Source organism: Pseudomonas sp. LBUM1670 (genome assembly GCF_059695695.1).
In genome coordinates, this window is the sequence record NZ_CP166783.1 from 1,127,918 (window position 1) to 1,185,588 (window position 57,671).

The 57,671-nt window shown below is 58.6% G+C and carries 44 protein-coding genes and 3 pseudogenes (2 of these 47 running past the window's edge); 19 read left to right on the top strand and 28 right to left on the bottom strand.

What is annotated here, in order from left to right:
- Positions 1 to 232, top strand: partial view of an amidohydrolase gene (locus ACA073_RS05150; RefSeq protein ID WP_497402100.1) — the 3' portion only. Its footprint begins 560 nt before the window's first position; the window shows 232 of its 792 coding nt (coding positions 561-792); its start codon lies beyond the left edge, outside the window; the stop codon is at positions 230 to 232.
- Positions 233 to 426: 194 nt separating this feature from the next.
- Here ACA073_RS05150 and leuA read toward each other — a convergent pair whose 3' ends face one another.
- The 3 genes from leuA to xseA form a co-directional block, all read right to left on the bottom strand.
- Positions 427 to 2,106, bottom strand: a complete 1,680-nt coding sequence (gene leuA, locus ACA073_RS05155; protein WP_497402101.1) for a 2-isopropylmalate synthase — start codon at positions 2,104 to 2,106, stop codon at positions 427 to 429.
- Between the two features lie 446 nt (positions 2,107 to 2,552).
- Positions 2,553 to 3,374: a peptidoglycan DD-metalloendopeptidase family protein gene (locus tag ACA073_RS05160; protein ID WP_497402103.1), complete on the bottom strand. Its 822-nt coding sequence runs from the start codon at positions 3,372 to 3,374 to the stop codon at positions 2,553 to 2,555.
- Between the two features lie 3 nt (positions 3,375 to 3,377).
- Positions 3,378 to 4,757 carry an exodeoxyribonuclease VII large subunit gene (gene xseA, locus ACA073_RS05165; RefSeq protein ID WP_497402104.1) on the bottom strand — a complete coding sequence of 460 codons (1,380 nt, stop codon included), beginning with the start codon at positions 4,755 to 4,757 and terminating at the stop codon, positions 3,378 to 3,380.
- Between the two features lie 183 nt (positions 4,758 to 4,940).
- Between xseA and ACA073_RS05170 the strand changes: the two genes are divergently transcribed.
- The 4 genes from ACA073_RS05170 (at position 4,941) to guaA (ending at position 9,802) form a co-directional block, all read left to right on the top strand.
- Complete coding sequence (locus ACA073_RS05170; RefSeq protein ID WP_497402105.1) at positions 4,941 to 5,708, top strand: sulfite exporter TauE/SafE family protein; 768 nt, start codon at positions 4,941 to 4,943, stop codon at positions 5,706 to 5,708.
- Positions 5,709 to 5,866: 158 nt separating this feature from the next.
- Entirely contained in the window at positions 5,867 to 6,415 is a 549-nt protein-coding gene (locus ACA073_RS05175; RefSeq protein ID WP_497402106.1) for a sugar ABC transporter ATPase, read from the top strand.
- 239 nt (positions 6,416 to 6,654) lie between these two features.
- Positions 6,655 to 8,124, top strand: coding sequence for an IMP dehydrogenase (gene guaB, locus ACA073_RS05180; RefSeq protein WP_017340298.1), 1,470 nt, complete (start codon positions 6,655 to 6,657; stop codon positions 8,122 to 8,124).
- 100 nt (positions 8,125 to 8,224) lie between these two features.
- Positions 8,225 to 9,802 carry a glutamine-hydrolyzing GMP synthase gene (guaA, locus tag ACA073_RS05185; protein ID WP_497402108.1) on the top strand — a complete coding sequence of 526 codons (1,578 nt, stop codon included), beginning with the start codon at positions 8,225 to 8,227 and terminating at the stop codon, positions 9,800 to 9,802.
- 173 nt (positions 9,803 to 9,975) lie between these two features.
- Here guaA and ACA073_RS05190 read toward each other — a convergent pair whose 3' ends face one another.
- Entirely contained in the window at positions 9,976 to 14,283 is a 4,308-nt protein-coding gene (locus ACA073_RS05190; RefSeq protein ID WP_497402110.1) for a membrane-targeted effector domain-containing toxin, read from the bottom strand.
- A gap of 190 nt (positions 14,284 to 14,473) precedes the next feature.
- Positions 14,474 to 17,557, bottom strand: a complete 3,084-nt coding sequence (locus ACA073_RS05195; RefSeq protein WP_497402111.1) for a membrane-targeted effector domain-containing toxin — start codon at positions 17,555 to 17,557, stop codon at positions 14,474 to 14,476.
- Between the two features lie 220 nt (positions 17,558 to 17,777).
- Here ACA073_RS05195 and ACA073_RS05200 point away from each other — a divergent pair, with 220 nt between their 5' ends.
- Both ACA073_RS05200 and tadA read left to right on the top strand, forming a co-directional pair.
- The gene (locus ACA073_RS05200) at positions 17,778 to 19,154 is read left to right on the top strand and encodes a multicopper oxidase family protein (RefSeq protein WP_497402113.1); all 1,377 of its coding nucleotides are present in this window, start codon (positions 17,778 to 17,780) and stop codon (positions 19,152 to 19,154) included.
- The gene (gene tadA, locus ACA073_RS05205; RefSeq protein ID WP_497402114.1) at positions 19,154 to 19,651 is read left to right on the top strand and encodes a tRNA adenosine(34) deaminase TadA; all 498 of its coding nucleotides are present in this window, start codon (positions 19,154 to 19,156) and stop codon (positions 19,649 to 19,651) included. The genes ACA073_RS05200 and tadA overlap by 1 nt, the downstream gene beginning before the upstream one ends.
- A 129-nt stretch (positions 19,652 to 19,780) precedes the next feature.
- Here tadA and cmoB read toward each other — a convergent pair whose 3' ends face one another.
- The 10 genes and pseudogenes from cmoB to ACA073_RS05255 all read right to left on the bottom strand — a co-directional run.
- On the bottom strand, positions 19,781 to 20,737 hold the full coding sequence (gene cmoB, locus ACA073_RS05210; protein ID WP_461951712.1) for a tRNA 5-methoxyuridine(34)/uridine 5-oxyacetic acid(34) synthase CmoB: 957 nt from the start codon (positions 20,735 to 20,737) through the stop codon (positions 19,781 to 19,783).
- Positions 20,734 to 21,513 carry a carboxy-S-adenosyl-L-methionine synthase CmoA gene (gene cmoA / locus ACA073_RS05215; protein WP_497402116.1) on the bottom strand — a complete coding sequence of 260 codons (780 nt, stop codon included), beginning with the start codon at positions 21,511 to 21,513 and terminating at the stop codon, positions 20,734 to 20,736. Before cmoA ends, cmoB begins: the two co-directional genes overlap by 4 nt.
- A gap of 182 nt (positions 21,514 to 21,695) precedes the next feature.
- Positions 21,696 to 22,331 carry a lysoplasmalogenase gene (locus tag ACA073_RS05220; protein WP_497402118.1) on the bottom strand — a complete coding sequence of 212 codons (636 nt, stop codon included), beginning with the start codon at positions 22,329 to 22,331 and terminating at the stop codon, positions 21,696 to 21,698.
- Between the two features lie 2 nt (positions 22,332 to 22,333).
- The gene (locus tag ACA073_RS05225; protein ID WP_497402120.1) at positions 22,334 to 22,726 is read right to left on the bottom strand and encodes a protease inhibitor I42 family protein; all 393 of its coding nucleotides are present in this window, start codon (positions 22,724 to 22,726) and stop codon (positions 22,334 to 22,336) included.
- A 201-nt stretch (positions 22,727 to 22,927) separates the two neighbouring features.
- A pseudogene (locus ACA073_RS05230) lies at positions 22,928 to 23,155 on the bottom strand (S16 family serine protease); the annotation flags it as partial.
- A 41-nt stretch (positions 23,156 to 23,196) separates the two neighbouring features.
- Positions 23,197 to 23,808 (bottom strand): hypothetical protein, encoded by a 612-nt coding sequence (locus ACA073_RS05235; protein WP_497402122.1) that lies wholly within the window; start codon positions 23,806 to 23,808, stop codon positions 23,197 to 23,199.
- Positions 23,809 to 23,939: 131 nt separating this feature from the next.
- Complete coding sequence (gene lon / locus ACA073_RS05240; protein WP_497402124.1) at positions 23,940 to 26,357, bottom strand: endopeptidase La; 2,418 nt, start codon at positions 26,355 to 26,357, stop codon at positions 23,940 to 23,942.
- 313 nt (positions 26,358 to 26,670) lie between these two features.
- Positions 26,671 to 29,079, bottom strand: a complete 2,409-nt coding sequence (locus ACA073_RS05245) for a glucose/quinate/shikimate family membrane-bound PQQ-dependent dehydrogenase (RefSeq protein WP_497402126.1) — start codon at positions 29,077 to 29,079, stop codon at positions 26,671 to 26,673.
- A 203-nt stretch (positions 29,080 to 29,282) separates the two neighbouring features.
- On the bottom strand, positions 29,283 to 29,402 hold the full coding sequence (locus ACA073_RS05250) for a carbohydrate porin (RefSeq protein ID WP_497402128.1): 120 nt from the start codon (positions 29,400 to 29,402) through the stop codon (positions 29,283 to 29,285).
- Positions 29,403 to 29,434: 32 nt separating this feature from the next.
- Positions 29,435 to 29,620: pseudogene (locus tag ACA073_RS05255) on the bottom strand (carbohydrate porin); the annotation flags it as partial.
- A gap of 482 nt (positions 29,621 to 30,102) precedes the next feature.
- Here ACA073_RS05255 and ACA073_RS05260 point away from each other — a divergent pair.
- The gene (locus tag ACA073_RS05260) at positions 30,103 to 30,333 is read left to right on the top strand and encodes a VF530 family protein (RefSeq protein ID WP_007903672.1); all 231 of its coding nucleotides are present in this window, start codon (positions 30,103 to 30,105) and stop codon (positions 30,331 to 30,333) included.
- 2 nt (positions 30,334 to 30,335) lie between these two features.
- On the top strand, positions 30,336 to 30,980 hold the full coding sequence (locus tag ACA073_RS05265; protein ID WP_497402130.1) for a Pr6Pr family membrane protein: 645 nt from the start codon (positions 30,336 to 30,338) through the stop codon (positions 30,978 to 30,980).
- Positions 30,981 to 31,203: 223 nt separating this feature from the next.
- Here the strand turns inward: ACA073_RS05265 and ACA073_RS05270 are convergent, their stop codons facing one another.
- Positions 31,204 to 31,989 carry a siderophore-interacting protein gene (locus tag ACA073_RS05270; protein ID WP_497402132.1) on the bottom strand — a complete coding sequence of 262 codons (786 nt, stop codon included), beginning with the start codon at positions 31,987 to 31,989 and terminating at the stop codon, positions 31,204 to 31,206.
- Positions 31,986 to 32,561, bottom strand: a complete 576-nt coding sequence (locus ACA073_RS05275) for a PadR family transcriptional regulator (protein WP_497402134.1) — start codon at positions 32,559 to 32,561, stop codon at positions 31,986 to 31,988. Before ACA073_RS05275 ends, ACA073_RS05270 begins: the two co-directional genes overlap by 4 nt.
- A gap of 509 nt (positions 32,562 to 33,070) precedes the next feature.
- Here ACA073_RS05275 and ACA073_RS05280 point away from each other — a divergent pair.
- From ACA073_RS05280 to ACA073_RS05305, 6 genes are all read left to right on the top strand, one after another.
- Positions 33,071 to 33,571 carry a CS1 type fimbrial major subunit gene (locus ACA073_RS05280; protein WP_497402136.1) on the top strand — a complete coding sequence of 167 codons (501 nt, stop codon included), beginning with the start codon at positions 33,071 to 33,073 and terminating at the stop codon, positions 33,569 to 33,571.
- Positions 33,572 to 33,692: 121 nt separating this feature from the next.
- Positions 33,693 to 36,215 carry a TcfC E-set like domain-containing protein gene (locus ACA073_RS05285; protein WP_497402138.1) on the top strand — a complete coding sequence of 841 codons (2,523 nt, stop codon included), beginning with the start codon at positions 33,693 to 33,695 and terminating at the stop codon, positions 36,213 to 36,215.
- A 55-nt stretch (positions 36,216 to 36,270) separates the two neighbouring features.
- On the top strand, positions 36,271 to 37,011 hold the full coding sequence (locus ACA073_RS05290; RefSeq protein WP_497402140.1) for a molecular chaperone: 741 nt from the start codon (positions 36,271 to 36,273) through the stop codon (positions 37,009 to 37,011).
- Positions 37,012 to 37,068: 57 nt separating this feature from the next.
- Complete coding sequence (locus tag ACA073_RS05295; protein ID WP_497402142.1) at positions 37,069 to 37,557, top strand: CS1 type fimbrial major subunit; 489 nt, start codon at positions 37,069 to 37,071, stop codon at positions 37,555 to 37,557.
- Between the two features lie 32 nt (positions 37,558 to 37,589).
- On the top strand, positions 37,590 to 38,855 hold the full coding sequence (locus tag ACA073_RS05300) for a hypothetical protein (RefSeq protein WP_497403989.1): 1,266 nt from the start codon (positions 37,590 to 37,592) through the stop codon (positions 38,853 to 38,855).
- Between the two features lie 50 nt (positions 38,856 to 38,905).
- On the top strand, positions 38,906 to 40,153 hold the full coding sequence (locus tag ACA073_RS05305) for a hypothetical protein (protein WP_497402144.1): 1,248 nt from the start codon (positions 38,906 to 38,908) through the stop codon (positions 40,151 to 40,153).
- A gap of 51 nt (positions 40,154 to 40,204) precedes the next feature.
- On the opposite strand, the gene ACA073_RS05310 is transcribed toward ACA073_RS05305, so the two are convergent.
- On the bottom strand, positions 40,205 to 43,321 hold the full coding sequence (locus tag ACA073_RS05310; RefSeq protein WP_497402146.1) for a transglycosylase domain-containing protein: 3,117 nt from the start codon (positions 43,319 to 43,321) through the stop codon (positions 40,205 to 40,207).
- Positions 43,322 to 43,589: 268 nt separating this feature from the next.
- Positions 43,590 to 44,048 carry an REP-associated tyrosine transposase gene (locus tag ACA073_RS05315; RefSeq protein ID WP_497403991.1) on the bottom strand — a complete coding sequence of 153 codons (459 nt, stop codon included), beginning with the start codon at positions 44,046 to 44,048 and terminating at the stop codon, positions 43,590 to 43,592.
- Positions 44,049 to 44,683: 635 nt separating this feature from the next.
- Here ACA073_RS05315 and ACA073_RS05320 point away from each other — a divergent pair.
- Positions 44,684 to 46,105 carry an amino acid permease gene (locus tag ACA073_RS05320; RefSeq protein WP_497402148.1) on the top strand — a complete coding sequence of 474 codons (1,422 nt, stop codon included), beginning with the start codon at positions 44,684 to 44,686 and terminating at the stop codon, positions 46,103 to 46,105.
- A gap of 202 nt (positions 46,106 to 46,307) precedes the next feature.
- Here the strand turns inward: ACA073_RS05320 and ACA073_RS05325 are convergent, their stop codons facing one another.
- Entirely contained in the window at positions 46,308 to 47,933 is a 1,626-nt protein-coding gene (locus ACA073_RS05325) for a glucan biosynthesis protein D (protein WP_497402150.1), read from the bottom strand.
- A 411-nt stretch (positions 47,934 to 48,344) separates the two neighbouring features.
- Between ACA073_RS05325 and ACA073_RS05330 the strand changes: the two genes are divergently transcribed.
- A complete protein-coding gene (locus tag ACA073_RS05330; protein WP_262167374.1) occupies positions 48,345 to 48,530 on the top strand; it encodes a hypothetical protein in 186 nt (61 codons plus the stop codon).
- Positions 48,531 to 48,581: 51 nt separating this feature from the next.
- On the opposite strand, the gene ACA073_RS05335 is transcribed toward ACA073_RS05330, so the two are convergent.
- From ACA073_RS05335 to ACA073_RS05345, 3 genes and pseudogenes are all read right to left on the bottom strand, one after another.
- The gene (locus ACA073_RS05335; protein WP_497402152.1) at positions 48,582 to 48,872 is read right to left on the bottom strand and encodes a type II toxin-antitoxin system RelE/ParE family toxin; all 291 of its coding nucleotides are present in this window, start codon (positions 48,870 to 48,872) and stop codon (positions 48,582 to 48,584) included.
- Entirely contained in the window at positions 48,850 to 49,098 is a 249-nt protein-coding gene (locus ACA073_RS05340; protein ID WP_497402154.1) for a CopG family ribbon-helix-helix protein, read from the bottom strand. Before ACA073_RS05340 ends, ACA073_RS05335 begins: the two co-directional genes overlap by 23 nt.
- Before the next feature lie 248 nt (positions 49,099 to 49,346).
- Positions 49,347 to 49,854: pseudogene (locus tag ACA073_RS05345) on the bottom strand (BRO-N domain-containing protein).
- Positions 49,855 to 50,153: 299 nt separating this feature from the next.
- Between ACA073_RS05345 and ACA073_RS05350 the strand changes: the two are divergent.
- On the top strand, positions 50,154 to 51,404 hold the full coding sequence (locus ACA073_RS05350) for an AAA family ATPase (protein WP_497402155.1): 1,251 nt from the start codon (positions 50,154 to 50,156) through the stop codon (positions 51,402 to 51,404).
- A gap of 2 nt (positions 51,405 to 51,406) precedes the next feature.
- Complete coding sequence (locus tag ACA073_RS05355; RefSeq protein ID WP_497402156.1) at positions 51,407 to 52,033, top strand: RloB family protein; 627 nt, start codon at positions 51,407 to 51,409, stop codon at positions 52,031 to 52,033.
- Positions 52,034 to 52,091: 58 nt separating this feature from the next.
- On the opposite strand, the gene ACA073_RS05360 is transcribed toward ACA073_RS05355, so the two are convergent.
- The 5 genes from ACA073_RS05360 to ACA073_RS05380 form a co-directional block, all read right to left on the bottom strand.
- Positions 52,092 to 53,576, bottom strand: a complete 1,485-nt coding sequence (locus ACA073_RS05360) for an APC family permease (protein WP_497402158.1) — start codon at positions 53,574 to 53,576, stop codon at positions 52,092 to 52,094.
- Between the two features lie 229 nt (positions 53,577 to 53,805).
- Positions 53,806 to 55,230, bottom strand: a complete 1,425-nt coding sequence (locus ACA073_RS05365) for a gamma-aminobutyraldehyde dehydrogenase (RefSeq protein WP_497402159.1) — start codon at positions 55,228 to 55,230, stop codon at positions 53,806 to 53,808.
- 177 nt (positions 55,231 to 55,407) lie between these two features.
- Complete coding sequence (locus tag ACA073_RS05370; protein WP_497402160.1) at positions 55,408 to 56,232, bottom strand: ABC transporter permease; 825 nt, start codon at positions 56,230 to 56,232, stop codon at positions 55,408 to 55,410.
- Positions 56,222 to 57,169 (bottom strand): ABC transporter permease, encoded by a 948-nt coding sequence (locus tag ACA073_RS05375; protein WP_497402162.1) that lies wholly within the window; start codon positions 57,167 to 57,169, stop codon positions 56,222 to 56,224. The genes ACA073_RS05370 and ACA073_RS05375 overlap by 11 nt, the downstream gene beginning before the upstream one ends.
- Position 57,170: 1 nt before the next feature.
- Positions 57,171 to 57,671 carry the 3' end of an ABC transporter ATP-binding protein gene (locus ACA073_RS05380; RefSeq protein WP_497402164.1) on the bottom strand. 537 nt of this gene lie beyond the right edge of the window, so the window shows 501 of its 1,038 coding nt (coding positions 538-1,038); the start codon falls outside the window, past its right edge — the gene reads right to left on this strand; its stop codon occupies positions 57,171 to 57,173.

Here is a 57,671-nt window from a genome sequence, read left to right on the forward strand (position 1 = left end):
ACGGGCAATCGAAAACCTGTGCTATGTGGCGGCGGTGAATCGCATCGGGACTGACGGGAAAGGCTTTGCGTATACCGGCGACAGTCAGGTGCTGGATTTCCAGGGTGAGACGTTGCTCAGTGCGGGTGAAGCGGACGGGGTGTTCAAGGTGGTGCTGGATGCAGCGGAATTGGCGGCGTATCGCACGCGGTTTCCAGCGAATCTGGATGCCGATACCTTTGAATTCACCTGAGATTCTTGTCGCCTGACAGGGCCTCTTCGCGAGCAAGCCCGCTCCCACAGTTGACCGAGTTGTTCAGACCGATGCGGTCCCCTGTGGGAGCGGGCTTGCTCGCGAAGGGGTCATAACAGGCAACACAATAACTGCAGGCAAACAAAAAGGCCCCGAGGTTCACACCCCGGGGCCTTTTGCATTGCGGCGAAGGCTTACGCCGCTTTCGCTTCCGGCTGGCTCAACGAGCGGTTCAGTGCACTGAACAGGGCCTTGAAGCTGGCGGTGGTGATGTTTTCATCGATGCCGGCGCCGTGCACTGCACGTTCACCGTTCACACGCAGTTCAATGTAGGCCGCCGCCTTGGCATTGGTACCCGCGCCGATCGCGTGTTCGTTGTAGTCCATGATTTCCACCGGAATCGGCAGACCGGCCACCAGCGCTTCCAGCGCGCCGTTGCCCTTGCCACGCCAGTGCAGGTTGTTTTCACCCTGACCTTTGCCAGAGACTTCCACTTCCACGGCGCTATGACCGTTTTCTTCCTGCAGGCGATGGCTGACCAGCGCGTACGGGGTATTGGCCTGCAAGTACTCGCTGTGCAGCAATGCGTGGATTTGCTGGGCGGTCATTTCGAGGCCCAGACGATCGGTTTCACGCTGTACGACCTGGCTGAACTCGATCTGCATGCGACGCGGCAGGTTGATGCCGTATTCCTGTTCCAGCAGGTAAGCGATACCGCCCTTGCCCGACTGGCTGTTGACGCGGATCACCGCCTCGTAGCTGCGGCCGATGTCGGCCGGGTCGATCGGCAAGTACGGCACTTCCCACAGGGCGTCCGGTTTCTGCTGGGCAAAGCCCTTGCGGATGGCATCCTGGTGGGAGCCGGAGAATGCGGTGTGAACCAGGTCGCCGACGTACGGGTGGCGCGGGTGCACCTGGATCTGGTTGCACTCTTCGACGACTTTGCGCACGCCGTCGATGTCGGAGAAGTCCAACTCAGGGTGAATGCCCTGGGTGTACAGGTTCAACGCCACAGTCACCAGATCAACGTTGCCGGTACGCTCGCCGTTGCCGAACAGGCAGCCTTCGACACGGTCGGCGCCGGCCATCAGGCCCAGTTCGGTGGCAGCCACGCCAGTGCCACGGTCGTTGTGGGTGTGCAGGCTGATGATCACGCTGTCACGACGGTTGATGTGACGGCCGAACCATTCGATCTGGTCGGCATAGATGTTCGGGGTCGCGCATTCGACGGTGGCCGGCAGGTTGAGAATCACCTTGTGCTCAGGCGTCGGGTTCCAGACTTCGATGACCGCATCGCAGACTTCCTTGGCGAATTCCAGTTCGGTCGCACTGAAGGTTTCCGGCGAGTATTCGAAGGTCCACTCGGTGTTCGGCTGCATGGCAGCGTATTTGACGAACAGCTTGGCAGCGTTTACCGCGATGGCCTTGATCCCGTCCTTGTCCTGGTTGAAGACAATGCGGCGGAAGGAAGGGGAGGTCGCGTTGTACAGGTGAACGATGGCTTTTTTCGCCCCGCGCAGGGATTCGAAGGTGCGCTCGATCAGGTCTTCACGGCCCTGGGTCAGCACCTGAATGGTGGTGTCGTCCGGGATGTGGCCGTCTTCGATCAGGGTGCGCACGAAGTCGAAGTCGGTTTGCGAAGCGGCCGGGAACGACGCTTCGATTTCTTTCACGCCGACCTGCACCAGGGTTTTCCAGAAGCGCAGCTTTTTGACCGCGTCCATCGGTTCGATCAGCGACTGGTTGCCGTCGCGCAGGTCGGAGCTGCACCAGATCGGCGCGGCGGTGATGGTCTTCGACGGCCAGGTGCGGTCCGGGATGTCGATCGTCGGGAACGCGCGGTATTTCGAAGACGGGTCTTTGAGCATGCTCATCGGGAAATCCTTATTGTGTGGGCCGAAAAAAGGCGGCCTGCCGGTGGATCAAAAGTTCTTGGGGAAAAGCGTGGGGCGAGGCACCGCGATTCAGCCCGGCAGTCGTGCGCTGACGAGGCACAGGCTGCGGTGCTGGCGAAGCTGAATGAGGGTGTGAAAGGTTTTCATGCCTTCAACCCTAACCGCGAGGGTGAAGGATGGCAAGCAGTCGAAAAAAATTGAGAGAAGTTCTGCTTTTAGCAGGTTTGTCGACATTTAATCGCGCTAATCAATGCGTAATGCATTAATGATTGCGGCGATAGTTGAACGTCGGCAATTGAAGGGCGGTGGTGATGCGTCTATCGCTTTCGCGAGCAAGCCCGCTCCCACAGGGGATATGCGTCACACCGTAGATCCATTGTGGGAGCGGGCTTGCTCGCGAAGAGGCTATCAGCCTCACCGAAAAACTAAGGCTGAAACGCGCCAATAAAAATCGCCGGATCCACCCGCGCATCATTCAGGCTGATGTTCCAGTGCATATGCGGCCCGGTCGCCCGTCCGGTCGAACCGACCTTGCCGACCACACCGCCGCGAGCCATCTGCTGCCCAACCGTCACATCAATCTTCGACATGTGGCAGAACATGCTGATAAAGCCCTGCCCATGGTCGACGAACACCGTGTTGCCATTGAAGAAGTAGTTACCGATCAGGATCACCTTGCCCGCCGCCGGCGTCTTGATTGGTGTGCCGGCGCCCACGGCGAAGTCCAGGCCCGAGTGGGGATTGCGCTCTTCACCATTGAAGAAACGGCGCACACCGAACTTGCTCGACAGCGGCCCGTTGACCGGTTTGTCCAGCAGCAGGTTGCTCGGGGTATTCGGGCTGAACGTGCGGTAGGCGGCGATCTGCTCGGCCAGTTCGCGCTCGATGCGCTTGAGATTGTCCGGGTCCGGATTGACCTGTTGGGTGTTTTTCAGGGTGATGCGCTGTTCCGGGTATTTCTTGTTGCCGACAGTGAAACTCAGGTGACGGCCGCCGCTGCTGAGGGACTGGGCGCCCGGCTTGACGGTCAACGGCACACCGACAATCGCCAGCCAATTGTTCTGTTCCTTGACCACCAGAACCGGTTTGCCTTGATAACTGGCTTTCGGCGCCTGGGCCGCCGCGCCCAGATCCACCACCGCCACACCACCCGGCACCGGTTTGTTCAGCAGGCGGGTGATGTAGCTGTCGGCGTGGGCGTTGAAGGTCAGGCACAGCAACAGCAGCGGAGCTAAAAAACGCGGCATGGATCAATCCAGTAAAGAAAGGGTGACAGGCGTCAGGTGATTGTCTTCGACCCGCACGTGCAGTTCGCCTTCACCCAGTTTGGCTTTCAGGCGCTGGCCGTTGTGGGTTTGCGCGGCGTTGCGGATCGCGTTGCCGCGCTCGTCCAGCAGAATGCTGTAGCCACGGGCAAGCGTCGCCAACGGGCTGACCACTTGCAGCGTCTGCACCTGACTTTGCAGTTGCAGGCGACGGGATTTGAGCCCTTCGCGGATGGCTCGGGGCAGGCGTTCGGCGAGGCTGTCGAGGCGCTGACGCAGCATCGCCAGTTGCCGGCCCGGATGTTGCCCGGCGAGGCGGGTTTCCAGGCGGATCAGCCGTTCGCGACGGGTATTGAGGCTGCGTTCGAACGCGCGGCGCATGCGCATGTCCAGATCATCCAGACGTTGCGCTTGCTGGCGCAGGCGTTCGCCGGGATGGCGCAAGCGCCGAGAGATGCCTTCCAGGCGCAGTCGATCACGCATCAGGCGGTCGCGCATGCGCATCACCAGTCGGCGGTGCAAGCTCTCGACCCGACGCACCAGATCGCTGGAATCCGGCGCCAGCAGTTCAGCAGCGGCAGAGGGCGTCGGGGCGCGAACGTCGGCCACGAAGTCACTGATCGACACGTCGGTTTCATGGCCGACGGCGCTGACAATCGGCGTCACGCAAGCATCCACGGCACGGGCCACGGCTTCTTCGTTGAAACACCACAGGTCTTCCAGCGAGCCGCCGCCACGGGCCAGGATCAACGCATCGAAACCACGGGCGTCCGCCAGTTTCAGCGCGCGGACAATCTGCGCCGTGGCCTCGCGGCCCTGCACGGCCGTGGGGATCAGCGTCAACTGCACCTGCGGCGCACGGCGGCGGAACACGCTGATGATGTCGCGGATCACTGCGCCGGTCGGCGAACTGATGATGCCGATGCGTTGCGGATGCGCCGGCAGCGGCACTTTGCGCTCGGCGCTGAACAGGCCTTCGGCGCTGAGTTTTTCTTTCAAGGCATCGAAGGCCAGACGCAGCGCACCGTCACCGGCCGGCTCGACGGTGTCGAGAATCAGTTGATAGTCGCCACGCCCTTCGAACAGCGAGACTTTGCCGCGCACCTTGACCGCCAGGCCGTCCTTCAGCGCCTGACGAACCCGTGCCGCGTTCTGCCGGAACAATGCGCAACGCACTTGGGCGCCGCTGTCCTTGAGGGTGAAATACACGTGGCCGGACGCCGGGCGGGCGAGGTTGGAGATTTCGCCTTCGACCCAGATATTGCTGAACACGTCTTCGAGCAACACCCGCGCGCGGCCGTTGAGCTGGCTGACAGTCAGGACTTCACGGTCCAGGCCGAGTCTTGCAAAGGGATCTTTAATCATGGGGCGCAGTTTAAAGGCATTCTCCAAGGGAATGCACGATCCCCTGTAGGAGCGAGCTTGCTCGCGATAAACCTGAGGACGACGCGTTTATCCAGAAAATACTCGTCATCGTTAACGTCCATCGCGAGCAAGCTCGCTCCTACAGGGTTAGAGTCAGCTCCGGGATTCAAGGAAGACGGGGAAGTGAATGTGTTTGAGCTGATGAATCAATGGCCATTTGGCGTGGTGGATTGGGTGGTCATCGGGGCGGCCATCGCCCTGGCCTACATCGTGTTTGGCATCGCCGGCTTCGGCACCGCGCTGGTGGCGGGGCCGATTCTGATTCTGTTCATGCCGCTGTCGAAGATCGTGCCGTTGCTGGTGCTGCTGGATTTTGTGGCGGCGTTCGGCAATCTGCTGCCTTCGCGGCGGGATGTGGCCAGACCGGAACTGCTGTGGCTGCTGCCATGCATGGCGGTGGGTTGCACGCTGGGTGTGATCTTTCTGCTGAACCTGAAATCCGATGTGTTGCTACTGTTGATGGGGCTGTTCATCAGCGCCTATGCGGTTTACAGCCTGTGGGTCAAAACCCGTCCGACGCAGTTGTCTGCCGCCTGGGCGGTGCCGATGGGCACGGTCGGCGGGATGTTCGGTGCGTTGTTTGGCAGTGGCGGCTTTTTATATGCGATTTATCTGAACAGCCGGTTGACGAAAGACGCAGCGCGCGCGACCCAAAGCGCACTGATCAGTTGCAGCACCGTGGTGCGCCTGAGCCTGTTTGCTGTCGCGGGTGTGTATGCCGAGCTACCCTTGTTGGTATTGGCGCTGTGTTTGTTGCCGGCCATGGCGTTGGGGCTGTGGTTTGGCCGGCGGCTGACCATGAGATTGTCCCGTGAGGCGTTTGTGCGGCTGGTGACCTGGTTGGTGCTGGCCAGCGGGATTGCCTTGATCGGGCGGTATTTGAGTACTTGACCGGATTTCGCCAGGGATTAAGCTGCCGCCCGCCCCAGAGCCTTCGCGAGCAAGCCCGCTCCCACATTAACCGCGATCAAATGTGGGAGCGGGCTTGCTCGCGAAGGCGTCAATCGGCGCGCCGCAGAACCTCCATTTAACGCAGCAGGCTTGCACCCATGAATTCCCAAAGCATCATCGTCCCGAAAATTTCCACGCTGCCGGTGCACGAACCCCGCGCCCGGGCGGTCGTGCGTTGGCTGGTGCGCAAGAACATCATCACGGAAGAGCTGACCACGTGCGGCCGAACCGGCAACCGCATGGGCCACGCGATCGCCGACGGTGCCCGCGCCGTGGTACTGCACCCGCAAGCACTGCCGTTCGGCGAGCCGGTCAATGGCCTGGAGATCATCACCAAGCGCTGTATCTATACGCCGGCCAAGGGTTTCCTTGGGGAAGCGGGCTGCGTCGAGTGCCGCAAGGAGATCGGCGAAGCGCTGTTCGAAAGCCTGGAAGACTGGATGCCGGGGCGCACCGATAACTTCACCTGCCCGGAATGCGGGCATGAAGACGACATCAACGGCTTTCTTTTCCTGCAGGAATGCGGCTTTTCCAATCTGGGATTCATTTTCAACAACTGGGCCGAGGCCGGGTTCAAGCAGAGCTTTATCGATGAGTTCGCCGATTGGCTGGATCAGCCCGTCAGTTGGGTGAAAGTGGAACTCTGACTATCTGTAGGAGCGAGCTTGCTCGCGATGAACTTGAAGGCGACGCTTGTTTCCTGACTGCACGCGTCATCGTTCACGTCCATCGCGAGCAAGCTCGCTCCTACAAAAAACAGCAATCCCATGTAGCCGCAATCCCCGTATATCAGTAATGCGAATAATAGACAGAGTTTTACATTGAACCCGAGGGGGTGTCTGACTATAATGGCGCGCTTCCATTTTCCCGCTCGGGAGCCCCCGCGATGCTGCGTATCAGCCAAGAAGCTCTGACATTCGACGACATTCTCCTAGTGCCTGGTTATTCCGAGGTGCTTCCTAACGAAGTCAGTCTCAAGACCCGCCTTACCCGTGGCATCGAGCTGAATATTCCTCTGGTTTCTGCCGCCATGGACACCGTCACTGAAGCCCGTCTGGCAATTGCCATGGCTCAGGAAGGTGGCATCGGCATCATCCACAAGAACATGACCATCGAGCAGCAAGCTGCCGAAGTGCGCAAGGTCAAGAAGTTCGAAGCCGGCGTGGTCAAGGACCCGATCACCATCGAGGCTGACGCCACGGTTCGTGATCTGTTCGAACTGACCCGCATGCACAACATTTCCGGCGTTCCGGTACTGCACGATGGCGACCTGGTCGGCATCGTCACTTCCCGTGACGTACGCTTCGAAACCCGTCTGGAAGCCACCGTACGTGAAGTGATGACGCCTAAAGAGCGTCTGGTCACCGTCCGCGAAGGCGCCAACAAGAACGAAGTCCGCGAGTTGCTGCACAAGCACCGCCTGGAAAAAGTCCTGATCGTCGACGACAAGTTTGCCCTTAAAGGCATGATGACCGTCAAAGACATCGAAAAAGCCAAGGCTTACCCGCTGGCCAGCAAGGACGATCAAGGTCGTCTGCGCGTTGGCGCTGCGGTCGGCACCGGCAAAGACACCGGCGACCGCGTTGCTGCGCTGGTCAATGCCGGCGTTGACGTGGTGGTGGTCGACACCGCTCACGGTCACTCCAAAGGCGTGATCGACCGCGTTCGCTGGGTCAAACAGAATTTCCCTGAAGTGCAGGTCATCGGCGGCAACATCGCCACCGGCGCTGCCGCCAAGGCCCTGGCCGAAGCAGGCGCTGACGCAGTCAAGGTCGGTATCGGCCCTGGCTCGATCTGCACCACCCGTATCGTCGCCGGTGTCGGCGTCCCGCAAATCAGTGCCATCGCCAACGTTGCCGCTGCCCTTGAAGGCACGGGCGTTCCGTTGATCGCCGACGGCGGCATCCGTTTCTCCGGTGACCTGTCCAAGGCCATCGTGGCCGGCGCTTCCTGCGTGATGATGGGCTCGATGTTCGCCGGTACTGAAGAAGCGCCGGGCGAGATCGAACTGTTCCAGGGTCGTTCGTACAAGGCTTACCGCGGCATGGGTTCGCTGGGCGCCATGTCCCAGGCTCAAGGCTCCTCCGACCGTTACTTCCAGGACTCCTCGGCAGGCGCCGAGAAGCTGGTTCCGGAAGGGATCGAAGGGCGTGTTCCGTACAAGGGCAGCCTGAGCGCCATCATCCATCAACTGATGGGCGGCCTGCGTTCCTCGATGGGCTACACCGGCAGTGCCGACATCGAAGAAATGCGCACCAAGCCTGAGTTCGTGCGGATCACCGGCGCTGGCATGGCCGAGTCCCACGTCCACGACGTGCAGATCACCAAAGAAGCGCCAAACTACCGCGTAGGTTGAGCCTTCAAGCAAAACGTTAAGTAACCCGGGGCTGTTCTATTCAGCCCCGAGTTGTTTCTGAATCACGACTGTTTCTGAATTACTTAGACGAGACTGAATCATGGCCCTCGACATTCACGCCCACCGCATCCTGATCCTCGACTTCGGTTCCCAGTACACCCAGCTGATCGCCCGCCGCGTGCGTGAAATCGGCGTGTACTGCGAACTGCATCCGTTCGACATGGACGACGAAGCGATTCGCGAATTCGCTCCAAAAGGCGTCATTCTCGCCGGCGGCCCCGAGTCCGTGCACGAAGCCAACAGCCCTCGCTGCCCGCAAGCGGTGTTTGACCTCGGCGTACCGGTCTTCGGCATCTGCTACGGCATGCAGACCATGGCCGAGCAACTGGGCGGCAAGGTCGAAGGTTCCGAACTGCGTGAATTCGGTTATGCCCGTGTCGACGTAGTCGGCAAGAGCCGTTTGCTCGACGGCATCGAAGACCACATCGACGCCGACGGCCTGTTCGGCCTCGACGTGTGGATGAGCCACGGTGACAAGGTCACCAAAATGCCGCAGGACTTCCACATCCTCGCCAGCACCCCGAGCTGCCCGATTGCCGGCATGTTCAACGATGACCTGCGCTACTACGGCGTGCAGTTCCACCCGGAAGTGACCCACACCAAACAGGGCGGTCGCATCCTGTCGCGCTTCATCCTCGACATCTGCGGCTGCGAAGCGCTGTGGACACCGTCGAAGATCGCTGAAGACGCCATCGCTCAGGTTCGCGCCCAGGTCGGCACCGACAACGTCCTGCTCGGCCTGTCCGGCGGCGTTGATTCCTCGGTAGTAGCTGCACTGTTGCACAAAGCCATCGGCGACCAGCTGACCTGCGTCTTCGTCGACAACGGCCTGCTGCGTCTGCACGAAGGCGAGCAAGTGATGGCCATGTTCGCCGAGAACATGGGCGTCAAAGTGATCCGCGCCAACGCTGAAGACCAGTTCCTGAACAATCTGGCTGGCGAAAGCGATCCAGAGAAGAAGCGCAAGATCATCGGCCGTACCTTCATCGATGTCTTCGATGCCCAGTCCAACAAACTGGACAACATCAAATACCTCGCTCAAGGCACGATCTACCCGGACGTGATCGAGTCGGCTGGCGCGAAAAGCGGCAAGGCTCACGTGATCAAGTCGCACCACAACGTGGGTGGCCTGCCGGAAGAGATGAACCTGAAACTGGTTGAACCGCTGCGCGAGCTGTTCAAGGACGAAGTCCGCCGTCTGGGCCTCGAACTGGGCCTGCCGTACGACATGGTCTACCGTCACCCGTTCCCTGGCCCGGGCCTGGGCGTGCGCATTCTGGGTGAAGTGAAAAAGGAATACGCCGACCTGCTGCGTCGCGCTGACCATATCTTCATCGAAGAACTGCGCAAGGCCGACTGGTATCACAAAGTCAGCCAGGCATTCGTGGTGTTCCAGCCGGTGAAATCGGTTGGCGTGGTTGGCGATGGCCGTCGTTACGCCTGGGTTGTGGCCCTGCGTGCCGTGGAAACCATCGACTTCATGACCGCGCGTTGGGCTCACCTGCCTTACGAACTGCTGGAAACCGTCAGCGGCCGCATCATCAATGAAATCGAAGGCATCTCCCGCGTCACCTACGACGTGTCGAGCAAGCCGCCAGCGACGATCGAGTGGGAATGAAATAGGTACACAGCATTCCCCCTGTAGGAGCGAGCTTGCTCGCGAAAAACGTCACGACAACGGGTTTATTCAGACAGCACGCGTTACCGTTGTCGTCCATCGCGAGCAAGCTCGCTCCTACAATGTTTTCGACAAAAAGCCGCGTGAAACGATGTTTCACGCGGCTTTTTTGATTACAACGGTTTGGACCAGCCGGCCAGTTTCATGCCTCGTTGATTCAGTGCCTGGAGCAGCGCTTCTAAGCTGTCGAAGCGTTTTTCGTGAATCGTCGGCCAGGCCGGACGCTCAATGTAAACGCGGCCGGATTCAAAGTGGATATCGGTCCGTACGATTGCATTATCGCGGCCGCGATGAACCAGAAAAGTCTCGCTCAGTTCCTTTTTCAAGGTGTACATACCCGGTCGGGAGAGCATCTTTTCAATCTCCGAGTTCGACCGTGCGTACCACGGCGTCTCAACTTGCAGGCGCAGGTCGCCTTTAACCTTTGCCGCATTTTTGCCCATTTCATCGGAAAAGCTTTTGCCCGGATCAGGTTCTATACCTCCGGATTTTCCTTCGGCGACATCCTCGGCGCGCAGGCCGACGGCGCCTTCCAGTTCACTGACACCGGCAACGCCTTCAAACGTATTCGAGTGGGAATTGCCCATCAGTGCGACCCAGTTATGCGGGCCGCGTGCAGCCTGGTCGGCCTCGATCACGGTGTGAGCGTAGAAATTCATCATTTTTTGCCGTGCCGTCGGGTCGGCAACTCTCATCCCTTCCGTTCGGTAGCTCGCCATGCAGTCGATGGCCTGAACCCGGATGCCGTTACGGTTGGCCTCCTTGACCACGTTGAGAAAGGTGTAGCGTTGCAACGGATCAGTCAGGTGCCCCTTGTCGAGCTGGATCAGGTATCGCTCAAGATCACGAGGCATGATCGAGGTCCTGGCAAAGTTGTCCAGCGCGGCCTGGTGAAAGTCCGTGAGCAGATGTTCGAAGTAGAGCGTCTTCACGCCCTTGTTGGCCAACGCTTGCATATTGTCGATAAGCCATTGCTTGCTGCCGATGTCGGCATGGCTTTCGCCGATCACCAGCCCACGGAACTCTTCGAACAATTGCTCGATGAGCGCCTGCGCCGACAAGGCTGGATCCACGGACGGAATCGTTGGACGCGTCGGCAGGCGCAGTTCGGCATAAAAGCGAGCGGCAGCCTCATACACTTGTTTTCGCAGCGCCCTGAACGTGTCATAGGGCGAGTTGCCTTGCGTATCGAGGAAGTCGGCCAACAGGCGGGGATCACTGCTGACTGCAGCGCTTTTCAGTTCGGCTCGCGCCTGCGCCGGGATCTCATAGGGCGAGGTGATTCGAGGTGGGTCCGTTATCGTCAGTTCGGGGGCTTGCGGCGCCCCTGTGCCGGGGACGGAGGTCGATGGTTCGATGTCCGGCAGCGTGCCGGGGCCGGCCAATGGGTCAATGCGCACTTGCACCTGCGACAAGCCTTCATGTTCGAGGGCCTCGGCCAGTTCATGCACGCTATCGAAGTGACGGCCACTGACCGATGACCATTTCGGACGGACGATGAAAAAACCTGTCCCATCCTGCTGGATCGGCGTGTGCACCAAGGTGCCATCGCCACTGCGGTGAACCAGAGTGGATGGCTCCTGAAACATGAACTTGCCGGGTTTGGGCAACGCCTCCTCAAGGGTGCGGACCGTAGCCCTCGCAGGTTCGGCACGCAGTTGCAGGCGCAGGTCGCTCTTCAGTTCATCGACGGTCCGTCCCAGGATGTCCTTGACCTTTTTCCCTGGATCACCGGTCAGCCCCTGAGCCTGGCCGAACGCGATTTCGTCGACGCGCAGCGCCACCGTGCCTTCCAGTTCGCTGAGTCCGGCGACCTGATCGAACGTACTGGCGCGCCCCTCATCCACCAGCGCCACCCAACGGTGAGCACCCCGGGCGGCCTGATCGGCGCGCAGGGTGGTGGCCGAGTAGTAATTCATCATTTTCCGACTGCTCGCTTCAGTCGTCCCCTCCATGTGCGGAAAGCGCCGGCTGGCCATGCTGTCGATGGCTTGGACGCGAATGTGGTTTTTCTGCGCGGTTTTCACCAGCTCGGTGTACGAATAAGGTCCGGTCGGATCGGTCTTGAACCGGGTATCGAGGGCCTTCAGATAACGTTCAAGTGCGGGCGGCATCTTGCCGGTCTTGTGGAAAACATCCAGATCCGCTTGATGGAAATCGGTGAACAGGTGATCCATGTACAGGGTTCTGATCTTTTGCTTGTTCAACGCTTTGAGGTTGTCGATCAGCACTTGTCTGGCGCCGATGCCGGAACTGTCTTGTCCGATCACAAGGCCGGGATTCTCCTGGAACAGGCGCTTGGTCATTTCGGCAAACGACGTTGTCGGTTTGAACGCCGGTACGAGCGGACGCGGCGGTAATTCAGGGCTGACATAGAAGGTGATGGCGTCGTCGTACAGCGTGCGGCGCGATGCCTTGAAGTCTTGATAGAAACGGTCGCTGCTGTCTTGCGGGTCCAGCGGAAAGTAATCGACGTCAGCTTCCGACACCGGTTGCAGCGCCTGCCTCGACGCGGGTGGCACGTCGTATGCCAGCGGCTGCGCTCCCGCCTCGGGTAGCGGGTCGGCCGTGTGTCCGAAGGGCCACTTGCCGAAAATCTTCACCCCACCCCTGAGGCCGATGCGGGCGGTGGGCTCCCATCTCACGGCTTCGTTCAAACGAATCGGTACATTGCGGTAAAACGAAAAGGGGTTGGCCGGATCGACAATTACCCAGCCACGCAGTTGCTCGACATAGCGCACCTGGTAATAGCCGCCGCTCCCCGCGCGACGCATGAAAATGTAATGCTTGCCCGACGCGGTCTGGATGATTTCCTGAAACTTGGGGTCGCCGGTTTCGATGCGGGTGCCCTCGGTGATTTCGGTCTTGAAGGACGCGAGAAAATCCTCAGGCTCCGCGGGCAGGATGCGTGTCGGCGCGATATCTTCCAGAACAGGCAGCGGCGTGCGGGCGATTGCCGCTTCGGCCAGTTTTTCTTCAGGTACGAAGAAGGCCTCGGCCTCGGCAATTTCCGGCAGACGGCCACTGCCCTTGATAAAGGTTGCGTTGAACAGGGTATCGATCGTCGCGAAAATCGCGCCCAGCGTCGCGGCCTTGCGCTCGCCACGGGTCTTGCCATTGATCGCCTGATCAATTTGCAGGCCGACGTTGGCGATGCCGGCTCCGACGACCGCCAGCGCAACCGGCCAGCCAACGGCGGCCATGGGGCCAAACATGCGGCCGAAGGCATTGAGATAGCCGACCCACAACTTTTTCCGTAGATCGCCATTGGTGTGCATCATGAAGGTGGCGTCGCTGACCATGCGCACATGGGTGGCGCTTGCGAGGAACGTGAAGGCATCCTCATGGAACGCTTCGCTCGTGTGTTCGATCAGCGTGTGATCGGCGCTGTCCCAGGTGCTGACCAGTAGGTCCAGGACATGGTTGAGCCCGACGTTCTCGATATGTGGTGCGCGCCATAACGTCGAGGCCAAACCCACCACGGGGCCAAATGCCCAGAGCCATTTTCGTTTCGCCACGGCACGCCAGGAGGTGTCTTCCATGATGTCGTGGTCGGCGACCTGGAAGTGCGCGAGGAAGCGCTTGCGGTCATCCGGTTTGCGGGTCTGCGACAATACCCACCAATGCAGGTCGCGGTAATTCTGGAAGGCGTGCAGTCCCCAGGTTTCACCGGGTGAGTAGATAATCTCCTGGCCATGACCGTCGTGGATGCACAGGATATCTGTCGCCACGTAGTCGCCGATTTTCAGCAAGCTGAGGCGCATCCCATCAGCTGGCGGCACTTCTTCTTCAAGCATCTGCAGCGTTATTGGCCAGCTCACATTACCGGCCACTGCTTTGATTACGGTGCGGAAATTATCATCCGACAACCGGCCACCCTCGCGGTCCTCCATGGCTTTGGCGAGAAAGGTGCATTTGGCCAGGGTGCGGAATGTCTTGCTGTGCTTGTTCCAGAACGACGCGACCTTTTGATCGAAGAGATCAGCAAAGTTGATCGCCCAGAAATCCTTCAGCACCTCGTTGCCATGCAACCGCACTTCATTGGTTTCATTGAAATCTTCGGCGTCCGGCCCGGCCGTGTAGAAGCCTCCATCGACGTCCAGCATATCGGCGTTGTCCTGATCGCCAACGCGGAAACGCTGGATCACCAGTTGCGGCAAGGTCATCGACTCAGTGGGTTTTGCGCCGTTGTGTTCCCAGCCTGTAAAAGCTTGCCAACGACTGGCGGACCATTTGAATCGATGCCAGTAAACCTGCTCGGGTTCCAGGTGGGTTATGCCGTGTTTGAGCAGAATATCTTTGGCAACCTCGCAGGCCATTTCGTACATGTCGGGGCAGGCCTGGATCAACGTGGGTACCAGGCCCTTGAGTGCCAGCCTGTCAGCGGCGTTGGGTAATGCGGTGTTTTCTGATGTGTCCACAGTCGTTCCTTGATAGTGGTGTTGGAGTGACCGCGATCATTTCAAGAGGCGCAGGGCAGGTCTGTCAGGAGTCGGGTTGATCGGTTGTCGTCTTAATAGGCGGGGGGCATGGGAAAACATCCCGAGCGGGGTGCGATTCCGGTGCTGGCGGGGCGCGTAAACCCCGCCAGCGAACTCGGGGGGTTGCAGCTCAGATCGGGATGCGACTCTGCAGGTTCAGGCCCATATGATTCAGGCTTTGGGAGAGTTGCTCCAGGCTGTCGAAGGGAACGCCGCTGACTTGACCCCAGGTCGGACGATTAATGGAGTAACGCCCGTCGGCGAGCGTCTGGACCGGTGTTTGCACAAACTGCTCGGTCTGACTGCGGTGAAACAACGTGTAGCCGCCTTCCGACCGCTCGAAGCAATACATGCCAGGACGGCTGAGCAGTCTGCGTAGCTGCTGCTCGTTGCGGGTGACGGTGGGGGCCTCCATTTGCAGGAGGAGGTCGGCGTAAAAGGTTTCGACTGTTCCGCGTGCCGTCTCATTCTGGGCAAAGGGCCCCCGCTCGATGGCGATGCCGGGGTCAAGCGAAATACGCTCGCCTTGTCCCGGAGCGACTTCTTCAATTCGCAAGCCAATGCCGCCTTCCAGTTCACTGATACCCGCCAGTTCCCTGAACGTGTTGGTGTTTTCGACACCGGTCAACACCACCCACTTATTGACGGTGTTCATGGATTTATCCATGAACATGATGTCGGCGGTCAGATGGTTGGTACTCATCTGCTCTTGAACCCGCGTAAACCGTGTCGATTTTTTATAGGTCGCCGCGCAGTCGGTGGCTTGCACACGAATACCGTTTTGCCTGGCGGCTTTGACCAGCGCCAGTTCATTGAATTGGCCCGAGGGGTCGCTACCGAGGCGGGTCAGGTAGTGTTCGAGGTCTTCGGACATGACGCCACTCTTGAAGTAAGCGTTCAGGTCGACTTGGGCAAAATCGCTGAGCAGGCGTCGCACATACAAGGTCTTGACGCCTTGCCTGGCCATATCGGCCATGTGCTCGATCATGAATCGCATGCTGGTGATGCGGCCCAGGGTTTCACTGATGACCAGCCCGGGGGCGTTCTGGAAAATCTGGGTGAGGAGATCGGTGATGGTCGTTGACGCATTGACGGCTGGAATCGCCGGGCGCAGCGGCAGGTTGGCCCACGGCAGGTTCCTGTAAAAACGACTGGCAGAGGTCAACAGCGCTCGGGCTTTGTCGGCGAAGTAGAGGGCATACCGATCCGGAGCGACCAAAGCGCCATCGGGCCCGATCTGCACGCGAAGGTGCGTTTCACGCAATTGCAAGGCCCATCTTCTCAGGTCCGATCGTCGCGCCAAATCGACGTCATAGGGCGTTTTCACCAAACCAATCTGAGTCGATGTCGAGGGCTGAGGGTCGGTGAGCGGCGGGTTAGTCGACGTACCGGCTTCAGGCGGTGGTTGTTCTGGTTCACCTGGTACAGATTCGCGAACGTCCATTTCCAGCTCCACCGTGCATTCCTTGCCCAGGCACTGGCCACCACCCTTTAATCCCAACCGGGACATGCGCTCCCACTGACCTTCGGCATTCAAGCGCACCGGCAGTGAGTGGATGAACTGGTTCGGCCTGTCCGGATCGACGATCGCCCAAAACCCGTCGCCTTCAGAGGCATCGAAGTAGCGCACGTAATAGGCCGTGTCGTTCATCAGAATGGCGTAGGGAGGATCGGAGTTCAGCCGGTAGATACCTTCAAACTTTCCAGGTTCAGCGACGGGGGTGTAGCCGTCCAGCAGCTCGTTGGATTGAAAGGTTTGCGGGACCTCGATTACTTCCACTGTTTCAGACGCTGCCGAGGTCACTTGTTCCTGCGCCGGCACGATCCAGTTCGATTCTTCGGATTCGACTTCTCCCGCGGTGCCTTCCATGGGTTGCGCGACTTCAAGGGTCTCGGCGGCTTCGGCCTCCGTGCCGATTTCCGCCAGTGACCCCGTGCCTTTCAAAAACGGCAGGTTGAACAAGGCATCAATGCCACTGAGGATCGCGCCGATAACGCCTGCCTTGCGCTCGGTCGACGTCTTGCCGTTGACGGCCTGATCGATGTTCAGGCCCATGTTGACGAGGCTGGCGCCAATCACTGGCAGGGCGACTGGCCAGCCCACGGCAGCCATCGGACCAAACACCTTCAAACCGGCGCTCAGGTAGCCGATCCACAATTTTTTTCGCAGATCGCCATTGGACGTCAATGACAGATCGGCCTCGGCGGACATCGCCGCCTGAGTCGCGTCTCGCATCCAGCTGAAGGCATCGTTCGTCACGAGCGGGTCTTTTTGATTGAGCATGTGGTGATCGGCATGGCCCCAGGTGCTGACGAGCCGGTTCATCAGGTCAGTGATGTTCTGGTTAATCTCATGACGGTCGGCCAGTGCGAAATGGCTGAGGAACAGTTGGCGAGGGGCTTTTTCGTTCAACTGTTGCAAGAACCACCAATGCACGTCGGTCGGGGTTTGCAGCACATGAAACGACTCGGTTTCGCCCGGCGTGTAAATGATTTGCCGGCCCTTCAGGTCGGTGATGCGCAGGATGTTGGTCGCCACATGACCGTCGATATCCAGCGCGCAAACGCGCAGCCCATGGCCAGCGGGTGTCTCGGATTGCAGCGTGTGCAGGCTGACCGGCCAGCTCAGCGGACCGATGACCGCGCTGACCACCGTTTGAAAGTCCTCGTCAGACAATACACCGCGATCCCTTGCTTCAACGGCCTTGCTGAGGAAATTGCATTTGGCCAGGGTGCGGAAGTCGTGGGAGAAGTTTTTCCAGAACGTTTGCAACTTGTTGCGGTAAACGTCGCTGAAGTTGATGTTCCAGAATTCCCTCAGAACTTCATCGCCATGCAGGCGTATTTCATTGGTCTCATTGAAATCTTCGGCCTCTGGCCCCGCCGTGTAGAAGCCTGCATCGACGTCCAGCATATCGGCGTTGTCCTGATCGCCGACGCGAAACCGGTGGATCACCAGTTGGGTCAAGGTCATGGATTCAAGGGGTTTTGCGCAACAGTGTTCCCAGCCGGTGAAGGCTTTCCAGCTGCTGATGGAGTTCCTGAAACGGTGGAAGTAGACCTTGTCGGGGTCGTGGCCGACCACGCCGAATCTGGTCAGTAAATTACTGGCGACCTCGTGAGCGGTGTCCTGCAGACTCGGGCAAGCGGCGACGACCTTGACGGCGGCTTTGTCCGCCGCATTGGGCAGTGGGGTGGTTTGGAGAGGGTTCATGCGCGTTCATTCCTTGAACTGTGGGGGTTTGAGGATCCCCGATTGATTGCCGCAAAGTGCTCTACATATGTACTACCTGTCGCGATTGGGTGTCGTGTAAGGCCAGATCCGCCTGCGGCCAGTCGCCGCGCCGCCCTTACTGTTTCTCAACCGCAGGTGTATCGTATTCGCCTTTTACGGGCCTGCGGGCCTGTCGCAGATACGTGAGGTAGTTGAGTTCATGTCCTTTTCCCGTCGCCAAATCCTCGGTGGCCTGGCCGGTCTTGTTGTCGTTGGCGTGGGAGCGGGAGGCGCGTCGCGTTACTGGCTGGGCAAGATGGCCGACGCGGACGCCGGTCATGACTATGAGCTGATCGCCGCGCCGCTGGACGTCGAACTGGTGGCCGGACACAAGACTGAAGCCTGGGCGTTCGGCCCGTCGGCGCCGGGCATCGAGTTGCGCGTGCGCCAGGGTGAATGGCTGCGGGTGCGGTTCATCAATCACCTGCCGGTGGCGACGACCATTCACTGGCACGGCATCCGCCTGCCGCTGGAGATGGACGGCGTGCCGTATGTCTCGCAACTGCCGGTGCTGCCGGGGGAATATTTCGACTACAAGTTTCGCGTGCCCGACGCTGGAAGCTATTGGTATCACCCGCACGTCAACAGCAGCGAAGAATTGGGTCGCGGGCTGGTCGGTCCGTTGATTGTCGAAGAGCGCGAGCCCACCGGTTTCAAGTACGAGAAAACCTTGAGCCTCAAGAGCTGGCATGTGGATGAGGAAGGCGCGTTCGTTGCGTTCAGCATTCCGCGTGAGGCTGCGCGTGGCGGCACGGCGGGGCGCTTGTCGACGATCAATGGCGTTGCGCAAGCGGTGATCGACTTGCCCGCCGGGCAGATCACTCGCGTGCGTGTGCTCAACCTCGACAACACGCTGACCTATCGCCTGAACATTCCGGGTGTCGAAGCGCAGATCTATGCACTGGACGGCAACCCCGTCGAGCCGCGCCCATTGGGTAAGGAATACTGGCTGGGTCCGGGCATGCGCATTTGCCTGGCCATCAAGGCACCGCCGGCGGGCGAAGAGTTGTCGCTGCGCAACGGCCCGGTGCGGATAGGCACCTTGCGCTCGGTCGCGAACACCGATGCGCCGACCCAGTGGCCACCTGCGCTACCCGCGAACCCTGTCGCCGAGCCGGACCTGGCGAATGCCGAGAAACTCAACTTCAATTTCGAATGGGTCGGCTCGGTGTCGGTGAATGTCGACAACGGGCGGCCGCCAAGCCTGTGGCAGATCAACGGCAAGGCCTGGGACATCACCGACAAGACCTGCGCCGACCGTCCGATTGCCAAGCTTGAGAAGGGCAAGAGCTACATTTTCGAACTGAAGAACATGACCCAGTATCAGCACCCGATTCACCTGCACGGCATGAGCTTCAAGGTCATCGCCTCGAACCGGCACAAGGTCATTCCGTACTTTACCGACACCTATTTGCTGGGCAAGAACGAGCGCGCGCAAGTGGCGCTGGTGGCGGATAACCCGGGGGTGTGGATGTTCCATTGCCATGTGATCGACCACATGGAAACCGGCCTGATGGCCGCCATCGAGGTGGCGTGATGAGGCAGATTCGTCCCGCCGCGATCATCGACCGCAGCCGTGATCGTGACTTCATGCGCGAAGCCCTGGCGTTGGCCGCACAGGGCGCGGCGCTGGGTGAAGTGCCGGTGGGCGCGGTGCTGGTGCAGGACGGTGAAATCATCGGCCGTGGCTTCAATTGCCCCATCAGTGGCCACGATCCGAGCGCGCATGCCGAGATGGTCGCGATCCGCGCCGCGGCGTTGGCCGCCAGCAATTATCGCCTGCCGGGCAGCACGCTCTATGTGACGCTGGAACCGTGCAGCATGTGCGCCGGGCTGATCGTGCATTCCCGGATTGCGCGGGTGGTGTATGGCGCGCTGGAGCCCAAGGCGGGGATTGTGCAGAGTCAGGGGCAGTTTTTTACCCAGGGCTTTTTGAATCACCGGGTGTTGTTTGAGGGCGGGGTGTTGGCAGAGGAATGCGGGGCTGTTCTGAGCGAATTCTTCAAGGCCCGCCGCGCCAAACCAGCAGAATAAACACGGTCCTCTGTGGGAGCGGGCTTGCTCGCGAAAGCGGTGTCAGTCGATATTGATGTCGACTGATACACCGCTTTCGCGAGCAAGCCCGCTCCCACATTTGATCTCCGTTGATTGGGAGACCGGGGGTTACTTGCGGGCGACGATCACCGCACGCATCGGCGCCGGCAGTCCTTCAATGGTCTTGCTGTGATCCTCGGGATCCAGGAAGTCGCTCAACGATTGATACTTCATCCACTCCGTACCGCGCTGCTCTTCAACCGTGGTCACGCTCACATCCACGCATTTCACATCCGTGAAACCGGCCCGGCGCAACCAAAGCATCAGCGCCGGCACCGACGGCAAAAACCACACGTTGCGCATCTGCGCATAACGGTCTTCCGGCACCAATACCTGCTGTTGATCGCCTTCAATCACCAGGGTTTCCAGCACCAGTTCACCGCCCTTGACCAGGCAATCCTTCAGCGCCAGCAAGTGCTCGATCGGCGAACGGCGGTGGTAGAACACGCCCATGGAAAACACGGTATCGAAACCTTCGAGTTCCGGCGGCAGGTCTTCAAAGGGAAACGGCAAGTGCCAGGCATTCGGCTCGGACAAGTAGCGCTGAACCGCCTGGAACTGACAGAAGAACAGCCAGTTCGGATCAACGCCGATCACGCTGTCCGCACCGGCGCCGAGCATGCGCCACATGTAGTAACCATTGCCGCAGCCGACATCGAGGATGCGTTTGCCCTTCAGGTCCAGATGCGGCGCGACGCGCGACCACTTCCAGTCCGAGCGCCATTCCGTATCCACGTGCACGCCGAACAGATCGAACGGACCTTTGCGCCACGGCGACAACCCCATCAGCGCGGTGCGCATTTGTGCGCGGGTTTCGGCGTCGCAATCGGTGTCCAGCGTCAGGCCGTTAAGCAGGTCGACTTCACTCGGCTGGATTTTTGGCAAGGCGTCCAGCGCACTCTGCCAGCGCTCCAGGTCGCCATGACCTTTCTCCATTTTCTTGTCGAGTTGCGCTTGCAGAGTGTTGGCCCAATCGGCCAGCGGTGTGCCGGCCAGACGGCGGGCGAGGGGGGACAGATCAATCATGGCAAGGCAATCAACGAGGCAAAGTTAAGACACTGGAACCACGGCACGACTTTCGAGAACCCGGCGGCCAGCAGGCGCTCGCGGTGTTCTTCGAGGCTGTCGGGCTTCATGACGTTTTCGATGGCACTGCGCTTCTGGGCGATTTCCAGTTCGCTGTAGCCGTTGGCGCGTTTGAACGCGACGTGCAGGTCGGTGAGCAGCGCGTGTTCTTCGGGGTCGTTGAAGCGCAGCTTTTCCGAGAGGATTAGCGCGCCACCGGGCAGCAGCGACTGGTGAATGCGCGAGAGCAGGGCGGTGCGCTGGTCCGGGGCGATGAATTGCAGGGTGAAGTTAAGCGCCACCACCGAGGCAGGCTGGAAGTCGAGGGCGAGGATGTCGCCTTCGATCACTTCGACCGGCAGCAGCTCCTGGAACATCGAGTCCTGACCGTTGAGGTACTCGCGGCAGCGTTCGACCATCGCTGCGGAGTTATCCACAGCGATAACGCGGCAGCCATCGGTGCGCACGTGGCGACGCAACGCCTGGGTCACCGCGCCGAGGGACGAGCCGAGGTCGTAAAGCACGCTGTTGGGCTGGGCGAACTGCGCGGCGAGCACGCCGAGGTTTTCAACGATGGTCGGATAGCCGGGCACCGAGCGCTTGATCATGTCCGGGAACACCCGCACCACGTCCTCGTTGAAGGCGAAGTCAGGCACCTGGGCCAAAGGCTGGGCGAAAAGGCGATCGGGTTCTTTGCTCACGGCGGTTCCAGCGGCGTAGGTGGAAAAGGCCGGCATTTTAGCCAACTTGGCGCGGGGATGCGCGGGTTGTCGGATAAACCGCCGGGCAGTCTCTGAGACCATTGTGGTCAGTGACACCGCTTTCGCGAGCAAGCCCGCTCCCACAATGGTTCAGAGTCGGACACAAGAAATGAATTCAGCAGGGATCTACTGTGGGAGCGGGCTTGCTCGCGAAGGATTCAGCGCGGTTTCGGGCCGAACGCCGAGGCGGTAATGCCCCATTGCCCCAACCAGTAACTAAGGATGATCACGTAAGGCGCGGCATGAAACGGCGCGACAAACCGATTGATGCCAATCACGCTGTCGGAGAACACAAACGCCAGCGCACCGCCCGCCGCCAGCAGCGCCGATCGTTTGGGCACGTCGGTGCCCAGACGAGCCAGCGCCCGCCAGAGCATGGCGCTGATGGCCAGACCGTAGACGATCACCGGGACCAGCAGCGGACCCAGGCCATTGGCAATCAAAATCCCCAACAGCACTGCACCGACGCCCAGCGCGAGGATCAGCGGCAGCACCGCCCATCTCCGGCAATCGCTCAAGTACGCTTTCAAATAAGCAAGGTGGGCGACCAGAAACGCCCCGAGGCCGAACACGAACAGATCCCCCGGCCACGCGAGCAACACGTCGCCGAGCAGGGAAAAGATCAATCCAAGGCTGATCCAGCGCCGATATTCACTGGGCGGCGCGTCGTGCAGCCAACCGAGCAACGCCAGCACCGGCAACGGTTTGACCAGCAGGCAGAGCAGCGCGGCGTGCACGCTCAGCCCGTAGAGGAAGGTCACCGCACCCATCAGCGCCAGAATCAGCCAACCCACGATCAGTTAACCGAGATCGCGCAGTCGAAGGTTTCGACCGGCAACACTTCCGGTGCCCACGGTTGTTGCGAGGTCAGACGCAAGCGCCCCGAACCGGCGGTGAATGCCTGAAAGCGCCAGGTCGACACACCGGCCGCACCCACGACACCGGCATCTTCCGGGTTGCGATAAACCTCTGGCCCCAATGCGCGCAACACGCCACCGGCCGAATCCTGGATCGCCCAGCGGTAACCCGTGGTCGGGTTGCTCGGCAGGGTCAGAATCAGGTTTTGCCCGCTGTGTAGCTGCACCGGGCAGGCGCTTTGTTTTTCCACGGTCACGTTCTGTTTCGGTTGCGAGGCACAGGCGGCCAGCAAGGAGAGGGCGAGGGGGACAAACAGGCGTGTGGGGGACATAAGTTAAGTGGCTCCGGCATTCACGACGAACGGCGAGCATAACTGAAGATGAGACAAATTGTGACAGCGCCGGGATTCAGCGTTGTGAGTGCCGACGCCTTCGCGAGCAAGCCCGCTCCCACATTGGCTCGGCATCGTTCACAGAACCAATGTGGGAGCGGGCTTGCTCGCGAAGGCGATCTCGCAGACGCTACATCACTATCAGAACAACACCTTCGCCACATCCGCAAACCGCTTGGCGAAATGCACGGTAATCCCTTCCTTCAGGTAATCCGGCAATTCATAAAAGCTCCCACGATTCGGCTCCGGCAAGATCAATTCAAAGATCTTCTGTCGCCGGGCCGCGATCACCTTCTCGCGCACGCCGCCAATCGGCAGTACATGCCCGGTCAGCGTCAGTTCGCCGGTCATGGCCACGCCTTTTTTTGGGGCCTATCGAATGCCTTCCTTTTTGCACGCGAAAGTTGGCGTCACTTAACGATTACAGCTATCTCATCACTCCACGGGGATGTGTGGTCGTTATTGCCTTGCCTGCACTTCAGTAAATATGGGCCGGATGTCAGAGACCATTTTGGGGTCGCCTTCCACCATCCAATATTATCGATGGTAGCGTTGGCTACGTATCTGTCGGGTGGTAGCGGTGGGACTGCGTTCAGCTCAACTTCGAGCACAGAGGCTAATTTATATCCTGTCCCTTCAATGGTTTGCTCGAACGGATCTAGCGCCCCTCCCGGGATGGGGATTGTAACTTGCGGTGGTCCAAGCAATTTTGTGAAGTAAACCGTTTCGCTGGGCGGTGATTCTCCGGGGGGCCAATGGAGTCTCTGCATTACGGCGCAATAGAGTTCTCGAGGGTGCTCCGAATTGTAGTCGGAGGTAGAAAATTCCCAGGTCTTATCCTGTTTTACCTCGGTTATTGGTATCCATTGTGAGCCCGATGGGTCCGGTCTGAGGAAGTTCGATCGCATTAAAATCTGGGCGCCGGCTATGCCAAAGCCTTTGAAAAACAGCTTATGAACCTTCTCTCCCTGTTCGGGGCTCGAGATATCGGGAGGGGCTAATTCAGCGACTTTCTCTTCCATGATTGCTCACTCCTGGATGCGGGATGAGCAACCGTTTTATCAGACCGGAAGATGACCGCCACCTGCTAGAAATAACAGTTCCGACAGGCGGCGTTGACGACCTTTTTGTTGCAATGCAATGACGCGACAGGTCAGAACAACACCTTCGCCACATCCGCAAACCGCTTGGCAAAATGCACGGTAATCCCTTCCTTCAGGTAATCCGGCAATTCATCAAAACTCCCACGATTCGGCTCCGGCAAGATCAATTCAAAGATCTTCTGCCGCCGCGCCGCGATCACCTTCTCGCGCACGCCGCCAATCGGCAGTACATGCCCGGTCAGCGTCAGTTCGCCGGTCATGGCCACGCCTTTTTTTGGCGCCTGATTGCGTGCGAGCGAGAGCAGGGCGCTGGCCATGGTCACCCCCGCGCTCGGGCCGTCTTTCGGAGTGGCACCTTCCGGCACGTGCAGGTGCACAAAGGCTTCATCGAAGAACTTCGGATCGCCGCCAAACGACTTCAGATTAGAGCTTACGTAGCTGTAGGCGATTTCCGCCGATTCCTTCATCACGTCGCCCAATTGCCCGGTGAGTTTGAACCCCCGGTTGAGCGTGTGAATCCGCGTCGCTTCAATCGGTAAGGTCGCACCGCCCATGCTGGTCCAGGCCAACCCGGTGATCACGCCGGTGCCGGACAGCACTTGCTCGTTACGGAACACCGGATGGCCCAGTGAGGCCTCCAGGTCCTTCGGCGCAATTTTGATCACCGCTTTTGGCTCGTCGATCAACTTCACCACCGCTTTGCGCACCAGTTTGCCCAGTTGTTTTTCCAACTGACGCACCCCGGCTTCGCGAGCGTAGCCGTCGATCAACGCTTTCAACGCGCTGTCACTGATGCTCAGGCTGCCTTTGGACACGCCGGCCTTTTCCAGCTGCTTCGGCCACAGGTGACGCTTGGCGATGGCGATTTTTTCTTCGGTGATGTAACCCGACAGGCGAATCACTTCCATCCGGTCCAGCAACGGGCCGGGAATCGAATCCAGGGTGTTGGCGGTGCACACGAACAGCACTTTCGACAGGTCCAGACGCAGGTCCAGGTAATGGTCGAGGAATTCGACGTTCTGTTCCGGGTCAAGGGTTTCCAGCAGCGCCGAGGCCGGGTCGCCCTGGTAGCTTTGGCCCATTTTGTCGATCTCGTCGAGCATGATTACCGGGTTCATCACTTCGACGTCTTTCAACGCCTGCACGAGTTTGCCCGGTTGCGCGCCGATGTAGGTGCGACGGTGGCCCTTGATCTCGGCTTCGTCGCGCATGCCGCCGAGGCTGAAGCGGTAGAACGGCCGGCCGAGGGATTCGGCGATGGACTTGCCGACACTGGTTTTACCCACGCCCGGCGGGCCGACCAGCAAGACGATGGAACCGCTGATCTCGCCTTTGTAGGCACCGACCGCGAGAAATTCGAGGATGCGGTCCTTGATGTCATCGAGGCCGGCGTGGTGTTTGTCCAGCACCTTGCGTGCGTGCTTGAGGTCGAGTTTGTCTTCGCCGTAAACGCCCCACGGCACCGAGGTTGCCCAGTCGAGGTAGTTGCGGGTGACCGCGTACTCCGGCGACCCGGTTTCGAGGATCGACAGTTTGTTCATTTCCTCTTCGATGCGTTTTTGCGCCTGGGCCGACAACACCTTGCCTTCCAGACGCTGTTCGAACTGTTCGATGTCAGCGCTGCGGTCGTCTTTGGTCAGGCCCAGCTCTTGCTGGATGACCTTGAGTTGTTCCTTGAGGAAGAACTCGCGTTGGTGCTCGCCGATCTTGCGGTTCACTTCGGCGGAAATTTCTTTCTGCAGGCGTGCGACTTCGACTTCCTTGCGCAGCATCGGCAGGACTTTTTCCATGCGCTTGAGCATCGGCACACAGTCGAGCACTTCCTGCAGCTCGCTGCCGGTGGCCGAGGTGAGGGCGGCGGCGAAGTCGGTGAGCGGCGACGGATCGTTGGGGCTGAAGCGGTTGAGGTAGTTTTTCAGTTCTTCGCTGTACAGCGGGTTGAGCGGCAGCAGTTCCTTGATCGCGTTGATCAGCGCCATGCCGTAGGCCTTGACCTCGTCGGTCGGCTCGGTCGGCTGGTGCGGGTATTCGACTTCCACCAGGTACGGCGGGCGATGGTGTTTGAGCCAGGTTTTGATTCGTACGCGGGTCAGGCCCTGGGCGACGAATTGCAGTTTGCCGTTTTCGCGGCTGGCGTGATGCACCTTGACCAGCGTGCCGTAGAGCGGCAAGACCGAGGTGTCGAAATGGCGCGGGTCTTCCTGGGGCGTGTCCATGTAGAACAGGGCCAGGGATTGATGATCGGATTTGCTCACCAGATCCAGGGTTTCAGCCCAGGGTTCTTCATTGACGATGACCGGCAGTACTTGGGCCGGGAAGAACGGGCGGTTGTGGATCGGGATGATGTAGACCTTGTCCGGCAGGTTCTGGCCTGGCAGGGCGAGGCCTTTGCCGGTGGAGTGGTGTTCGGCGTTCTCTGGGTCGGCGTATTCGCTCGGGTCTTCGGGGAATTCTTGCTGGTCGCTCATGGGGCACCTGCGCAATGGGGTATGGGTCTTAGATGGGGCAGGTGGGGGGTGGTTTCAATGGCGGGGGATATTTCCGGGTGTGTGTTCAGGATCTGGACAGGTCTTGGCGGGCTGGCAGCCGAATAGTCATCTATTGATGTACACGGCCTCCTGTGGGAGCGGGCTTGCTCGCGAAAGCGGTGTGTCAGTCGACATCCATGTTGAATGTGAGGCCGCTTTCGCGAGCAAGCCCGCTCCCACATTTGAACTGCGGCGGCCATAAAAAAGGCGACTCCTGTGAGGGAGTCGCCTTTGTTTTGACTGCCGCTAAAACTTACTCGGACAGTTTGTACGCAATCACATAATCACCCTGCCTGGTGCCCAGCGAACCGTGACCGCCCGCAACGACCAGCACGTATTGCTTGCCGTCCTTGCCGGTGTAGGTCATCGGCGTGGTTTGCGCGCCCGCTGGCAGGCGGCCTTCCCACAGTTGCTTGCCGTTTTTCACGTCGTAGGCCCGCAGGTACTGATCGAGGGTGCCGCTCAGGAAACCAACGCCACTGCCAGTGGTGATGGTGCCGCCCAGGCTGGGCACGCCCATGCTCAGCGGGATCGGAACCGGCGAACTGTCGCGCACGGTGCCGTTCTTGTGTTTCCACAGGACTTTTGAGGTGGTCAGGTCGATCGCCGCCACATAGCCCCATGCTGGCGCCTGGCACGGCAGGCCCATTGGCGACAGCAATGCTTCGAGGATTACGCCGTACGGCGCGCCCTTGTTCGGCTGCACGCCTTCGGTTTCGCTTTTACGCGGGCCTTGGGCGGCGATTTCGGCTGCCGGGATCATTTTCGATTTGAACGCCATGTAGCTCGGGTTCACAAAAGCGATCTGACGCACCGGGTCAACCGAGAAACCGCCCCAGTCGAACACGCCGAAGTTGCCTGGGTAAACGATCGAACCCTGCAGCGACGGCGGGGTGAACGGGCCGTCGTAGCGCATGGATTTGAAGTCGATCCGGCAGATCAGTTGGTCGAACGGCGTCACGCCCCACATGTCGCGCTCTTGCAGCGGCGGCGGCATCAGGTTGAGGTCGGATTTCGGTTGGGTCTTTGATGTGCGATCACCTTCGACAGCGCCTTGTGGCACCGGCACTTCGTTGATCGGCACGATCGGCTGACCCGTGCTGCGGTCGAGCACGTAGATGCTGCCTTGCTTGGTGGACGCCAGTACCGCCGGCTTCACGCCGTCAGCGGTTTTCAGGTCCATCAGGGTTGGCTGGCCACCGACGTCCATGTCCCACAGGTCATGGTGGGTGAACTGCATGTGCCAGCGCACGTGCCCGGTGGCGATGTCGAGGGCGGTCAGGCCGGCGGCGTGCAGTTCCGATTCCGGCGTGCGAGCGCCACCGAACTGGTCCGGGGTCTGGTTGCCCATCGGCAGGTAGAGCATGCCGAGTTTTTCGTCGACGGCGAACATGGACCACATGTTCGGCGAGTTGCGGGTGTAGACCTTGCCTTCGGCAATCGGCGTCGTATCGTCCGGGTTGCCGCTGTCCCAGTTCCACACCAGTTTGCCGGTGTGCACGTCGAACGCGCGGATCACGCCGCTCGGCTCGTCGGTGGACACGTTGTCGGTGACGTGGCCGCCAATCACCACCAGATCCTTGGTGACTGCCGGAGGCGAAGTGGAGTAGTAACCGCCGGCATTGAAGCCGCCGATGTTGGCGCTCAGGTCGACCTGGCCACCGTTGCCGAAGTCTTCGCACATCTTGCCGGTGTCGGCGTTCAGGGCGATCAATCGGGTGTCAGCGGTCGGCAGGAAGATCCGGCGCGGGCAGACGCTGGCGACGGGCGCGCTGGCGCTGCCGGTCGGGCTCTGCTCGGAAGCATAAACGGCGTCATCGTGATACGACACGCCACGGCAGGTCATGTGTGCCCAGCCCTTGAAGTTCGCCGCGTTCTGCGTGGAGAGCTTCGGATCGAAACGCCAGATTTCCTTGCCGGTGTCCGGGTCCAGCGCGATCACCTGACTGTGCGGCGTGCACACGTAGAGCATGCCGTTGACTTTCAGCGGGGTGTTTTCGGCGGTGGTTTCACCCGGATCGTTCGGCCCCGGCAGGTCGCCGGTGCGATAGGTCCAGGCCGGAACGAGCTTGTTCACGTTCTGCGGGGTGATCTGCGCCAGGGGCGAGTAACGATCGCCATGGGCGCTGCGGCCGTAGGAGTTCCAGTCACCGTCCGGCATGGTCGGGGCGGTGTTGGTCATGCCGGGGACGCTGTCGCGGTCCAGTTGGCCCTTTATTTCACCGGGGTTGGTGAACTGGCTGGCCAGTGCGGCAACGCCCGCCAGCACCACGGCGACGCTCAGCGCGCCGGTGCCCGTCTTCGCTTCGCCTTCACGCAGCAGCGGACGGCGGAACCATGGCAGCAACATGACGATACCCAGCGCGAACAACATCGCCAGGCGCGGCACCAGTTGCCACCAGTCGAGGCCGACTTCCCACAAGGCCCAGACGGTGCTGGCGAACAGCACCACTGCGTAAAGCCCCAAGGCTGCGCGACGGGCAAGGATCAGCAACACCCCGGTCAGCGCCAGGCCGATACCGGCCAGCAGGTAATACAGCGAGCCGCCGAGCATGCTCAGCTTGATCCCCCCGGCCAGCATGGCCAGGCCCATTAGCAGAAACAGAATGCCAAGCAGGGTTGGCAATAGACGGCTTCGACTCAAAGCACCATCAGTGCTCATAGTGTGGTTCTCCGTGACGTTTCAAGTAGTCCCGCGCAGGTTCACTGTAGATGACGATCCGGTGCGGGCGTGGTTCAGATAAAAACTGTAGGAGCGAGCTTGCTCGCGATGGTCGTTAACGATTACGCGTGCTTTCTGGATTAACGGGTCGCTTGGACGTTCTTCGCGAGCAAGCTCGCTCCTACAGGGTTTTGGGGTGTGGTTTAGAACGATGAGGTGATCTTGATCTCGCCAATCAGCGCGTCATCGACCTTGTCCACGCCATCGGGGTGGCGGATGTATTGCAGGTTCGGGCGTACGGTCAGCCAGTTCGTGACGTGCACGCCGTAATAGAGTTCGGCGCTGTATTCGGTTTCCAGATGCCACCCACCCAGTTGCCGACCTGCGAGCCGCAGAACGCCAGGTTCTGGAAATCGCAGGGGAAGCTGTTGAAGTCTTCACCTTCACCGAAACGGCCGAGTTTCTGGTCGAGGAATTTCTGCTGATACCACATCTGCGTCAGGCGCCAGGTTTGCCCGCGGCCCCAGACATCCTGCGCCGAGAATCCGCCGATCAGGTTCAGGGCTTTGCGGCTGTTAAAGACAGCGCTGTCTCGTGAAGATTGAAAATAAGGCATAGAGAAGAAATTTTGGGTCTTTTTCTGGGGAGTGAACTGAAAACAGCAGGAAGGAAGCGTCTAGCGGAAGCGTTTCAGCGTGACAGCCGCAAGAATAATGTTCTGCTACAAATAGAAAAAGCGCTTTTACAGACATGAATTCTTTCGGATTTTGTAATAGTCCAACCCTGTAGGAGCGAGCTTGCTCGCGATGGAGGACAACGATAACGCAGGTAGCCTGAAGGATCGCGTTATCCGGTCGTCCATCGCGAGCAATCGAGCGTCGACCGGCTGCTCCTACCAGTTGACGTGTGTAGGTTTTATGGATTCGCCTACATTCAACAGATAGCGCGCCAAGCCCTTCCACCCGGCCACCCCCTCGGCTAAGGTGCGCGCCTTCCATTTCATTCATCGCTCGAAGGCCCGGCATGACCGAACAGAACAACAACCCGCTGCATGGCGTGACACTGGAGCAAATCCTCAATGCTCTGGTTGAACATTACGAATGGTCGGGGCTGGCCGAGCGCATCGACATCCGTTGCTTCAAGAGTGACCCGAGCATCAAGTCGAGCCTGACGTTCCTGCGTAAAACCCCGTGGGCGCGGGAGAAGGTCGAGCGTCTGTACGTGAAGTTGATGCGCACCAAGCGACCGCTCTGAACATGGTCATCCGGCCCGCCGTGCGACGTCGTTTTGTGGCCATGGCCGCAGTCCTCGGCTGGGCGGGGCTGAGCATTCAGATGTACCTGATTTTCTACTCGCGCTGGACGCTGGGGGCCAGTCTGCTGGGCGGGTTGATGAGCTTCTTCAGCTACTTCACCGTGCTGACCAATACGCTGGTGGCGACGGTGCTGACCTGTGAACTGACGTCCCGCGAGTCGGTGGCGCGACGCTGGTTTTTGCAGCCGTGGGTGAGCAGTGGAATTGCCGTGAGCATCGCCGTGGTCGGCCTGGGGTACAACGTCTTGTTGCGCCATCTGTGGCATCCCGAAGGCTGGCAATGGCTGGCCGATGAGCTGATGCATGACGTCATGCCGCTGCTGTTTCTGGCCTGGTGGTGGTTGTGTGTGCCCAAGGGCATGTTGCGGTTGCGGCACATTGCGCTGTGGGTGATTTACCCAATGGTGTACTTCGCTTACGCCCTGCTGCGCGGGCATCTGCTGGCGGTTTATCCCTATCCGTTCATCGGTGTGGACAAATTGGGTTATCCACAGGTGTTTGTGAATGCGGGTGGGTTGTTGGTGGGGTTTGTGCTGATTGCGCTGCTGGTGATCGGGCTGGACCGGTGGCGTGCCGCCCGCCAATAAACCCTTGCTGTGGCCAGGGTGCTTTTGCAAGTGTCAGATATTTTGTGGCGAGGGGATTTAGCGAAACGTCGCACCGCCCCGTTGCGCTGCGAAGCAGCGCCAGAATCTCTGCAACTCTTTGGGGCTGCTTCGCAGCCCAACGGGGCGGTGCGACGTTTCGCTAAATCCCCTCGCCACAGAGCACTGTCAGCCACAGAGAACCAGTTCAGTCAAATGAGTGCGATTATTCTTCGTCGCTGTCATCCAGCCGCCAATAACCGACCGCTTTCACGAACTGATCATTCAACCCGTGCTCATCCAGCAGCACCCGGCGAATCTGTCGCGACACCTTGGTCTCGGTCGCCACCCACGCGTACAGATTGCCGCTGGGCACTTGCAGTTGTTTCACGCTGGTCAGCAGGTTGTTGCGGCCACCCTCGCGCAGCACCCAGATCACATTGACCTGCGCCGGACTTTCAAGCTTCTGCTGCTCGGCGCCGTTTTCCACTTCGACAATCACCAACGCCCGGCGATTGGCCGCCAGACCTTCGAGGCGTCGAGCGATGGCGGGCAGGGCGGTTTCGTCGCCGATCAACAAATAGCTGTCAAACATGTCCGGCACGATCATCGAGCCCCGTGGCCCGGCGATGTGCAGGAATTGCCCGGGTTTGGCCTGTTCGGCCCAGGTCGAGGCAGGACCGTCGCCGTGCAGCACGAAGTCGATGTCCAGCTCCAGCGTGTCCAGGTCATAACGCCGTGGCGTGTAATCACGCATCGCCGGCATCGGGCCGTTGTTTTTGCTGGCACCCAATACCATCGTTTCCAGGGCCGCTTGTTCGGCCGCGTTCTGCGGGAACAGCAGTTTGACGTGGTCATCCGTACCGAGGCTGACGAACCCGGCCAGTTCAGCACCGCCCAGGGTAATCCGGCGCATGCGCGGGGTCAGGTCGACCACGCGCAGCACTTCCAGACGGCGGCGTTTGATTTCATGCATGACGCGGTGAATGGTTTGCTCGATCACTTCAGTCATTCGGCATTCTCCTGAAAGGGTTGCACGAGAGGGCCATCGACGATGGCTTTGGCGGTGTCGTTGAGCAGGTCGCGCACCCGCAGGATTTCTTCCGCGCTCCAGCGCCCGTGGTGCATTTGCAGCGCATGACGCAAGTTATGCACCGCTTCGTGGATCTCGGCCGGCCTGTCGTGGCCACGCAAGGAACGCTTGCTCACGTCGATGCGCATCCGCACACCGTCCAGGGCAATCGCCTGCTCGCTTAAAGACAAACGTCCGGCGTCGGTCACGCTGTAGCGTTTTTTTCCACCTTCGGCATCGCCCTGGATCATTTCGCTTTCTTCAAGAAACGTAAGGGTCGGATAAATCACACCGGGACTGGGGCTGTAGGCGCCATCGAACATGCCTTCGATCTGGCGGATCAGGTCGTAGCCGTGGCAGGGCTGCTCGGCGATCAGCGCCAGTAGCAGTAACTTCAGATCGCCTGGGGCGAACACTCGCGGACCGCGCCCGCCGCGTTCCCGGCCGGGGCGTTTCTCGAAGCCGTCGCGGCCGTCACCGTGTTCGCGGTGGGGGGAATGATGGTCTCTCATTTCTCGTCTCTCTCGTCGCATTTAGATACAACGTAAGATATATCTTAACGGTTGGGCAAGCTGTTTTTCCTTGCATCTCGCCTGCACACGACCAACGGAGTCACGGCGCAGGACGGTTGCTAAGAGGACATTCACCGGATTTTTTTCACGGCTCGAAAATAACTTAAAAGTTAAAGTGATCACTCTATTGTGCCGGACGCGTGTTATAAAAAAACGTCCAGATTGCGTGTTTGCTAGTTGCAGTGGCTGTAATCTTTTTTTGCAAAAACTGTATGTAGTCTAAATATTACAGTTATCAATTCGATGCGCTTGTTTTTAATGATTTTATGTCAAGTTATTAGTCCTCATGACTACACGATTGCCGGAAACTTCCTACTTACATTACAGAGGAGATAGCAGATCATGCGCCGGGTTGAAAGTTGATATCTTTGCCGCTAGCTACGGATAGCCGTTAATTGATATGGACTTTTAATGAGACTCTTTTTCTTTTAACAAACAGGTATTGAGTAATGTTCAAGAAAATCGCAATCGCTACTCCAATGGCCATCCTGGCGCTGAGTTCTTCCTTGGCTTTTGCTGAAGGTGAAGCGCGTCATTCCATTAATGTCGTTGCATCGGTTCCAACCAAGGTTTTCCATGTACTACCCGTAGACCCCGATTTGATCGTCAGGGATCAACGTCTGAGCTACGACCCGATTGCCGATCAACTGAGCACCTTGCGTGCGCAGTTCGACACGAAAAACACCGATGGCTCGATTCACGCGATGCTTGAAGAAGAAGCCTACCTGTTCAACGGTGTTATCGCTGACAAAGTCCCGTTGACCGTGACTTTCAACGGCAAGGCGCTGAATCAGTCCACGCCGGTAGAAGTGGTTGGCGATGCTGAATCCACGCCAGGCAAACGTGTCGAACTGGTGGTTGCTCCCACCAAACCAGCCGGTGGCTATAAAGCGGGTGAGTACACCGGCGTGGTCGCCATGCGCTTCGACGCGGTACTTCCTACTCCTTGATGTTGCTTGATGCCTGATGAGAGCAAGTCCCATTAGGTACTCTTGACCGGTCGGCAGGTCATTGCACCTGTCGGCCGGGATTTTTACTGGATCGATTGTTCAAACCTAGAGTATCCCGTTCATGTTCCCGATGACTCCCATCGCGGCTGCGCTCGCACTTTTTTTTTGCACAAGTGCAGTTGCCGCGCCAACTGACAATGGCACGACACCCCGAAGTTTGCTTGCTCAAGCAAAAGGTTTGCCGGCGGACTTTGAAGAGCACTTCTTCGATGTGCCATTGGCTGTTCGGGTGGAACTTGATCAACAATTTCTGGGTGAGGCGATGATCGTGTTATCCCGCGATGATCGCGTCACTCTGCTTGAATTCGCTGATGTGGGTGACAGCAACATCACCGCCAGCGAACGTGAGATATGGGGCACTTACTTAAAGAAAGGCGTAGCGCTTGGCGCCTGTGAAGGCAGTTGCCCGGAGCAGATGCTGGCCGTGCACTACAACCTGCAAAACTCCCTGGTGTCGATCGTCACCGAAAACGCCGAACGCAACTACGAAGCCAAGCGTTATTACGAACTGCCCGAGAGCGGCAGCAGCGGCTTGATCGTGCGCAACCAGTTGAACCTGAACGGTGGTCAGGAGCAGGATCTGGGCGGACGTTATGGCCTGGAAGCCAGCAGCAGCCTCGGCAACTGGACCCAGAATCTGAACATGCAACTGGCCCGTTTGGGTGGCCCGGACGACAAGCTCTATCACGCGGTGCACGAGCTCTACACCCAGCGTGAACTTGAAGGCCGCTTTCTGCGCCTGGGTTATTTCACTCCGAACTCTGAAGGCCTGAGCCGTCAGCCACGTGCATTCGGTGCCAGCCCCGACACCGCGGCGGGCGTCATGTTTGGCAGCTCCGACAGCCTGGCCATCAACAGCCCCAAGCCCAGCGTGTACCCGATCTATGTCACCGCCAACCGCCAGGCGTCGGTGGAGATTTTCCGCAACGGACTTCTGATCAATACACAACCGGTCGATGCCGGCTTGCAAACCCTGGATACCCGGCCCTTGCCCGGCGGTATCTACGAGGTGGAAGTGCGCTTGATCGAAGACGGGCAGATCACTTCCACCACACAGGAACTGGTGTACAAACCGACCAACTGGCGCAACCAGGACAGCCGCTGGCGCTACAACCTGTTCGCCGGGCAGGAAAGCAAATTGCTCAGCAATTGGGACGAGCAGGCCTACGGCGACATGACCGCCGGCGCCGCCTTCAATTTCCTCCTGCATCCACGGGTGATTCTCGGAGTGTCGGGCCGTCAGGTGCGGGACAAAATGCAGTACGGCTCGTCGGTCGACTGGACCCTGGCCAACAACACCAGCCTGTTCGCCAACGTCTATCAGACCGAAGACCACGGCACCGGCATGGACCTGCAAGCGATGTACAACTATGGCGCCGGCAGTGTGTTTGCCACGCATAACCGCAGTTGGCTGGACACCACCAATACCTACGAAACCCTGCCCGACGGCACGCGGGTGCGTCAGCGCAATGTGTTCATCGGCCAGACGAGTACCTCGTCGTTGTCGGTGAATCATCGGGTCAGCAGCAGAAGCTCGATCAACGGGCGGGTGTCCCACAGCGATGGCAATATCGAAGGCGTAGGCGTGGACCTCGGCTGGACCCAGCGCGGCAATCTGTTCGGCAGCGATGCCAACTGGCGCTTCTCGGTCTTCGACCGGCCCGGCAGTTACAGCAGCGGCGACAAACGCAATCGCGGGGTCGACCTGAGCGTCAGCCTGGCACTCGGCGGGCCGGGTGAGCAGTGGTCTGGCAGCATTGGTACCCGCACGTCCCGTGAAGGTGATCGCGACAATAACGCTTCGATCACGTATCGCAAGGATCTGCAGGGCCACGTGCTGCAAAACGTATCGGCCACGGCGATTACCGACACCTACGGCGTCGGTTTATCCGGCACCGCCAATTTCAGCAACGAAATCCTTAATGGCGATGCCTTCGTTCAGCGCTCTTCTTTCAATGACAACCTCACCGGCGGCGTGAACCTGGACAGCACGGTGGCCGTGGGCGGGCAGAAAATCGTCATGACCAGCCAGCACCATGGGGCCGGGGCCGGAATGATTGTTGACGTCGAGTCTGACCTTGATGAAATCGCACTGCGCGCCGACGACCTGAGCGGCGGCAGCGCCACCCTGCGACCGGGGCGAAATTTCATCCCCATCACCGCCTACAAGAACAGTTCGGTGAGCTTCGACTTCGAGGGCAACCACCCACCGGCCGCGAGCATCCAGCCGCCACGCACGCGCTATCACCTGAACAAGGGCGGCGTGGACTACCGCAAGATCACCGTCAGCAGAACCTTGACCGTGTTGGGCCGTTTGATCGACCCCCAGGGCAATCCGCTCAAGGGCCACCACGTGATCAACCACGCCAGCCGTGGTGTGAGTGAAGTCGACGGGTTCTTCTCGATGGAAATGAACGCCGGTTCACCGACCCTCGAAGTACGGCATGGCAACCAGTTGTTGTGCCAGTTCCGACTCGATACGGCCAATGCGCGCAATGAAAACAATGTGCTGATGATCGGGGATTTGCGTTGTACGCCGGATACGTTGGCGGATGCAACTTACAAAGCTGAAAGCGCGGGTTGACCGGTCGTCTCTGTGCTTGCTCGCCCGTTTGCACTCAATCAATGAGGTTATATACATGAAACGCCTGATGGCACTCTTCGGTTTCAGCTTGTTTTCCCATGCCGCCCTGGCTGGGCCGCAGATTAATGTTGGTACGGTTTACGATTATCTCGACGGCGATAAAAGCACGTTTTTAAAGCGGGTCTTCAATGGCGGCGACAGCACGGCTTTTGTGAAGGTCAACATTCTGGAAATCGTCTACGACGCCAACGGCGCACCCCGTGAAATACCGCTCACCACTCAAGCCGATGCCAGCGCCCGTGACGGTTTGATGGCCAGCCCTGCGCGGCTGATCGTACCGGCCAACGGCATGCAGGGCACGCGTCTTTTGTACATGGGGGAGCGGGAAAAAGAGCGCTATTTCCGCGTACGGTTCGTGCCGGTGGTTCCGGAAAAAGAAGATGAGTTCGCGGTGTCCGCTGAAGAGCGCGAAGAATACAAAAAAGGATTATCCGCCGGTGTAAACGTGTTGGCCGGCTACGGCACGGTGTTTTTTGTGCGCCCCACACAAATGAACTTTGACAGTGTCATCAATGACGGCCCGCGCAAGTATGAGATTCGCAACAATGGCAACACCGTGGTGGTGATTGACGAGTTCAAGGATTGTTCGGTGAAACAAGAGACCGACTGTCAGCCGACTACTAAACATCACATCCTGGCGGGTCGGACTTTCCAGTTTGATAAGCAATCGGGGCGTGAATATCGCTTCACCCTGATCGAAGGTTCGGCGACGAAAAAGCTCGAAATAAAGGGATGAGAACCACCGTTGTTTATTTCAGGGTGGGCATCGATGTGAACGTGACAGGTGGTCAATATGTTTAAGTCAATCATTACCGCTACTTCAACGGTAGTCCTGATGCTGGTCAGTACTGGCGCATTGGCGATCAGAATAAGTGAAACCTTCGAAGTATCGGTCACTATCCCTACAGCGGCGTTTTATGTGATTCCGGCAGATCCCGACTGGATTCATCTGGAACAACGCCTGCCCTGGAATCCTGCCAGCGAAGAGTTGAGTCCTTTACGTAAATACTTCGATGTCAAGAACGACAGTGGCGCCATCGCCGCACGCTTGAGTTTTGAACCCTACCTGAGCAATGGCAGGGACAGTGACAACATTCCATTAGTCGTCACATTCAACAATCAGAGACTGACCCTCGACCCTGATGTAGTGATTTCGGAAGCGGATGGCAGGACGGGGAAGCGGGCAGGGCTGGAAATTGCCGCCGTCAAACCGGGTGATGGATATAAGCCCGGAAACTATTACGGCAGCGTGCATATGATTTTTGAAGCCATCTCGCCTTGATTGATTGTTCTGGCGTCAACAAATTGTTCAGCGTGTTCGAACAGGCAGGATTAATAGTGAACATTATCAATAAGCTTCAACAGGGGGCAAAATGGCTGTTGACCAGTCTTGTGCTGGGAGGCGGTTTTATAGCGGTGGCAGACGCGGCGGTGCAGAACATTACCGCTGTTTTCAGACCTGATCCCGCGAACCCTTTGACCAACAAGTTCGTCAACACCACGCCGGAAAGTGGTATTTGTCCGTGGCATATTCCGCAACGGTGCAAGGATTTGGGTATTTTCACCATTCGGACGGGAGACATCACCTTTGCCTCCAATACAACCATACTGGCTGGCCACGAAAATGAACGACAAGGGGCTATGTTCAAAGTGCCGTCAGAATGGCGTGACCTTGAAGTGGTCCATACAGCAACGGGTGAACGTCAGACAGTACAGATGCGCATTGCCGGAATAGGCAATCGCTGGGATATCCGCTCCCCGGGTGGAACCAATGCATGGGGCAACGTATACAACATGTGGCAAGGTGCACCAAGTCCCTGCTTGGCTACATCGTATATTGCGCATGCTCCTGGGTATTACGTTTTGTGGTTCTGGATAGTGCCTGAAGGGGCAGGCAGTTGCAGTCGTAGTGCGGTGGCCGATATTACTTCGCTTAGGTATGTCACTTTTGAATATGCATACGAGCTTAAAACACCAAATCCGTTGACTATGTCGTCCGGGCAATACACCGGGTCGATGTCCTATACGATCGGCCCCGGTCAGGATTTCGATTTTGGCGATGTAATGATCCCTAATGACGATACCCTGACCTTTAACATGTCGTTGGACATTGAGCATTCCCTCAAAGTTGAAATACCGCCGGGCGCCAATCGGGTGGAGTTGTTGCCTCAGGGCGGCTGGCAATCCTGGCTGAATCAGGGACGTAAACCCACGCGGTTATTCCGCGATCAGACCTTCAACCTTTCGGCTTCGTCGCGCTTCAAGATGAACCTGGAGTGCCAATACCCGGACGGCAATACATGTGCGCTGTCGGAGCCAACGTCGGTTCATAAAGTGCCACTGAATGTCAGCGTCAGTTTACCCAGCGGCCTGACGGATGCCACAGGGCAACCGGTCAATCGCCGTCCGCTGTTGAGTGACGGCAGCGGCACCGAATTGTTCCAGCCTGGCCATTACGTCGATCGAAAACCCGGAACGCTGCACTTTGAAATTACCCGGGATCATGTTGAACACATGCTGACCGGGGAAGGAAAGACCTACTCAGGGAATGTCACTGTGGTGTGGGATTCGGAAGTTTAAGCAGTATTGGTCCTCGAAAGGACTCGTAAATGCCTGGAATAGGAAAGTACATGGAAATTTCAAAGCGCGTGACACATCGGCTGGGCCAGTACTTCAGCGCCTCTTTGCTCATGTTGTTATCGGCAAGTGCAAGTGCACTGGAGCAGGAGATTACCGCGAAGTTCAGTCCGGACCCGGCTAATCCGCTGAAGAACGAATTCGTCAACACAACACATGAAACCGGTATTTGCCCCGGTCATGTTCCCGATACGTGTAAGGCGCTGGGTATCTTTTCGATTCGCACCAACTTCATTGCTCGGTCTAATGGACCGATTCTGGCTAATCATGAGAATCCCCGGCAGGGAGCTATGTGGAAGTTGCCCTCGGAGTGGCGGGATGTGCAAGTCACGCACACTGAGACCGGGGAAGTCGAGACCGTGCAAGTTCGCATTGCGGGTATCGGACACCAGTGGAGTCTGGATAAACCACCAGGTGTCAGTGCATGGGAACGGCCGGGCATCATTCGCTGGAGTGATCAATGGAGACACGCGCCCAGCCCCTGTGTAGGAATTAATCACTTCGCGGCAAGTACCACCTACGCCCTGTTTTTCTGGATCGTTCCTGAAGGAGCAGGAGTCTGCAGCAGGCAACCGGGCTACGATATTCCACTGTTCACGTACAGCTACCTGGAATACGCCTACGCGATCAAAACCCCCAAACCCTTGACGATGTCCACCGGGCAGTACGTCGGCAGCATTACCTACACCATGGGACCAGGTGCCGATTTTGATTTCGGTGACGTCATGATCCCCGAGGACAATCTGCTCACGTTCAACTTCACGCTGGATGTGCAACACACCCTCAAGGTTGAAATCCCGCCGGGCGCCAATCGGGTGGAGTTGCTGCCTCCGGGCGGCTGGCAAGCCTGGCTGAACCAGGGACGCAAACCCACGCGGTTGTTCCGTGATCAAACCTTCAATCTTTCGGCTTCGTCACGCTTCAAGATGAACCTGGAGTGCCAATACCCGGACGGTAATACGTGTGCGCTGTCGGAGCCAACGTCGGTTCATAAAGTGCCACTGAATGTCAGTGTCAGTTTACCCAGCGGCCTGACGGATGCCACAGGGCAACCGGTCAATCGCCGTCCGCTGTTGAGTGACGGCAGCGGCACCGAATTGTTCCAGCCTGGCCATTACGTCGATCGAAAACCCGGCGCGCTGCACTTCGAAATTACCCGGGATCATGTTGAACACATGCTGACCGGGGAAGGAAAGACCTACTCGGGGAATGTCACGGTGGTCTGGGATTCGCAGGTGTAGTTTTGCCAACCGGGGAGCAAAGCTGGCGCGCTGCGCTTTCAGCCGGCGCGCTCAACGCCTCGCCACTTCAACAGGCAAACACTGCGTGTGACTGCCCGGCTGCAAATAAGGCGTGAGAATCGGCGCCATGCCCTTGAGCACTTGCACCGGCAGCGCCGAGGTGAACTTGAAAGCTTCGGCCGTGCGGCCGGGCACAAACGCGGTCATGGTGCCGAAGTGGGTGTCACCAATGAAGAACACGAAGGTGGCGGTGCGGTTGATCGATTTGGAACTGAGGATTCGACCGCCAGAACCAATGGCTTCGATGCGGTTGTCCCCGGTGCCGGTTTTGCCGCCCATGCCCAACGGTTTGCCATCGGGCGTCATGAAACTGCCGGAAACGCGTTTCGCCGTACCGGCGTCCACCACTTGTGACAAGGCCTCGCGCATGGCTGCGGCGACTTCGGACGGCATCACCCGTTTGCCGACATCCGGATCGTTGATCAGCTTGGTTTCATACGGCGTATTCGCCGCGAAGTGCAGGCTGTCGATGCGCAGCGTTGGCATGCGCACGCCGTCGTTGAGAATCGTGCCGATCAGCTCCGCCAACGCCGCCGGACGGTCGCCGGAGCTGCCGATGGCGGTGGCCAGCGACGGCACCAGGTGGTCGAACGGATAGCCGACTTTCTGCCAGCGCGCGTGAATGTCGAGGAACGCTTCGATCTCCAGCATGGTGCGAATGCGGCCGTCGCGGGCTCCCTTGTGTTTGCTCTTGAACAGCCAGCTGTAAACCTCCTGGCGTTCAAACTGGCTGGCCTTGACGATGTCGCTCCACTTGGCGTCGGGATGATTCAACAGATAACCCATCAGCCACAGATCCAGCGGGTGGACTTTGGCGATAAAACCCTGATCCGGTAGATCGTAAATGCCGGGGGCGTAATTTTCGTAGAGCCGTTGCAGGCGCTCGTCCGTGAGTTTTTCGGTGAGCTTGGCGCCTGAGAGGTGCGAGCGCACGAAGGTGTTGAAGCTTTGCTGGCTGGCCTGAGGCAGTAGATAACGGTGCACGGCTGCGATGCGAATCGGCGTCGGGCGCATGCTGTCGAGGAAGGTCTCGAGCCGCGCCTGGGTGTCCTTGTTTTTGTATTTCTTCCAGAACTTCAGCAGGAACGAAGTCCCCTCGCGGTCGGCGAACTCGGCCAGGTATTCCTGACGCCGAGGATCGCGGTCGTCCCCGAGCAGTGCAGCGCTGTTGTTTGGGCCGGAGTAAGTGGTGTAGCGCACCAGATCCCGCATCAGTCGAATGAACGGCAGGTTGATCGATTCGCGCAGGGCATCACGCAGGGTCGGCAGGCGGCCGTTGTCTTCCTTGCGGAAGTTGACGAACGTGTGCAGCCCGCCACCGGTGAAAAAGGCTTCGCCGGGGCTGGCGGAATACTTGCGGTCCAGCGCGGCGCCCAGCATGGCCGGCAGGTTGCGGTCCTTGTTCTGAATCAGGTAATCGACGGCCCAGCGGCTCAGGCGATCCTGATCCGGGACGTCGACTTTCTTCAGTTCCGGGACGGTCATCTCGGCGTATTTATCGTGCAGCTCGGCGATGATTTGCAGATACGTCGTCAGCACACGCATTTTCGCGGTGGAGCCCAATTCAAGCTTGCTGCCTTCGTTGATGTCGAACGGCTGATCGGTGCTGTCGGTCTGCACCCGCACCCGGGAACCGTCCGGAGTCAGTTCGAACAGCGTGAAGCTGTAGCGCACTTGTGTGGTGCTGGTGGGCGTGAGCAGACGTTCGCCCATCAGGCCGATTTGCGTTGCAAAGACCGGGTCGGCCAGATGCTTGAGGTATTCGGTAGCCTGGGTTTGCAGATCGCCTTGCAGCGTTGTGGTGGCCGACAGATCGAGGCGGTCGAGGTCATACAGCGGCCGATTGAGCAACCCGCCCAGTCGACTGCGCGCCACACTGATGCCTTTGTTGGTTTCGATCGGTTGAATGGTCGGCTGGGTCTGCCAGTCGCGGTAGGTCACTTTGCTGGCCAGCGCGGCCGCCGCGAACGGCGCGTCGATCACGTAGTTCTGAGCCAGCAGGCGAATGTGGCTGTCGGTCAGGTCGGCCAGTTCGTCACGGCCCTTGGTCAGGTAGTGGGAAGGGCGGCGCTGGGCAATCATCAACGACAGCATCTCACGCAGGGCCAGACCTTTTTCCGCCAGGGCCTTGGGGTCCGTGTCGGTGCTGACCAGCCGTTCGTTGGCCTTGTTGAAATCCGCGCCGTACCAGACACGCAAACCTTCGGCCATGCCATGCACTTCACCATGGCCCGGCACAGCGGACAGCGGCACGCTGTTGAGGTAATCGCGTACCACGTTTTTGCGCGCCTCAAGGGTTTCCGGCCCGGCCTGATAGGCGCGCACGGTGGCGGAAATCATCTGGCGGATTTTTTCCCCACCCGACACCGTCAAGCCATCCGGTGAGTGACGGTATTTTTCGAGTTGCGTCGCCAGGGTACTGCCGCCCGCGGATTGGCCGGGCACGTGCAGCAATTTGGCAACTTGCGACCACGCGGCCATGCCGAACCGAGGCCAATCCACGGCGGGGTTGGCCCGGGCTTGACGAGGGTCGAGCAGGAAGCGGTTTTCGATGAACAGCAAACTGTTGACCACCACGGGCGGGATCGCATCGAAGCTTGAATAGAGTTGTTGCGGGTATTTGTACTGATACAAGGGTGCCGCCCGGCAATCGGTGATCAACAACCCGGCCTGGATCTTCTCCGGATAGGGCACGAAAAGGCCCTTGTCGTTGTAGTCCATCAGCGCCTGGGAAAATCGGGTCTGGGCCGAGATGACGTAATCACGCTTGAGCAACCGCGGCAGGAATTCTCCCAGCGAGCTGTAGCCCAATCGCAGATCGAAGGGCCCGGCGCCGGGGTAGCGAATGGCGTCGCTGGGGCCGGGTTGTAAATCATATTTCAGGGTCGCGGCAAACTTGCTGACTTCCCGGGATTGAAACTTCGAGGTGCGCATTTCCTTGGCGGCAGCCAGACCCACGACAATCGCGATAATCAACAACAACAACCAGAAGGCGCCCCAGCCGTGTTTCGTGCGACTACGGCGAGGTTTTTCAGGTAAAGGCGCTTCATCCACACGTTCAGTCGGAACCACAGTTTTACTCGAATCGGTTTGCCACAAAGCACCCATAGTCGACTGATCCATTCACGCAGATTGATCGGACTTGTCTGAAGCTTAGTCGGTGGTTGGCGATGGGGACAAAATTGTGAACAACCAAATGTCGAAAGTGCATCGCCCTTTGTGGCGAGGGAGCTTGCTCCCGCTGGGCTGCGAAGCAGACCCATTCCCTGTACCTGCGGTTCGTCTGATTGATTCGGTCTGTAGGTTTGTGCCTGCTGCGCAGCCGAGCGGGAGCAAGCTCCCTCGCCACAGTGTGAGGCATACCTTTGATTCAGTTTTAGAGCCAACAGGCATCCCAGATCGGGTAATCGCCGATTTTTTCCACCAGCCCCGCGCGCAGAGGGTTGGCGACAATGTAGCGAGCGAAGGGGCGCAGATCTTCGTCATCACGGATTGCCCGGTCGTGGTAGCCGCTCTGCCAGAAGGCGCCTTTACCGTTTAACGCTCGGTTGATAGTGAGCGTGCTACGAGATTTGGTAGCCTGCATGAGTTGACCCAAAGTGCTTTGCTCAAGTTGCACCAACCAATGAAAGTGATCAGGCATGATCACCCACGCTATCGAGCTGACCCATTCCAGTTCATGGGCTCGCCTCAGTTCCGCGACCAACAAGCGCCCCAATCGCCAATCGGTGAATTTCTGGTGGCGTTGATGCACAACCGCCGTTATGAGATAGGCCCGGCCTTGTTCTGAAAAGCGTCCCTGACGGAGCAAATGTGAGTTTGGTCGTGGATGCATTCCTTTGCTTCCTGGAAATAGAGTTCCATTCACGCTAGCCACACCTCGACCTACACGACGCTGTAAATACTGAGTGAATCTTCCGAAAGTCCTGACAGATCCAGTCAGGACACCATTTCTGTGGCGAGGGAGCTTGCTCCCGCTGGGCTGCGAAGCAGACCCAATCAATGCAATCGTGTTCTGTCAGATAAAACTTATGTGCTGAATTGCGACTGCTGCGCAGCCGAGCGGGAGCAAGCTCCCTCGCCACAGGACCGAGATTGCCAGCGAGGTTCTGGGAAGGCGCTGAATAGAGCCTTCGCAACGTAAATGCTGCGTAGCTATGGGCATGACGCTGCACCAATACCGTGCAATACTCGGCGTCGTCATAAATGGCGAAAAATCCTACAAAACCCAGACAATCCATCTCTTGAAATCGCATTTTTATCGAGATGTACGCCTGAATTTTGTGATTTATAGAGTGAAAATCTCTGGCGCCAGCTTTTTATACTGCACGCCCCGCTGATCTTGGAGGTTTTGTCCTGCAAGACGGTTCTGCCCACGAAGCAGGTCCGGTTTCAGGCAAGCGTTGGCTTATCGGCCAGCGCTTCGACACTCGGTGGTCATATCCAATAACAATATGAGGTTGTACCCCTATGCCAGTCGGCAATCATCTGCCTCACGGCGAGACCGCTCAGGGCGGTCCGCTTAAACGCGAACTCGGTGAGCGGCATATTCGCTTGATGGCGCTCGGTGCCTGCATCGGTGTCGGCCTGTTCCTCGGTTCGGCCAAGGCCATCGAAATGGCCGGCCCGGCCATCATGCTGTCCTACATCATCGGCGGTCTGGCGATCCTGGTGATCATGCGCGCCCTCGGCGAAATGGCCGTGCACAACCCGGTCGCCGGCTCCTTCAGCCGTTATGCCCAAGACTACCTTGGCCCGTTGGCGGGCTTCCTGACCGGCTGGAACTACTGGTTCCTGTGGCTGGTGACCTGCGTCGCGGAAATCACCGCAGTGGCGGTGTACATGGGCGTCTGGTTCCCCGACGTGCCGCGCTGGATCTGGGCACTGGCGGCGCTGATCAGCATGGGCTCGATCAACCTGATCGCGGTGAAAGCCTTCGGTGAATTCGAATTCTGGTTCGCCCTGATCAAGATCGTCACCATCATTGCGATGGTCGTTGGCGGTGTCGGTGTGATCGCATTTGGCTTCGGTAACGACGGCGTGGCGTTGGGGATTTCCAACCTCTGGGCGCATGGCGGTTTCATGCCCAACGGCGTGCAAGGCGTGTTGATGTCCCTGCAAATGGTGATGTTCGCCTACCTCGGCGTCGAGATGATCGGCCTGACCGCCGGTGAAGCGAAGAATCCGCAGAAAACCATTCCCAACGCGATCGGCTCGGTGTTCTGGCGGATTCTGCTGTTCTATGTCGGCGCGTTGTTCGTGATTCTGTCGATCTACCCGTGGAATGAAATTGGCACCCAGGGCAGTCCGTTCGTGATGACCTTCGAGCGTCTGGGCATCAAGACCGCCGCCGGTATCATCAACTTCGTGGTGATCACTGCGGCGCTGTCGTCCTGCAACGGCGGCATCTTCAGCACCGGGCGCATGCTCTACAGCCTGGCGCAGAACGGCCAGGCCCCGGCCGGTTTCGCCAAGACGTCGAACAACGGTGTGCCGCGTCGCGCACTGCTGCTGTCGATTTTCGCCTTGCTGCTGGGCGTGTTGCTCAACTACCTGGTGCCTGAGAAAGTCTTCGTCTGGGTGACGGCAATTGCCACCTTCGGTGCGATCTGGACCTGGGTGATGATCCTGCTGGCCCAGCTCAAATTCCGCGAAGGCCTGAGCGCCAGCGAACGGGCCGGCCTGAAATACAAGATGTGGCTGTTCCCGGTCAGCTCGTACCTGGCGCTGGCGTTTTTGGTGCTGGTGGTCGGCTTGATGGCGTACTTCCCGGACACCCGCGTGGCGCTGTATGTCGGCCCGGCGTTCCTGGTGTTGCTGACGGTGTTGTTCTACGTGTTCAAGCTGCAACCGACCAATGTGTCGCAGGGGGCAGTGCGTTTGGCTTCGTAACGTCTCGCTTGAAATGAAAAAGCCCCGGTCGTCGTGACCGGGGCTTTTGTGTTTCTGGGTGGGATGTTGGTTGACTGCCTGGCCGTCTTCGCGGGCAAGCCCGCTCCCACAGGGGGCCGCGTCGAACGTGATATTTGAGTTCGACACAGGACCTGTGGGAGCGGGCTTGCCCGCGAAGAGGCCCGCCCTGACAACATATTTCTCAGGTGTACTTACGCTTCTCCGGCGCCGGCGGGAAATACTGGTACAACCAGGTCTCGCTCAACGTCCGGTCATTGGTGCGGATAAACAACCGCAGTTCCACCGGCGCAACACTGTCATTGGTCGGGAACCAGTCAAAGGTAATCCGGTAACCCTTGATGTCATCCAGCACCAGCACGTTGAAGTCCTTGACCTCGCCGTTAGAGCACGTGACCACCGGTTCAATGCCCGTACCTTCAGGCAAACGATCCAGACCACCGCCCGTGAAGTCCACCGCAAACCGCCGCGCCCAAACCTCCGGATAATGCTCGCCCGGCGCCCAGCCCTCAGTGAAGCCGCCCATGCCCGAACGGGTCGCCGCGACCCGCGCCAGTGGCGTGCCGACCGGTGGCAGAGCGCTCCAGTAAAGCTTGTACCCGTAGTTCAGGGAATCGCCCGCCGCGACCGGTTTTTTCGGCGTCCAGAACGCGACGATGTTATCCAGGGTTTCGCCGGTTGTAGGAATTTCCAACAGATCGATAGAGCCTTCGCCCCACGCGGTCGTAGGTTCGACCCATAGACTTGGGCGCTTGCTGTACCAGTCGACCGTGTCCTGATAATTGGCGAATTCGTGATCGGTCTGCACCAGGCCAAAACCTTTCGGGTCGGTGTCGGCGAACGCGTTGAATTGCAAGGTAGCGGGATTGTTCAGCGGACGGCAGATCCACTCGCCGTTGCCGCGCCACATCGCCAGGCGATCCGAGTCATGGATCTGCGGGTGAATCGTGTCGCACATGCGCCGCTCATGTTTGCCGCAACTGAACATGCTGGTCATCGGTGCAATGCCGAGCTGTTCGATGGCGGTACGCGCGTTGATGTGAGCGTCGACGGCCATGACCACCTGACTGGCCTGGCAATCGATGTCGAAACGGTAGGCACCGGTAGCGCTCGGCGAGTCCAGCAGGGCGTACACCACGAAACGGGTGCTGTCCTTGTCCGGGGTTTCGAACCAGAACTTGGTGAAGTCCGGGAATTCCTCACGCTTCTTGGCGTAGGTATCGACCGCCAGACCGCGGGCCGACAGACCGTACTGACCGGAGGCATCGACCGCGCGGAAATAACTGGCGCCGAGGAAGGACAACACGTCGTGCCGGTCCAGCTCAGGCGCCTTGAACAGCTTGAACCCTGAAAAACCCAGGTCGCCCGTGAGCTGCTTGGTATCGACCGTGGTGTTTTCATAGTTGAACAGCGAAGGGCGGAAATGCACCTCCCGCGCCTGACGCGTCTTGGGGTCGACGCTGTACATGCGCACTGGCTGCTTGAAACCCATGCCGACGTGGAAAAACTGCACATCCAGCTGACCCTTCAAATCCTTCCACAGCGAATGATTGCCGTCGTAGCGGATCGCGTTGAAGTTCTGCGGCGTCATCGTCGCCAGGGTCGGCGGCAGCACCTGCTTGGTGTCCTGATAACGGTTGCCGGCAAGCTGCCTGGCCTGGATTTTCAGGGCTTCGAAATCGAAGGCTTGAGCCTCGCCATCAGCCGTGCCGTTACTCGCCCAGGCTCGCGCGGCGAGCAGGCCGGAGGCGGACAAACCGGTGTAGGCAGCGATGGCCATGGATGCTTTGAGCAAATTCCTGCGGTGCATAAGTACAACCTGTCGTGACAATCCCGCGCCGTTCCTGGCACGTGCTGGATTAGAAATGGAGGTTCGGACATGCCTTCGGCCAAACGCAACGGACTTTAAACAGATGCCAAATAGCTTAAACCGTTCGCTCGCAGAGCAAAAATGATTGATGGCGTGGCAATGGCATCGCTATGAAACAAGACATTTCCGGAAACGTTTCCCACAGAGCTTTCTGATTTATAGGGCGTTTCTGCTTTTTTCGACTAATTACTCTAAAAACCGCTTTTCAGCGCCAATTTACTTCCTATTCTATGGGCATGACCGGTTTCTGCCCTCAGGCCGGTGGGATTCAGTTGTACAAGGAAGCGGCTGAAAAAGAGAAGGGCGATGCGGTAACTGAAGTTTTCTTTGACGTAGAGAGGGACATCGTCCATGTCGAAAGTACAAGGCATCACCGAAATGTTGGGAATCTTCCCGTGCCTGGGACTCGGGCGGCGAAGGCGTCGTCTTAATTCCGAGGAGTTGAAGCTGGTGGAGCGCTATCGCGAGTTGTCGGAGAACGACCGGATTGCGATGCGGTATCTGGTGGATGCGATGCGGAGTGTTTCGCGGTTTTGAGGAGGTACGACGTTCAGCCGCAGCCATAGTGTCGCGGCTGAATGTCTCCAATTACCAATTCTGCGATCGCTCTGCCCGCTGGTGCAGAACACGCAGTACCTGTATCTGGCCATGCACCAATCGATAGGGAGCAATAAATGGATAACGGCCAAATACCAGCTCGCGTACATCCGGTACTACCGAGGGCCTTCCTGAACCTGGAAACCGCTCCAGTTGATGGAAGGATTGCAGAAAAATCGCTATGACCTCGAAAGCAGCGTCAGCGCCAAGGACGCCTTGGTAATACTCGTGTATGGCATCAAGGTCACTTTCAGCTTTTTCAGTCAGTACTACGCTCGGCACGTTTTGCCCACTTAGCCTTCACGGCGTCCAGATCAGTAAGTTTTCCTGCGTCGGCGTCTGTTATGCCGTCGCTTATTGCTTGCAGATGCCATGACTCGGCTTCCACATATCGAACCAATGCACGCTTGAGATGGTACTGACGGTCTCGATCGGTGGCCGCAGCCAGACTATCCAGCTGTTGGGCCAGAGTTTCTTCAACTCGAAAAGACAAAACGGGCGAGGCCATGGTGGCTCTCCTAAACGTGTATACGTTGTAAACGACGTAAACACCCTAGGTCTTACCGGCTTGTTCGTCAACCAGGCGTGGTGCATTGGTTTGAAGAAACCTTAGCGGGCAAAAGCAGAACGGGAGAAGGGGATGTATTTCGAACAATGTAGGAGCGAGCTTGCTCGCGATGGTCGTCAACGATAACGCGTGATTTCTGATTTAACGCGGCGCCTTGAAGTTCATCGCGAGCAAGCTCGCTCCTACATTCAGCTACAGGTACCCATGATCGGGAACGGTCGCTGCGCCTGCACCAGATCAGGCATGTCCCGCCACTTGATCCACGCCGAGTCCTGCCAGTGCAGTAAGCGGCACCGAGAGCCCGCCCCATTGCAACGAACTCAGACTCGGAATGTTTTCGACTGATGCCGCGTTCGACTCACGCAGCGTAGGTATTACTTCGTTACTCAGCCATTGGCGCAGGTTTCGGTTTTCCGGGACGAAATGGTGGACCAGCAACGCGTACATTCCAGACTCGCTGACCATGAGTGATTCGACCGTTTTGCCGTTCTTCAGCAGCCAGACATACCGGCGTTGATCGGGATCGAGTTTTTGGGTGAGTCGTTGGTCCAGCGGGCGACCCATCAGACGTCCCAGGTCATGGACGCAGAACCAGGCTTGGTTGCCTTGGATGATGGCGTGGAGGAAGCGGTTGTGGTGGGGAAATATGGTGGGAACGAAATGAGGATGAATTTCAGACAGATTTGGCGTGTGCATTATTCGACTCCAAGTTGAAAAGGGAGCCGCCACTCAGATGAGCGCGGTTGCGCCATATTGATTGTGTTCCGGCTTCGACACCGGGCCGCTAAATTTCAGCGACGGGGTAAGACTATCTTTCAGTCTCTCGGGGTGCCTAGCCTCCGCTGGCGCCGCATGTCGTAGGAATCAGAGTCTTTCCAAGAAGGCACGGTCTGTAGGATTTTCCTGATTTTGCCTGAGCTGCAGAGGCACAGCGCCGCACTGATAGTTTTTCATATAGGTTTTCCGCTTTCAGTCATGAACTGCGGGTTTACTGCATGTTGATCGAATTTTCAGTGGCCAATTACCGCTCCTTCCGTGAGAAGCAAACCTTGTCCATGGCCGCTACGCCGCGCCTGAGCAAAAAACGCAACGTGTTCAAACCGCCCGTAGAAGGAGAAAAACTGCCTGACTTGCTGAAAGTGGCCGCCATTTACGGACCCAACGCGTCTGGCAAATCTTCCTTGATGCGTGCCATGGGAATCATGGGCCATTTGCTCGCTTCTTCATCCACGTCAAAAGACGATCCTCTACCGGTTTCACCGTTTCGTTTTGACTCGCAACTCAAGGACGAACCCAGTTTCTTTGAATACAACTTCATCCAAACTGGGCTTCGCTATCGATTTGTGCTGCGCATGACGGCCCAGCGGATAACCGAAGAACAATTGGTTTCTTACCCAAAAGGCAAGGAGACGTTGTTGTATGAACGCAGTTTCGATGATGAAGGTGAGACGTATGTTTTTGGCTCAACCCTTGAGGGCGGCAAAGAAGTTCACAAAGCCTGGCAGCGTCTGACCAGCCCGAAGGTGTTGTTTATTTCGCAGGCCGTTGCGAACAGCAGCGAAGAGCTGACGCAGTTGCGACGGCCGTTTAGCTGGTTTCAAACCGGCCTTCTCGTTGTTGAGCAGAACAACATGATTGGCCTGTCTGCCGCGTCGATCCGGTTTCTGCAGATGGCGTCGAATTACACGTGCGATTTACGAGACTTTCTAAAAGCAGTGGATATTCCGGTGTCCACGATTCAGCTAAATACGGACGCGGACTCCGTTCCGACTGATAAGAAGCTCACGCTCAAAGAGTTCTTCGCTGCTGCGCAAAAAGACAAAGTGACCCTGACACATACAAGTCTTTTGGGAAGAGCCGAGTTTGATTTTTCAGAGGAGTCTGGTGGCACGAAAAACCTCATTGGGTTCTGGTTGCCGTGGTTCATGATCAATCACGCAGGTGGGAGCGGGGTGCTGTCTGTCGATGAACTGGACAGCAGCCTTCATCCCGCCATCGTCGCGGAGCTGATTGAGAAACATCTGGGTAGCGGGCGGGACACTCAGTTGATCTTCACCACTCACGACACACACTTGATGAATGCCAAGGTTCTTCGACGCGATCAGTATTGGATCACCGAACGCGATGCCAATGGCTCAACCGATCTTTTTTCGGTTCACGATTTTGAAGGGCGAGAGGGAGAGGATGTCGAGCAACGCTATTTTGAAGGTCGTTACCGCGGTTTGCCGCTGATAAGGAGGGCGTGACCATGATGCGCTCGGCAAGGTCATTTGATCGAAGGGCACCTCGATTCAAACCTCAACCTAGAGTGTTGGTTCTCTGTGAGGACAGCCAGTCAGGGAAAAGATATCTGGAAGAGGCCGCGTTTCATTTTCGCGCCAACGCCCTGGTTGAGATCGTCCACTGCGGAATCACACACCCAAGTGGCATCGTGGAAAGAGCCATTGCCCGTCAAAAGTGGTTCGACAAGGTGTTTTGTTCACTGGATCGCGATACGCACCTATGTTTTGAACGGGCCATCGATATGGCGAAGGCACATCCAAAAATCCACGTTATAGCCTCATACCCCTGTTTTGAGTTTTGGCTACTTCTGCACTTTGGGTTCAATCGAAAGCCATTCAGAGCGGTTGGGAAAAACTCTCCGGGCGACTTGGTGACCAAGAGTCTCAGAAAAAAACCAACTATGGAGAAATACGAGAAGGGCAAAGACACCAACTATTTCGCTCAACTGCTGGGCGAGCCGTTCCAAAAGGCGAGAACCCTGGCCCCCAAGGTCCTTGAGGACGTCGCTGTTAGTGGCGAACCGAATCCCAGCACCGAGATCCATTTGCTGATGGATGAATTCGAAGCACTCTCCAAACCGCAGTCGATCTAGCTTCATCAAGCCTGCCCGCATCGCTGCGGGCAGGTCATCAATTGAAGAGCAATTTACGTTACTGGTTAACTTTCCATGCATCCCCAGCCGGCGCCGTACCATGGTCATACGGCTTGGCAATCCACATGTAAAGCAACCCCAAGCCAATCACGATCGCCGTACTCAACACCATCGCATAGTTGATGTACCACGCCGCATCCGGGGTACGTGGCCAAGCCATGTTGATGATGGCGCCGACGCCGTAAACCAGCGCGCCGATGTTCACCGCCCAGCCCCAAGCACCGAGGGTGAATTTGCCGCTCGGTTTCCAGCCTTTCAGGCGCGCATAAAGCGCCCCGAGGACGATCATCTGGAACGCGAGGTAGATGCCGATTGCCGCGAAGCTAACGATGGTCGCCACGGCGTCTTGCAGGAAGAAGCCCAGGATGATGATCAGCGCTGGCAGGACGCCGGAGACGAACAGTGCCGCGACTGGAACCTGAGTCGTAGGAGAGATCTTTTTCAGCAGTGAGCTACCAACGACCATTTCATCCCGGGCGTAGGAATACAGCAGACGACTCGCCGCCGCTTGCAGGCTGATGACGCAGGAGATGAAGGAAATCATCACCACACCCATCACCATTTTCGACCCGACCGGGCCGAAGGCGTTGTTGAGGATGGTGCCGACCGGGTCCTTGTCGGTGCCGTTGATCACGGCTTGCATGTCCGGTACGGCGAGGATCAGCGCCAGGCAGGCAAACATCGCTGCGATGCCGCCGATGTAGATGGTCATGCGCATGGCCACCGGGATTTGCTTGCTCGGGTTCGGGGTTTCTTCGGCCACGTCGCCGCAGGCCTCGAAGCCGTAGTACAGGAACATCCCCGCCAGCGAGGCGGTGAGGAAGGCCGGCAGATAGGAGCCGTTGATGCTGATGTCGAAGGTGTTGAACAACACGCTGATCGATTGATGACGCTCGAAAATCAGCAGGTAAACGCCGACGATCACCGCGCCGACCAGTTCGCAGAGAAAGCCGAACATGGCGATGCGCGCGAGCACTTTGGTGCCGCTGAGGTTGACCAGCGTGGCGAACAGCGTGAGTACCAAAGCGATGACGATGTTGGTGTTGTTGTTCGGTTCGAAGCCCATCATCGCGGCCAGATAAGGACCTGCACCCACGGCAACGGCGGCGATGGTGACGCACAGGGCGATGGAGTAGATCCAGCCAACCATCCACGCCCAGCGTTTACCCACCAACCGGCGAGCCCATGGGTAGACGCCGCCGGAAATCGGGAACTGCGAGACCACTTCACCGAAGATCAGGCACACCAGCAACTGGCCGCAACCGACCAGCAAATACGCCCAGAACATCGGTGGCCCACCGGCGGCCAGGCACAGGCCGAAGAGGGTATAGACCCCTACAACCGGGGAGAGGTAAGTGAAGCCCAGGGCGAAGTTTTCCCACAGGCTCATGCTGCGGTTGAAGTTGGAGGTGTAACCCAGCTTGCGGAGTTGCTCGGCATCGCTGTCGGCAGCGGCTGCGGAGAGTTCGGGGATTGCGCTCATGGTGTGTTAGCTCCGGAAAATCGGCAGATTTCGGATGTCCGAAACCGTGGCGGGGCCTTGGCGGCGCTGCCCGGATCGGTGGTTATTGTTTTATTTTGTGTTGAATCCTTGAGGTCAATCGCCGACATCGTCCGTGTGTCTGCTGAAAAGATCGCAGCCTGCGGCAGGTCCTACACAGGAACGGCGTTCAACCTGTAGGAGCTGCCGAAGGCTGCGATCTTTTCGCTTTTTAATGCTTGAACATCACATGCCGCACAACGGTGTAATCCTCCAGCCCATACATCGACATGTCCTTCCCATACCCGGACAATTTTTGACCGCCATGGGGCATTTCGCTGACCAGCATGAAATGCGTGTTCACCCAGGTGCAGCCGTACTGCAAGCGCGCAGACAGGCGATGTGCGCGGCCGACGTCGGCGGTCCACACCGACGACGCCAGGCCGTAATCCGAATCGTTGGCCCAACCGAGCACCTGCGCTTCATCGCTGAATTTCGTCACCGACACCACCGGCCCGAACACTTCGCGGCGGACGATCTCGTCGTCCTGCAGCGCGTCGGCCAGTACCGTTGGCTCGAAGAAGAAGCCATTGCCTTCAACCGTCTTGCCGCCAGTGATCAGGCGGATGTGCGATTGCGCCACGGCGCGTTCGACGAACCCTGCCACGCGGTCGCGATGTTGCGCGGTGATCAACGGCCCCAGTTCGGTCGACGGATCATCCTGCAATCCGTACTTGATGCTGCTGACCGCCGCGCCGAGCTTCTCGACGAATTTTTCGTAGATGCCTTCCTGCGCGTAGATGCGGCAGGCGGCGGTGCAATCCTGGCCGGCGTTGTAGAAACCGAAGGTACGAATGCCTTCAACAGCGGCATCGATGTCGGCGTCGTCGAAGATGATCACCGGGGCCTTGCCGCCCAGTTCCATGTGCATGCGTTTGACGCTGTCGGCGGTGCTGGAAATGATGTTCGAACCGGTGGCGATGGAGCCGGTCAGCGACACCATGCGCACTTTCGGGTGGGTGACCAATGGGCTACCGACGGTAGGACCACGGCCAAACACCAGGTTGAGCACGCCGGCGGGGAAAATCTCCGACGCCAGTTCGGCCAGGCGCAACGCGGTCAGCGGCGTTTGTTCCGACGGCTTGAGCACCACGGTATTACCGGCGGCGAGGGCAGGGGCGATTTTCCACGCGACCATCATCAGCGGGTAGTTCCACGGCGCGATGGAAGCGATCACGCCCACTGGGTCGCGGCGGATCATCGAGGTGTGCCCGGCCAGGTATTCACCGCCGGCCGACCCGCTCATGCAACGGCTGGCGCCAGCGAAGAAGCGGAACACATCGGCAATCGCCGGGATCTCGTCGTTCAGCGCGGCGCTGTAGGGTTTGCCGCAGTTGTCGGATTCGAGTTTGGCCAGTTCCTCGCCGTGGGCTTCGATGGCGTCGGCGAGTTTGAGCAGCAGCAGCGAACGCTCTTTGGGCGGGGTGTGTGACCAACTGTCGAACGCCGCGTCGGCAGCGCGTACGGCGGCGTCGACCTGGGCTTCGCTGGCTTCGTTGATTTCTACCAGAACGCGACCGAGGGCCGGGTTGAACACCGGTTGGGCGGGGCCTTCGCCGTCGAGCAGTTGGCCGTTGATCAGTAATTTGGTTTGCATGGCATTGTCCTCTCCGAATCTATTATTTTTCTCTGAAGGAACCGGCCCTAATGTGGGAGCGGGCTTGCTCGCGAATGCGGTTTAACATTCAACATTGATGTTGGCTGACACACCGCTTTCGCGAGCAAGCCCGCTCCCACATTTGATTCGGTTCCGACAGTAGCAATGAGTTGTCAGTTATTTCCCGCCACTTCCTGCCACGCTCTCCCCGCCACGGGTCAGGTAATAGGCGCCCAGAATCGGCAGCATGGTCACCATCATCACCAGCATCGCGACGACATTGGTCACCGGCACGTCCCGTGGGCGGCTGAGCTGATTAAGCAGCCACAACGGCAAGGTCCGTTCATGGCCGGCGGTGAAGGTGGTGACGATGATTTCGTCGAACGACAGTGCAAACGCGAGCATGCCGCCGGCCAGCAACGCCGAGCCAAGGTTCGGCAGGACGATGTAGCGGAAGGTCTGCCAACCGTCGGCGCCAAGGTCCATCGACGCTTCGATCAAACTGTGCGAAGTGCGGCGCAAACGGGCGATGACGTTGTTGTAGACGATCACCACACAGAAGGTCGCGTGGCCGACGATGATGGTGAACATCCCCGGTTCGATCCCCAGCGTCTTGAACGTCGCCAGCAACGCGATCCCGGTGATGATCCCCGGCAACGCAATCGGCAAGATCAACATCAACGAGATGCCTTGCTTGCCGAAGAAATCCCGCCGATACAACGCCGCCGACGCCAGCGCGCCGAGGACCAGCGCAATCAGCGTCGCAACGGACGCGATCTGCAGCGACAGCTTGATCGCTTCCAGCACGTCCGGCCGAGAGAACGCCACGCCGATCCACTTCAGGGTGAAGCCCTTGGGCGGAAAGCTGAACGCCGCGTCTTCGGTGTTGAAGGCGTAGAGGAAGATGATCAGGATCGGGAAGTGCAGAAACACCAACCCGCCCCATGCGGCTATTTTCAGGCCTAAGGAAGCCTGCCCTTGAGATGAAGAGTCAGAGTGCATCGAAGGCCCCCAGTCGTTTGACGATGGTCAGGTAAATGGCGATCAACACAATCGGCACCAGCGTGAAGGCCGCGGCCATCGGCATGTTGCCGATCGCGCCTTGTTGGGCGTACACCATGCTGCCGATGAAGTACCCCGGTGGACCCACCAGTTGCGGCACGATGAAGTCGCCCAGGGTCAGTGAAAACGTGAAGATCGAACCGGCGGCGATGCCCGGAATCGACAGCGGCAGAATCACCTGCATAAAGGTCTGGCGTGGCTTGGCCCCGAGATCGGCGGAGGCTTGCAGCAACGACGGCGGCAGGCGTTCAAGGGAGGCCTGAATCGGCAGGATCATGAACGGCAGCCAGATGTAGACGAACACCATGAAACGACCCAAATGCGAAGTCGACAAAGTACTGCCGCCCACGCCCGGAATGCCCAGCACGAGCTGCAACACCGGCTCCAGTCCAAGGTGCTGGACGAACCACTGCGCCACGCCGCCCTTGGCCAGCAGCAAGGTCCAGGCATAGGCCTTGACGATGTAACTGGCCCACATCGGCATCATCACCGCGATGTAGAAAAACGCCTTGGTTTTGCCGGTGGTGTAGCGCGCCATGTAGTAGGCAATCGGGAACGCGACGACGGCGCTGGCGATCGATACCACGACGGCCATGCTCAGGGTGCGCAGGATGATGTCGAAGTTCGACGGCTGGAACAGTGCTGCGAAGTTCGCCAGGGTCAGGTCGGGGGTGACCGCCATGGTGAAGTCGTCGAAGGTGTAGAAGCCTTGCCACAGCAGCACCAGCAGCGAACCGAGGTAGATCGCGCCGAACCACAGCAGCGGCGGCACCAGCAGCAGCGACAGGTAAAAATTCGGCCGGCGATACAGCAGGTTGGAAAACCTGCGCAACGGCGAGCCGCTGGCCGGGGTTTGAGGGAGAGCCACGCTGGTCATCTCACACCCCGCCGGCAACGGTGTCGTGCAGCGGGATCATCGCTTCCCGTGCCCAGCGTGCGCTGATGCGTTGCCCGGTCTGGTGTTGGGCGCTGACGTCCAGCCATTGATTGTTGGCCTGGCTGATATTCAGGGTCTGGCCGTTTTCCAGTGTCAATTCATAGCGAGTGGCGCTGCCCTGGTACTGAATGTCGTGGAGCAAACCACTGACTTCGATTTCGTGGCTGGCCAGTGGTCCCTCGGAGAAACGCACGTGTTCCGGGCGAATCGAAAAGGGCTGCGGATTGCCGCTCAGCTGTTGTGCCAGATCGCCGCGAATCACGTTGGAGGTGCCGACGAATTCCGCCACGAAAGTGGTCGCCGGTTTCATGTAGAGGTTGCGCGGCGTATCGACCTGCTCGATGCGCCCCTTGTTGAAAACAGCCACGCGGTCGGACATCGACAGCGCTTCGGTCTGATCGTGGGTGACGAAGATGAAGGTGATGCCGAGCTGGCGTTGCAG

Excerpts from the sequence above, each read along its gene's own strand:
- ACA073_RS05275 (WP_497402134.1), bottom strand. The coding sequence starts at position 32,561 with ATGAGAGACCATCATTCCCCCCACCGCGAACACGGTGACGGCCGCGAC.
- ACA073_RS05195 (WP_497402111.1), bottom strand. The coding sequence starts at position 17,557 with ATGAACCCTCTCCAAACCACCCCACTGCCCAATGCGGCGGACAAAGCC.
- ACA073_RS05355 (WP_497402156.1), top strand. The coding sequence starts at position 51,407 with ATGATGCGCTCGGCAAGGTCATTTGATCGAAGGGCACCTCGATTCAAA.
- ACA073_RS05320 (WP_497402148.1), top strand. The coding sequence starts at position 44,684 with ATGCCAGTCGGCAATCATCTGCCTCACGGCGAGACCGCTCAGGGCGGT.
- ACA073_RS05370 (WP_497402160.1), bottom strand. The coding sequence starts at position 56,232 with ATGCACTCTGACTCTTCATCTCAAGGGCAGGCTTCCTTAGGCCTGAAA.
- xseA (WP_497402104.1), bottom strand. The coding sequence starts at position 4,757 with ATGATTAAAGATCCCTTTGCAAGACTCGGCCTGGACCGTGAAGTCCTG.
- ACA073_RS05225 (WP_497402120.1), bottom strand. The coding sequence starts at position 22,726 with ATGTCCCCCACACGCCTGTTTGTCCCCCTCGCCCTCTCCTTGCTGGCC.
- ACA073_RS05325 (WP_497402150.1), bottom strand. The coding sequence starts at position 47,933 with ATGCACCGCAGGAATTTGCTCAAAGCATCCATGGCCATCGCTGCCTAC.
- ACA073_RS05235 (WP_497402122.1), bottom strand. The coding sequence starts at position 23,808 with ATGGAAGAGAAAGTCGCTGAATTAGCCCCTCCCGATATCTCGAGCCCC.
- ACA073_RS05260 (WP_007903672.1), top strand. The coding sequence starts at position 30,103 with ATGACCGAACAGAACAACAACCCGCTGCATGGCGTGACACTGGAGCAA.
- ACA073_RS05315 (WP_497403991.1), bottom strand. The coding sequence starts at position 44,048 with ATGCATCCACGACCAAACTCACATTTGCTCCGTCAGGGACGCTTTTCA.
- cmoB (WP_461951712.1), bottom strand. The coding sequence starts at position 20,737 with ATGATTGATCTGTCCCCCCTCGCCCGCCGTCTGGCCGGCACACCGCTG.
- ACA073_RS05285 (WP_497402138.1), top strand. The coding sequence starts at position 33,693 with ATGTTCCCGATGACTCCCATCGCGGCTGCGCTCGCACTTTTTTTTTGC.
- ACA073_RS05375 (WP_497402162.1), bottom strand. The coding sequence starts at position 57,169 with ATGACCAGCGTGGCTCTCCCTCAAACCCCGGCCAGCGGCTCGCCGTTG.
- ACA073_RS05310 (WP_497402146.1), bottom strand. The coding sequence starts at position 43,321 with ATGGGTGCTTTGTGGCAAACCGATTCGAGTAAAACTGTGGTTCCGACT.
- tadA (WP_497402114.1), top strand. The coding sequence starts at position 19,154 with ATGAGGCAGATTCGTCCCGCCGCGATCATCGACCGCAGCCGTGATCGT.
- ACA073_RS05340 (WP_497402154.1), bottom strand. The coding sequence starts at position 49,098 with ATGGCCTCGCCCGTTTTGTCTTTTCGAGTTGAAGAAACTCTGGCCCAA.
- guaB (WP_017340298.1), top strand. The coding sequence starts at position 6,655 with ATGCTGCGTATCAGCCAAGAAGCTCTGACATTCGACGACATTCTCCTA.
- lon (WP_497402124.1), bottom strand. The coding sequence starts at position 26,357 with ATGAGCGACCAGCAAGAATTCCCCGAAGACCCGAGCGAATACGCCGAC.
- ACA073_RS05280 (WP_497402136.1), top strand. The coding sequence starts at position 33,071 with ATGTTCAAGAAAATCGCAATCGCTACTCCAATGGCCATCCTGGCGCTG.
- ACA073_RS05175 (WP_497402106.1), top strand. The coding sequence starts at position 5,867 with ATGAATTCCCAAAGCATCATCGTCCCGAAAATTTCCACGCTGCCGGTG.
- guaA (WP_497402108.1), top strand. The coding sequence starts at position 8,225 with ATGGCCCTCGACATTCACGCCCACCGCATCCTGATCCTCGACTTCGGT.
- cmoA (WP_497402116.1), bottom strand. The coding sequence starts at position 21,513 with ATGCCGGCCTTTTCCACCTACGCCGCTGGAACCGCCGTGAGCAAAGAA.
- ACA073_RS05295 (WP_497402142.1), top strand. The coding sequence starts at position 37,069 with ATGTTTAAGTCAATCATTACCGCTACTTCAACGGTAGTCCTGATGCTG.
- ACA073_RS05290 (WP_497402140.1), top strand. The coding sequence starts at position 36,271 with ATGAAACGCCTGATGGCACTCTTCGGTTTCAGCTTGTTTTCCCATGCC.
- ACA073_RS05350 (WP_497402155.1), top strand. The coding sequence starts at position 50,154 with ATGTTGATCGAATTTTCAGTGGCCAATTACCGCTCCTTCCGTGAGAAG.
- ACA073_RS05200 (WP_497402113.1), top strand. The coding sequence starts at position 17,778 with ATGTCCTTTTCCCGTCGCCAAATCCTCGGTGGCCTGGCCGGTCTTGTT.
- ACA073_RS05245 (WP_497402126.1), bottom strand. The coding sequence starts at position 29,079 with ATGAGCACTGATGGTGCTTTGAGTCGAAGCCGTCTATTGCCAACCCTG.
- ACA073_RS05160 (WP_497402103.1), bottom strand. The coding sequence starts at position 3,374 with ATGCCGCGTTTTTTAGCTCCGCTGCTGTTGCTGTGCCTGACCTTCAAC.
- ACA073_RS05265 (WP_497402130.1), top strand. The coding sequence starts at position 30,336 with ATGGTCATCCGGCCCGCCGTGCGACGTCGTTTTGTGGCCATGGCCGCA.
- ACA073_RS05360 (WP_497402158.1), bottom strand. The coding sequence starts at position 53,576 with ATGAGCGCAATCCCCGAACTCTCCGCAGCCGCTGCCGACAGCGATGCC.
- ACA073_RS05365 (WP_497402159.1), bottom strand. The coding sequence starts at position 55,230 with ATGCAAACCAAATTACTGATCAACGGCCAACTGCTCGACGGCGAAGGC.
- leuA (WP_497402101.1), bottom strand. The coding sequence starts at position 2,106 with ATGAGCATGCTCAAAGACCCGTCTTCGAAATACCGCGCGTTCCCGACG.
- ACA073_RS05270 (WP_497402132.1), bottom strand. The coding sequence starts at position 31,989 with ATGACTGAAGTGATCGAGCAAACCATTCACCGCGTCATGCATGAAATC.
- ACA073_RS05330 (WP_262167374.1), top strand. The coding sequence starts at position 48,345 with ATGTCGAAAGTACAAGGCATCACCGAAATGTTGGGAATCTTCCCGTGC.
- ACA073_RS05305 (WP_497402144.1), top strand. The coding sequence starts at position 38,906 with ATGGAAATTTCAAAGCGCGTGACACATCGGCTGGGCCAGTACTTCAGC.